This window comes from Caulobacter sp. SLTY (assembly GCF_009905535.1).
Lineage (GTDB): Bacteria > Pseudomonadota > Alphaproteobacteria > Caulobacterales > Caulobacteraceae > Caulobacter.
Genome location: NZ_JAAALA010000020.1, coordinates 1 through 56155 on the forward strand (window position 1 = coordinate 1; position 56155 = coordinate 56155).

Genomic DNA, 56155 nt, shown 5'->3' on the forward strand with positions numbered 1-56155 from the left:
CAACGGGGGTGGTGGGGAAGGCGTGATCGCGCCTGGCGACGCCGCGGGTGACCTGGAGGTAGAGCAGGCCTTCACGGACGCGGTTGCGCCGCAGGGTTTCCTTGAGCACCACCTCGAGGGCCGCGCGGCTCATCGGATGGGGGATGCGCAATTCGTCTAGGCTGCGCCACAGCCGGGCGAAGTGGCCGTCGGCGTCGCTGAGCTTGCCGTTCATCACGGCCCAGACCTCGTAGACGCCGTCGGCCAGCTGGTAACCGCGGTCCTCGATATGGACCGCGGCCTCGCCATGCGGTGCGAACCGCCCGTTCACATAGGCCTGCCTGGACATCAGGCGTCTTCTTCCTCGACGGCGCGGGCGCTGGTCAAGCCGAGGGACTTGAGTTTCCGGTGCAGGGCCGAGCGTTCCATGCCGATGAAAGCGGCGGTGCGGCTGATGTTGCCGCCGAACCGCAGGATCTGGGCGTTGAGATACTCCCGCTCGAACAGCTCGCGGGCCTCGCGCAGCGGCAGGGCGATGATCCGTTCGGGACCGATGGCGCCGGCCTGGGCGGTCGAGGAAACCTCGCTGGGCAGCATCTCGGCGGTGATCTCGTCGGCCGGGTCGCCGCTGGCCAGGATCAGCATGCGTTCGACGTTGTTGCGAAGCTGGCGCACGTTGCCGGGCCAGTCATGGACCTGGAGGGTGGCCAGGGCGTCGGCGGCCAGCCGGCGGCGCGGCAGTCCGGTGGTCTCGGCGATGCGATCAATGAAGTACTCGATCAGCTCCGGCACATCGTCACGGCGCTCTGCCAGCCCGGGGACCCGGATGGGCACGACGTTAAGGCGGTGGAACAGGTCCTCGCGGAACCGGCCCGCGGAGATCTCGTCGCGCAGGTCGCGGCTGGAGGAGGAGATGACCCGCACGTCCACCTGGACGTCCTGCGCCCCACCGACCCGGCGGAACCGCTGTTCGACCAGCACCCGCAGGATGCGGCTCTGGGTCTCGCGCGGCATCTCGGCCACCTCGTCGAGGTAGAGGGTGCCGCCGTGGGCGTGTTCGAACACGCCGATCTTACGCGGGCGACCGCCCTCCCCTTCCTCGCCGAACAGTTCCAGGTCCATGCGCTCCGGCGCCATGCCGGCGGCGCTGATCGCAACGAACTCGCCCTTGCCGCGCGGGCTGGCGCCGTGGATCAAGCGGGCGACCAGCTCCTTGCCGCTGCCCGGCGGGCCGGCGATCAGCACCCGGCTGTTGGCCGGGGCGACCTTGGCCACCATCTGGCGCAGGGCCTGGGCGGCGCTGGACCGACCGATCAGGCCATCGGGGGTCAGGCTCTGGGCGCGCAGCCGGCGGTTCTCGCGCTTCAGGTTGGCCGATTCCAGGGCGCGTTCGACGACCATCAGCAGCCGGTCGGACTTGAACGGCTTCTCGAGGAACTCATAGGCGCCGCGTTTGATGGCGCTGACCGCGGTCTCGATGTTGCCGTGGCCGCTGATCATCACCACCGGCAGGTCGGGGTCGAGCGACTTGACCATGTCGAGCAGCTCAAGCCCGTCCATGCCGCCACCCTGCATCCAGATGTCCAGCACCAACAGCGCCGGTTTGCGGGCGCGGATGGCGGCCAGCGCCTGTTCGGAGTCGGCGGCCGTGCGCACGCCGTGTCCCTCGTCCGTGAGGATCCCGGCCACCAGTTCGCGGATGTCGGCCTCGTCGTCGACCACCAGAATGTCAGACGCCATGGGTCACCTTTCGACTCTTCTTTGCCTTAGGCTCAGGTTGGACCTGGGCCACCGGCGGGAATTTCAGGACGACCCTGGCCCCGGTCAGGGTCTGGGCGTCGTTGAGGAGCAGTTCACCGCCGTGCTCCTCGGCAATCCGCTTGACGATGGCCAGGCCGAGGCCCGTGCCCTTCTCGCGGGTCGTCACGTAGGGTTCGATCAGCCGGTCGCGGTCGCGGGTCGGCAGGCCAATTCCGTTGTCCTCGATGATGAAGCAGAGGGCCGTTTCGTCGGCGTGCAGGGTGGCCAGAATGCGGCCCTTCTCGCCTTCGCCCCGGCCGTGGATCGCCTCGGCGGCGTTCTTCAGCACGTTGGTCAGCGCCTGACCGACCATGCGGTCGTCGCAGGTGAAGGTCAGGCCAGTCGGCGGTTCAGCCATTTCGACTTCGATGTCGGGGCTGGCCACCCGCAGGGCGAAGACGGCGGCGCGCAGCATCTCCGCGGGGTCGTGGGCACCGAATTTCGGGGTCGGCATGCGGGCGAAGGCGCTGAACTCGTCGACCATCCGGCCGATGTCGCCGACCTGGCGAATGATGGTGTCGGTGCAGCGATCGAAGGTTTCCAGGTCGCCGGTGATCTCGTGCCGGTACTTGCGGCGCAGACGCTCGGCCGACAACTGGATGGGGGTGAGCGGGTTCTTGATCTCGTGGGCGATGCGGCGGGCGACGTCGCGCCAGGCGGCGTTGCGCTGGGCGGTGATCAGTCGGGTGATGTCGTCGAAGGTGAGCACCACGCCCTCGTCCCCGGCCACGCCAGCCCGGACCCGTAGGCGCAGGGTCTCGCCGTGGCGCACAACGTCGACCTCGGTCTCGGCCTCCACGCGGGTCTCCAACGCCCCGGCCCAGACCTCGGCCAGCTCCGGCGCGGCGGCGCTCAGCTTGCCGCCCCGCACCGCGTCGGCGTCGAGGTCGAGAAGGCGTGCGGCCTGCCGGTTGATGGCCGAGATGGTTCCGTCACGGTCGACGCCGAGGACGCCGGCGCTGACGCCCAGCAGCACGGTCTCGATGAACATCCTTCGGGATTCAGCGTCGAGGCTGGCCGCCGTCAGGGCCGACTGCTGCCCCTGCAGATCGTCCGCCATGCTGTTGAATGCCTTGGACAACACGGCAATGTCTTCAGGCTCTTTGCCAATCTGGACCCGCGCGTCCAGCCGGCCGCTCGCCACCTGACCGGCGGCTTGGACGACCCGCCCGATCGGCCCGGCAATGGAGTTCGCCACGGTGATCGCCAGCCAGATGGCGGCGATCAGCACCAGCAAGGCCGTCTCCAGGAAGCTCAGGGCGAAGGCCGCCTGGACCATACCGCGCCGCTGGGCCGCGTCGCGATACTCGACGAGCGAGGCCTCGGTCTCCCGCAGGTGGGAGAGGATGCCACGGTCGACCGGACGGACCACGTAGAGGTAGGCCTCCTCCTCGAAGCCCTTCAGGCGGTAGAGGGCGCGGAACAGGTCGTCCGACTCGAACGGCCGCAGCGCGATCTCCTCCTCGGCGATCCCGTAGCTGGAGGCCGGCGGGGCGAGGAAGGGCGGCGGGTCGTCGCTCTCGGCGCGGGCCAGGATGCGGCCATCGCGATCGACGATATAGGCGGCGGGGAAGCGGCGGTCGGCGGCCTGGGTGGCCATGTAGTGGGCAAAGGCGATCGGCTGGGTGCGGATCGAGCCGGCGACCTGGTTCAGGTCGGTGGCCATCAGACCCATGTCCGTCTGGATGCTGGCGCTCTGCTCGCGGACGTAGGCCCGCGCGACGTCAGCCGACTTCTCGACCACCGTCTGCACCCGCTTGGAGAACCAGGTCTCCACCCCTTGGGTGACCAGGGCGCCGGAGAACAGGGCTACCACCAGCGCCGGCGCGACGGCGGCCAGGGCGAACAGCAGCAGGAAGCGGCGGTGCAGCTTTGCGGCCGCGTCGCCTGAGCGGGTGTCGATCACCTTGGCCACCCGGCGGCCGATGAGCACCGCGATGGCGAGGATCAGGATCAGGTTGACGCCGAGAACCGCCAGCACAACCCGGCTGGCCGGGCCGATCAGCTCGCCCTGCGGCGGGGCGCTGGCCAGGAAGGCGCTGAGCGCGGTGAGGGCCGTGGCCAGCGCGAACAGGCCGCCGAGCAGGTAAGGCGAGGCCAGCAGGCGGCGCCAGGCCGCTCGCCCCCCTCCCCCCGTTTCGACCAGAACGCCTTCACTCATGGCCACAGACTAGGGCGATATGTGATCAAAATTCAACACCGATGTGGCCGGATTACGTCAGCCACAGATACCTCAAAAGGGGGTCAGCGCTTGCCGCGGCTTAGTTCGACACCCAGATCCACGATCTTCTTCCGCAACGTATTGCGATTGAGGCCGAGGATGTCCGCCGCCCGCACCTGGTTGCCACGGGTCGCCGCCAGGGTCAGGCGGATCAGCGGGCGTTCGACCTCTTCCAGAATGCGGTCGTAGAGACCGGGGGGCGGAACGCCGTCAGGCTGGTCGGCGAAGTGGCTGGCCAGGTGGCGTTCGATCAGGGTGGAGAGGGTGACCGGGCCATCCTCGCCGACGGCGACCGGGACCTGTTCCTGCAGCTCGCGCTCGACGATGCGGGCGGTGATCAGCTCCTCGGCGTAGAGGGCGCAGATGCGGCGGATCAGGTTCTCCAGCTCGCGGACGTTGCCGGGCCAGGCGTGGGTCTTCAGCCGTTCGAGGGCCGACTGGTCGATGGTCTTGGACGGCAGGCCTTCGCGGGCGGCGCGCAGCAGGAAGCTGCGGGCCAGGTCCGGAATGTCCTCGGTGCGGTCACGCAGGGGCGGCAGGCGCAGCGGCGCGACATTGAGGCGGAAGAACAGGTCCTCCCGGAACAGCCCCTGGCGGATCAGGCCGCGCAGGTCGCGGTTGGTGGCGGCGATCAGGCGGACGTTCGGCCGGCGGTTTGTCTTGGGGTTCAGCGCCGGTTCCGCGCCGTCGATGACTCGCAGCAGACGGCTCTGGGCGTCGAGCGGCATGTCGCCGATCTCGTCGAGGAACAGGGTGCCACCGTCGGCCTCGACCAGCTTGCCCAGGTCCCCGTCGCCCCGCCCGAACAGCTCTGTCTCGACCCGCTCGCGGGGCACGGCGGCCAGGTTGATGACCACGAACTTGCCGTCCCGCCGGCGGCCGAGGTCGTGCAGGGCGCGGGCGACCAGCTCCTTGCCCGAGCCGCTCTCGCCGGTGATCAACACCGTCAGGTCGGCGCCGACCAGGCGGGCGATAGTGCGGTAGACGTCCTGCATCGGGGCCGAGCGGCCGATCAGCGGCAGACGCTCGTCCTTCATGGCCCGCGCCTGGGCCTTGCTGGCTTCGCTGTCGGCCGGGCGCGACAGGGCGCGGCGGGCGGCGGCGGTGACCTCATCGAGGTCGAAGGGCTTGGAAACGTATTCGAAGGCGCCGCCCTCGCTGGCGTTGACGGCGGTCAGCAGGGTGTTCTGCGCGCTCATCACGATGACCGGCAGCTTGGGTCGGTCCTTCCGGATCTGCGGCAGGACGTTGAAGATATTCTCGTCCGGCATCACCACGTCGGTGACCACCAGATCCCCCTCCCCGTCCGCGACCCATTTCATCAGGGTGGTGACATTGCCGGTGGCCCGCACCTGATAACCCAAGCGGGTAAAGGCCTGGCTGAGCACCAGGCGGACAGAGCTGTCATCGTCCGCGATCAGGATCTTCTTGTTGGCGGGATTCATTGGGTCTCCGACGCGACGGGCAACAGGACGCGGAACACGGTGCGGCCCGGTTCCGACTCGAAATCGATCAGCCCGCCATGGGCGGAGACCAGCTTGGCGACGAGCGGCAGGCCGAGGCCCGCGCCGTTGGCCTTTGAAGTGATGAAGGGCTGGAACAGGTGGTCGCGGATGGTGTCCGGGATACCCTGGCCGTTGTCCTGCACGCGCACCTCGATGGGGGCGGCCTTCTGGATGCGGCCATCGGCCCCGCGCACCTTCACGCCGGGGCGCCAGGCCGTGGAAATCAGCAGCTCACCCCGGCCATCGCGGCGGCCGTGGGCGGCTTCGGCGGCGTTCTTCACCAGGTTGAGGAAGATCTGGATCAGGTGGTCCTCGTCGCCGCTGACCGGCGGCAGGGAGGGATCGTAGGACTCCCTGAGGGTCAGGCCGTCGGCGACGCCATTGGCGGCCAGCGCGCGGACCCGGTCGAGGACCTCGTGGATATTGACGGCCGTGCGCTGCGGCAGGGCGGTGTCACTGAAGGCCTCCATGCGGTCAACCAGGCGGCGAATGCGTTCGGTCTCATCGACGATCAGCTGGGCCAGCGGCGCGTCTTCGGCGGCCGCGCCGGTCTTCAGCAGTTGGGCGGCGCCGCGGATGCCGGCGAGTGGGTTCTTGATCTCATGGGCCAGCATCTGGCCCAGGCCCACCACCGAGCGCAGGCCGGAGGGATCGGCGGCCCGCTCGAAGCTCATCGAGCCGCCGCGCAGGTGCAGGGTCAGCAGGACCGAGCCGTCGCCCAGCGGGGTGGCTGCGCCGTCGGCCAGGAAGGGTGGTTGGCCGAACAGGCCGATCTGGACCCCGTGCTCGCGGACCCGCGCGCCTTCGGAAAGGGCGCGGTCGAGCAGGCGAACCAACGGAGAGTCCTCGGGCAGGACGGCGCGGACGTGGCCACGGGCCAGGAGGGCGAGACCCTGGCCGAACAGGGCTTCGGCGGCTTCGTTGACCGCGCCAAGCGCGCCGCCGGCATCGATGACCAGGGCGGGATCGGGGCTGAGCTCGAAGGCGGCGGCCTGGAGGACCTCGACTGCCCGGGCATTGGGGCGGGGTTTGACGGGAACGGTCACGCGGCCAGCCTCCGCTCGGGCTGGGTCCAAAGCTGGGTCAGGGCCGACTCGACCTCGGCCGGGGTTTCCAGGCGGCAGAGGGCGGCGCGGGCGGCGCGCCGCTCCTCGGCGGTTTGCGGCAGCGGCGCGGCCTCGATGTAGGACGCCAGGTGCTTGCGGAACATCTTCAGCCCAATCCGCTCGCCGTAGAAGGCCAGGGCGTCGCGGAAATGGGCCAGGGCGATGGCCAGGCGCTGGTCGAGGTCGGGCTCGGGCAGGTCGATGCCGGCCAGGCCCGCATCGATCTGGCGGGCGATCCAGGGGCGGCCGTAGGCGCCGCGGCCGATCATCACGCCGTCAGCGCCGCTGGCCTCAAGCGCCTGGCGGGCGGTCGCCAGGTCGACGATGTCGCCGTTGACGATGACCGGGATCGAGACCTCGGCTTTCACGGCGGCGACCGCCGACCAGTCGGCCTCACCCTTGTAGAACTGGCAGCGGGTGCGGCCGTGAACGGTGACCGCGCGGGCGCCGACCGCCTGGGCGCGGGCGGCGAATTCGGGGGCGTTGCGGCTGGCGTCGTCCCAGCCGAGGCGCATCTTGACGGTGACCGGCAGCTCCACAGCTTCGACGGCGGCGGCGACCAGACTTTCGGCCAGGTCCAGGTCGCGCATCAGGGCCGAGCCGGACTGGACGCCGGTGACCTCCTTGGCCGGGCAGCCGAAGTTGAGGTCGATGATCTCGGCCCCGGCGGCGGCGGCCATCCGGGCCCCGGCGGCGATCATCGCGGGGTCACGCCCAACCAGCTGGACCACCATCAGTGGGAGGCCTTCGCCCACCGCCGCGCGACGCACGACGTCGGGCCGGCCCCGCGCAAGCTCGGCGCAGGCGACCATCTCGGTGGCGACATAGGCCGCGCCCTGAGCGGCGGCGGCGCGGCGGAACGGCAGGTCGGAGACGCCGGTCATCGGCGCCAACCAAACCCGGCTCTTCACCACCTTATCCCCGACTGTGAGCTGATTGCTCATTTCTTGTTCAACCCCATCGCTACCTTTTTAGGCACAATGCTGCGGCGCCGTAAAGGGCGCTCTCGTGCGACGCTTTCCCCAACCCAAGCAAGGGGCAAAACCCTGTTTCCCCTGACGCCTCCGCCGCTCTAAGACACGGCCATGACTTTCGCCGCCATTATTGTCGCCGCCGGAACAGGCAGCCGGGCCGGGTCCGGTCCCGCCAAGCAGTGGCGGACACTGGCCGGCAAGCCGGTGTTGCGCTGGTCGGCGGAGCGGTTGGTGGATGCCGGCGCCAACCCCCTGGTGGTGGTCGTATCAGCCGAGGGCGAGGCGCCAGCACGGGCCGCCCTGTCGGGGCTCGATGGATGGCGCCTGGCGCGGGGCGGCGCGACGCGGGCGCAGTCGGTGCAGTCCGGACTAGCGGCGATAGAGGTCGCCGACGAAACGCCGGTGCTCGTGCACGACGCCGCTCGGCCCTTGGTCACCGCGAACCATGTCGACGACCTGCTGGCGGCGCTGCAGACGGCCGACGCCGCCCTCCCCGCCCTGGCGGTGGCCGACACCCTGCGAAGGATGGCGGACGGGCGGACCGAGACAGTGCCCCGCGATGGGCTGTGGCGGGCGCAGACGCCGCAGGCGGCGCGGCTGGGGCGGCTGCGGACGGCCTATGCGAACTGGGCCGGGCCTGGCGAGCCGACCGACGATGCGGCGGTGGTCGAGGCGGACGGGGGACGGATCGCGCTCACGCCCGGCGATCCCCGGCTGATGAAACTGACCTTTCCGGAGGATTTCGAGATGGCCGAGCGGCTGGCCGGTGGGGCGATGATTACGCGGATCGGACAGGGCTTCGACGCCCACCGCTGGGGACCCGGAGAGGCGGTGTGGCTGTGCGGCGTGCGGATCGATCATGACCAGACGCTGATCGGGCATTCGGATGCCGATGCTGGGCTGCATGCCCTGACCGACGCCATCCTGGGAGCTTTGGGCGAAGGCGACATCGGCGACCACTTCCCGCCGACCGATCCGCAGTGGAAGGGGGCCGCTTCCGATCTGTTCCTGCGGCATGCGGCGCAGATGGTCACCGCGCGCGGCGGCCGGATCTCGAACGTCGACGTGACGCTCATCTGCGAGCGGCCGAAGATCAAGCCGCACCGGGAGGCCATGCGTCAGCGGCTGGCGGAAATCCTGGACCTCCCGCTCGATCGGGTCAGCGTCAAGGCGACCACGACCGAGGGGATGGGCTTCACCGGCCGGCAGGAGGGGCTGGCGGCGCAGGCGGTGGCTTTGTTGGAGACGCCCGCATGACTTCGGCCTCGGTCTGCCAGGCCCAGCGACGGCCCGGATTGTCGCCGAAGCGGACGCTGGCAAGCATGGCGCCGATCAGGTTGGTGTAATCGTCGGTCCAGGGCCGGACCTTGGCCGGGGGAGCCGGCAGCCAGGCGGTGTTGGCCTGGTAGGGCGCCAGGGCGGCGCGGTTGCGGGCGACGATCATCACGTCCTCTGACGACTCCCAGTAGCTGGGGCCGTCGTCGCTGGCCTGGTAGCCCTGGAACATGGCGTAGCCGCCGGCAGCCTTGACCACCGAGGCGGCCGGGAAGATCAGTTCAAGGTGACGGTTGGACAGGTGGAGAATGACGATGCCGTCCGGCTTCACCCGCGCCAGATAGCCCTTGAGCGCCTCGACGGTGAGCAGGTGCGCCGGGATGGCGTCTGAAGAGAAGGCGTCAATCAGCAGGATGTCGAACTTTTCCGCCGGCTCCTTTTCCAGGGTGAGGCGAGCGTCCCCGACCACGTAGTTGATCGGCCCTTTCGCGCAGCGGCTGGTGTAGCTGAAAATCTGGGGGTTGCTCGAGACAGCCACCACCTGCGGATCGATCTCGAAGAAGGTCATCCTGTCGGTGGGGCGGACGTAGGCGGCGACCGCGCCCGTGCCCAGGCCCACAGCCCCGATAGTGATGCCCGGCTTCGCCGACTGGACGGTGCGGAAGACCTGGCCGATGGCAGTGTCCGGCGCGTAGTAGGTCAGCGGGCGGCACTCATACATGGGATCCAGAGATTGGGCGCCGTGCAAGGTGGTGCCGTGCGAGAACACACGGACGTTGCCCGCCTGGCCGAGCTCCTTACCCGTCTTGCCGAAGTTGGCGACTTCCGGATTGGAGAGGTGCACGACGCCGAAGAAGCTGCGGCGGCTCTCGTAGTATTTGGTGTCCTGGTCGACCGTGTCGGCCGCATAGGCCAGCAGGCAGATGCAGATGAAAAACGGGATGGCCCGGTCGCGCAGGGTCACCGCGGCCACCGCGATCAGCAGCACCCCGGTCGCGCCCATGATCCGGACGATATCCACGGGCTCGATCAGGGCAGTTCCAAACTGGCCGCAGAGGGTCAGGACCGCCAGATCGAAGCCGATCAAGGCGAGGGCGAAGACGGTCCATTCGAAGCCGTTCGGCTGGACAGCCAGGTCCGGCCGCGCCCGGAACAGGACGATGACCGCACCGAGGGCCAGGGCGCTGACCAGAACCAACGCCAGGATGAGATCGATAAGCGCGATACCGTCCAGCAGGCGAAGGCCGGGCATTATGGTGGCCGCGAGAGCCAGCACCCAGACGACTGCGGCCACGGCCAGCCCCACCCATTCCATCCGGCGGGGCGGCTCGGTCGCGCGGCGCCGGGCGAAGGCGATTGCCGCCACGACGCCGACAATGAACAGGCCCAACCCGCCGACAACCCCCATCGCCTGCAAGGCAGAGAAGCGGTTCTTATCCAAGGCAGCCCAGAGGTCGCCGGTGACGGAATGGAGCGCGAGGACGAACCCGACGACGGCCACCATCAGCACCAGCAGGTCGCGCAGCTTTGGCATCGGCGAGCCCCACGGCCGCACCAGCGCGATCAAACAGAGCACGATGATGTACTCGGCGACGGTCTCGAAAATCACCGGCGCCACGAAGGCGTTGAACGCCCCGCCGACCACGCCGCCGATCGACATGCAAAGGTAGAAATCCGTAAGGCGCGAGGGATCGGGGCGCCTTGCCACAAGCGCCTGGTGGCAGACCAGGGCGCAGAAGAAGAAGGCGCCGAGGTGGATGGCCAGAGTGACCAGCACGTTGGGCGAGCCGAAGGGCATGGTGGCCACGGTGACGATCAGCACCGTCGACATGATCACCAACGCCGTCTGGGGCGGGATCAGAGGTCGGCTTTGGAAGGCGATTATGAAGGTCAGCAGGTAGAGCGACAGCGGCAGCACCCACAGGAAGGGGGCGCTGGCCACGTCGGTGGTCAGGTGGGCGGTGACGCCCAGCATCAGGCTGGACGGAAGGGCGGCCAGGGCGATCCAGATCAGTCGCTGGCGCCAGCTGACCAGCGCGGCCTCCGGTCTGTCATCGCTCGGCGCCTCGATTGGGGCGGTGTCGTGTTTGCGGATGTTGATGGCCAGCACCACCATCAGGCCGACGAAAGCGACGTAGAGACCGCTCCAGCCCCAGCGCTGGTCGTGCAGTAACAGGCCGGGCTCGAAGATCGCGGGGTAGGCCAGCAAGGCCAGCAGGCTGCCGAGATTGCTCGCGGCATAGAGAGCCCAGGGCTCGGGTCCGCCGTGTCGGCCGTGGACCTTGGCGTGCCAGGCCTGGACCAGCGGGGCGGTGGCCGACAGGGCGGCGAAGGGCGCGCCGATGGAAACGGCCAACACGCCGAGCAGCCAGAGGGCCGGAGGGGTGGCGCCGGGGTCGCCGAAAATCGGCGTGATCCGCAGCGGCAGGGCCAGGGCGGCCACGGCCATCACCCCCAGGTGGATGAGGATCTGGGTGCGGGCGCGGGGAATCTTCTGCAGGAAGTGGGCGTAGCCGTAGCCGACCAGCAAGGCCCCCTGGAAGAAGGCCATGGAGGTGTTCCACACCTGGGGCGAGCCGCCGAGTTGAGGCAGGACCAGCTTGGCCACCATCGGCTGGACCATGAACACCATGGCCGCGCCGCAGAACACCGCCAGGACGTAGATCCACGGAATCCGCTCGTTCGCGGTCGGGTCGCCGGTTTCGGCGGGAAGCGGTACGGCGTCGGCTGCGGTCATGTCATTTCCGAATCGGCTTGAACGGCCAGCGCGGCGATGTTGGGCTGTCGCGGCGATTTGACCAGAGGCCCAACCCATGTTCCCGCTCGAGATTCAGACCCTCGCCCGCCTGTTGCTGGAGGAATGCCGCGACCGGTCTTTACGGATCGTCACCGCCGAAAGCTGCACGGCCGGACTGGTCGCCGGGGCATTAGGCGTGATTCCGGGCGCTTCGGACGTGCTGGAGCGCGGGTTCGTCACCTACTCCAACCGCGCCAAGTCGGAGATGCTGGGCGTCCCGGGCGACCTGCTGGCCGACCATGGCGCGGTGTCCGAGCCGGTGGCCCGAATGATGGCCGAAGGCGCGCTGGAAAATTCCAGCGCCCATATCTCGGTTGCGATCACCGGCGTAGCGGGTCCGGGCGGCGGTACGCCGATGAAACCGGTCGGCACGGTGCACTTCGCCACGGCCAGGTCGAACAAGGGCATTCGCCACGCGGTCGAGCGGTTCGACGGGCCGGAGCGAATCGACATCCAGCTGGCTGCCGTGGCGATGGCACTGACCATGCTGCGTGAGGCGATCTGATCAGCCTGTACGGCGCCGAATGATCACGACAGGAGCATCAGATGACCGCCTTCAGCCAGCCGCCTGAGACCCCGAATGGGGTTTATCCTTATCTGACCGTGACAGGCGGCAAGGAGGCCGTAGCGTTCTATGAAGAGGCGTTCGGGGCGACCGAGCGCTTTCGCAATACCAACGGCGACAGCGGGCTGATCCTCCACAGTCAGCTGGTCATCAACGGCGCCCTGATCATGCTGTCCGACGACTTTTCCGGCGGCGCCCCGCCGCCCGGCCGCGTAACCCTGCACCTGCAGGTGGATGACGCCAGGGCCTGGTGGGACCGGGCCGTGGCGGCGGGCGCAACCGTGACCATGCCGCTGGAAGACCAGTTCTGGGGTGATCGGTATGGCCAGCTGAAAGACCCCTACGGTCACAGTTGGTCGATCGGTCAGAGCCTATAGGGGCGGCCCGGTCAGTCCCGCTCGCGTTCCCGCTTGCGGCGTTCCTTCTCGGCCTTGCGTTCGGCCTTCTTGCGCGCCTTGTCCTCGCGGTCGAGACGTTCGAGGCGCTGCTTCTTGCTCTCACCCGGAATGACGGCGCTGACCACGGCGCCGGTCGCCTTCACCGTGCCTTCGGCGACATCCCCGGCGATGGAGGCGGCCAGGCAGCCCTGGAGCAGGACGGCGCCGGCGGCGAGGACGAGGGGAAGGACAAGGGCTCGGCGCATCGGGGTATCCTGGCCGGATTCGTCCGGCTGCCGGTAGGATTAGACACCAGGCTGGGCTTTTCCGGGGCGTCAGCCGGGCTGTCGGCCGGTGTCTGATTGGCTTAGCCTTGCGAGAGCTCGGCTTCTAAGGATTCTCCGATGCGGCTTTCGCGACGCGCCTTCGCCCTTGGGACCACCGCCGTGGCCCTCACCGCGCCGGCCTTCGCGGCGACGTCGGACCTCGACCGGGAACTTACCGTATTCCTCGACAAGGCGTTCGAGGAAGAGCTGGCGATGAGCCCGGAGTGGCTGACCCGGCTGGGTCGCAAGACCCAGTACGACAGGCTCAGCGACCGCAGCGATGCCGCGGCAGAGAAGCGGCTGGCCTGGCGCAGGGCCAGCGTGGCGGAGATGAAGCGGCGGTTCGATCCGGCCAAGCTGGGCGTCGACGCGCGCACCTCGTTCGACATCTGGGCGCTGGAACTGGAGCGGGCCGAAGACGCCTACCGCTGGCGCGACCATGACTACATCTTCGTACGCAGCGGACCGCACGCGGGCTTGCCCGGCTTTCTGATCAACGCCCACCGGGTGGATACGCCGGCCGACATGGAGGCCTATGTGGCGCGGGTGAAGGCCATCGGGCCGACCCTGGAGGTGCTGCTGGCGCAGGCCAAGCGGGCGGCGGGCAAGGGCATCCGGATGCCGCGCTTCGCCTATGAGCAGTCGCTGGAAGAGGTGCGCAAGATCACCGCCGGCGCCCCGTTCGGCGAGGGTCCCGACAGCGCCCTGCTGGTCGACGCCAAGGCCAAGGCGGCGGCGCTGCGCACGGCCGGAAAGATCGACGCGGCGACTGAGGCGAGGCTGACAGCGGCCGTGGCCGAGGCGATGCGCACCGGCATGAAGCCGGCCTACGACCGCCTGGCCGCCTGGCTGGCGGATGACCGTGCAAACGCCTCGCCCGAGCCGCAGGGGGCCGGGTCGCTGCCGGACGGCAAGGCCTATTACGAGGCGATGCTGCGCGACCAGACCACCACCAGCATGACCGCCGAGGAGATCCACGCCCTGGGCTTGGCCGAGGTGAAGCGGATCCGGGTGGAGATGGAGGCGCTGAAGGCCGAGATCGGGTTCGCCGGGACGCTGGAGGAGATGTTCGTCTTCATGCGCACCGACGATCGGTTCTACGTGCCGAACGACGATGCCGGGCGGGCGATCTACCTGAAGAAATGCGAGGACTTCCTGGCGGCGATGCGGGCCCGCGTGCCGGAGCAGTTCGGGCGGCTGCCGAAGTCGCCGCTGGTGGTGAAGCGGGTCGAGCTGTACCGCGAGGAGCCGGGCGGCGCGGCCCACTACAATACCGGCTCGCTCGATGGGGCGCGGCCCGGTGTCTACTACGTCCACCTGGCCGACACGCGGGCGACGCCGATCTATGAGATCGAGGGGACCAGCTACCACGAGGGCTGGCCCGGGCATCACATGCAGATCTCGATCGCCCAGGAACTGACCGGTCTGCCGGCCTTCCGGACCCAATACAAGTACGGCGCCTACATCGAAGGCTGGGGGCTGTACGTCGAGCAGCTGGCCAAGGAGATGGGTTTCTATACCGACCCGTACAGCGACTTCGGGCGGCTGGGCCGGGAAATCTGGCGGGCGATCCGGCTGGTGGTCGACACCGGCATCCACGCCAAGGGCTGGAGCGAGGCGCAGGCGTTCGAGTTCTACAGTTCCAACTCACCGCAACCGGTCGGCAAGATCCGCTCGGAGATCCGCCGATATTTCGTCAGCCCGGGGCAGGCGACATCCTACAAGGTGGGAATGATCAAGATTCTGGAGTTGCGAGCGCAGGCCAAGGCGGCGATGGGCGCCCGGTACGACCAGCGCGCTTTCCACGACATGCTGCTGTCGCCCGGTTCGCTACCGTTGCCTGTGCTGGAAGCGCGAGTGGAGCGCTGGGCGGGTTAGGGGACCGGATCAACGCGCAGCGCTGTTCCTGTCCCCGGTCAGCGCAGGTGGCCAATGCCGGGCTCGGTCCAGCCGGTTGTCTCGCGGTCGGAGCGCGGCGGGTTTGAGGCCGGCGCTGACCGGGGACAGGAACGCCGCTTTGCGGCGATCCGGTCCCCACCACAGTCAGCGCTGCTTGATCGCCGCGCGGCCGAGGTAGATGGCCTGGTCGTCGAGCTGTTCTTCGATGCGGAGCAGCTGGTTGTACTTGGCCGTGCGGTCGGAGCGGGCCAGGGAGCCGGTCTTGATCTGACCGCAGTTGGTGGCGACGGCCAGGTCGGCGATGGTGCTGTCCTCGGTCTCGCCCGAGCGGTGGCTCATCACGGCGGTGTAGCCGGCGCGGTGGGCCATATCGACGGCGTCGAGGGTCTCCGACAGGGTGCCGATCTGGTTGACCTTGACCAGGATGGAGTTGGCCAGGCCCTGTTCGATGCCGACCGAGAGCCGGGCGGGGTTGGTGACGAACAGGTCGTCGCCGACCAGCTGCACCTTCTTGCCGAGGGCGTCGGTCAGCAGCTTCCAGCCCTCGAAGTCATCCTCGGCGCAGCCGTCCTCGATGCTGGCGATGGGGAACTTGGAGACCAGACCCTCGAGGTAGCCGACCATGCCGGCCGGGTCGAAGGACCTGCCCTCCCCTTCCAGCTCGTACTTGCCGTTCTTGAAGAACTCGGTGGATGCCACATCGAGGCCGAGCAGGAAGTCGTCGCCCGCCTTGTAGCCAGCGCCCTCGGCCGCCTTCATGATGAAGGCCAGGGCCTCTTCGGCGGTGGCCAGGTTGGGGGCGAAGCCGCCCTCGTCGCCGACGTTGGTGTTGTGGCCGGCGTCTTTCAGGGCCTTCTTCAGGCCGTGGAAGATCTCGGCGCCCATGCGCAGGCCTTCGCGGAAGCTGGTCGCGCCGGTCGGCAGGATCATGAATTCCTGAATGTCGATCGGATTGTCGGCGTGGGCGCCGCCGTTGATGATATTCATCATCGGCACGGGCAGGACACGGGCCGAGACGCCGCCGACGTATTTGTAAAGCGGCAGGTCGGCGCTGATCGCCGCCGCCTTCGCCGTCGCCAGGGAGACGCCGAGGATGGCGTTGGCGCCCAGGCGGGCCTTGTTGGGCGTGCCGTCGAGGCCGATCAGCAGATTGTCGATACGGCGCTGGTCGCCGGCTTCCTGGCCCGACAGCGCGTCGAAGATCTCGCCGTTGACCGCCTCGACCGCCTTCTCGACGCCCTTGCCGAGGTAGCGGCTCTTGTCCCCGTCTCGCAGCTCGACCGCCTCATGGGCGCCGGTGGAGGCGCCCGACGGCACCGCGGCGCGGCCGAAGGAGCCATCTTCCAGGACCACATCGACTTCGACCGTCGGGTTGCCCCGGCTGTCGAGGATCTCGCGGGCAATGATGTCGATGATTTCGGCCATGGGGCTCCCTTTCGCGGCGTGGCGGGTGCTTAGCCGCCAGGGCCTTCAGGGGCAAGGTTCGCTTGACTGCCCCTACGAGCAGTGGCCTTCGGTCATGGCAAAGGAGACACCCCATGCTGCTGGTCGAGAAGAAACATGGCATTGCCGTCGTTACCCTGAACCGCCCCGAGGCGATGAATGCGCTGTCGAAGGCGCTGCGCTCGGAGCTCTACAAGGCCATGACGGCGCTGGACGCCGATGACGAGGTCAGCGTGGTGGTGCTGACCGGGGCTGGGGAGCGGGCGTTCACGGCCGGGTTGGATCTCAAGGAGCTGGGCTCCGACGCCAAGGCCATGGGGGCGGCCAACGCCGAGGGGGCGCAGGAGAATCCAGTCAAGGCGATCGAGCTGTGCCGCAAGCCGGTGATCGGGGCGATCAACGGGGTCGCGATCACCGGCGGGTTCGAGGTCGCGCTAGCCTGCGACGTGCTGATCGCCTCGGAAAACGCCCGGTTCGCCGACACCCATGCGCGGGTCGGGATCATGCCGGGCTGGGGCCTGTCGCAGAAGCTGTCGCGGCTGATCGGCATCTATCGGGCCAAGGAGCTGAGCCTGACGGGGAACTTCCTCGATGCACAGACGGCCTGCGACTGGGGGTTGGTCAACCGCGTCGTGCCGGCGGGCGAACTGATGCCGACGGCGCTGAAGCTGGCCGCGGACATGGCGACCATCCCGGTGGAGACGCTGAGCTTCTACAAGGGCCTGATCGACGAGGGTTTCGGCAAGAGCTTCGGCAAGGCGATGGAGATCGAACACGAGCGGTCGAGCAAGCATAACCGCAAGGTGACGCCGGAGGCGGTGGAGGCGCGGCGCGCCGGCATCCAGGCGCGCGGGCGCGGCCAGTAGAAACGCGAAACGCCGCCTGCGCAGTGCGCGGGCGGCGTCGCGACCTCATTCGAGGTGAAAGACTAGTCTTCCTTCGGCGTCATGATCTGACGACCGTTGTACATCCCGGTCTTCAGGTCGACGTGGTGCGGACGGCGCATCTCGCCGGTGTCCTTGTCCTCGACGAAGGAGTTTGCGCCCAGCGCGTGATGCGAGCGGCGCATGTTCCGCCGGGACGGCGAGGTTTTGCGTTTAGGAACGGCCATCGAAGAATCTCTGCTCGCTGAGCATGAAACAGGTACGGCGGCCGGTTGGGGCCGCCGCGTGAGCGGGGGTGTATGCCTCAACAGCCGGGAGGATGCAAGTCCGGGCGCTCCAGAGTCAGGTAGAGGCTGTCGACCCACTGCCCCCCCACGTTGAAGGTGCGTTCGGCGAAGCCTGTCCGGGCGAAGCCCAGGCTTTCCAGCAATCCCAGGGAAGCGAGGTTCCGGGGATCAACATCGGCCGTGACAGCCGGAAGGTCCAGGGTTTCAAAGCCGTAGGCGATGGTCGCCGAGGCCGCCTCGCGACCAAACCCCTGGCCCCAACAGTCCCGACGGATGATGAAGCCAACCTCCGACGCCCGGGAAAAGCCGGCGTTGCCGACGACCAGACCGTCATGTTCGACGAGGAAGTCGCCGTGCCAGCCGCACGCGTGGGAGACGATCATCCGGTCGATCCAGGCCCGCGTGCGCTCGACTGATTCGTGCGGCGGGGTGGACCAGAACCGCATGGCCTCCGGATCGGAAAGAACCTCGAACATCGCCTCGGCGTCCTCAGGTCGCGCCGGTCGCAGCAGCAGGCGTTCGGTGCGAATTGAGGTCATCGCCCGACCTTCGCATCGCCGGACTGCCCAAGCCATTCCTGGATCATCCTGTCGCCATCCAGCAGCCGTACGAAAGGACGGCGACCATCGGCGCCTTTCAGGTATCCGATAATGAGCCTGGGATCGGGACCAACCGGCCCCAGCGCAATGTCCGCCTCCGGAAACACGACGGTCACCTCCCGGCCGGTGTAGACCAGCAGACAGCCGGTCCGATCATGGACCATCCGTGACCAGGCCTTGATCTGAGCCAGATAGGGTTGCGCTCGCCAGGCCTCTGGACGGGCGGGGTCAACGTCGATGCAAAGATAGCCTTGGTCCCGCTCGTCGCGGACCAAGAAGCCGGCGATGTCCGGCCGCCAGGCTTCGCCCAGCGCCGGGGTGGCGAGCCAGCCGCAGGTGAAGGTTCGGCAGGGCGTCGGACGATCCGGATAGATTCTGCAGCCTGCGTTCGCGTGGACGCACAGGCGGCCGGCGGGCTTGGCGAGTTCGGGGATGTCGAGGACCTGGCAGCAGAGGGTGCAGTCGCCACAGGTCCTCATGCCCCCTTCCCTACACCAGCCGGCTCTGGGTCTTGGCCGCGGCGATGAAGCTGGCGAACAGGGGGTGGGGGGCGAAGGGTCGGCTCTTCAGTTCCGGGTGGAACTGGACGCCGATGAACCAGGGATGGTCCTCGCGCTCGACGATCTCGGGGAGGATGCCGTCGGGCGAGGCCCCGGTCATCTTCAACCCGGCGCTCTCGAAGGCCTCGCGGTAGTTGATGTTGACCTCGTAGCGGTGGCGGTGGCGCTCGCTGATGTCGGTGGCGCCGTAGATCTCCGACACCTTCGAACCGGGGGTCAGCATCGCCTCGAAGGCGCCCAGGCGCATGGTGCCGCCCAGGTTGTCGCCCTCGCGCCGCTCGATCCGCTGGTTGCCCTGCGTCCATTCGGTCATCAGGCCGACGGCGGGTTCGACAGCGGGGCCGAATTCGGTGGAAGAGGCATTGGCAATGCCGGCGCAGTTGCGCAGGTGCTCGATCACCGCCAGCTGCATGCCGAAGCAGATGCCGAAATAGGGGACGTTGCGCGTTCGAGCGAACTCGGCGGCCAGGATCTTGCCCTCGGCCCCCCGCTCGCCGAAGCCGCCGGGCACCAGGATGCCGTGCACGCCCTCCAGACGGGTGGCGGCCGCGCCATCGGCGTTCTCGAACTGCTCGCTCTCGACCCAATCGAGCTTGACCTTCACCCGGTTGGCGACGCCGCCGTGGGCCAGGGCCTCGATCAGGGATTTGTAGGCGTCCTTCAGCACCGTGTACTTGCCCACCACGGCGATGGTGACCTCACCGTCCGGGTTGAGCGTGACGTCGTTGATCGCCTGCCAGCGGGAAAGGTCCGGCGCCGGGGCATCCTTGATGCCGAAGACGTCCAGCACTTCCTGGTCCAGTCCCTCGGCGTGATAGTCGAGCGGCACGGCGTAGATGCTGGCGCTGTCCATGGCCTGGATCACGGCGCTGGTTCGCACGTTGCAGAACAGGCCGATCTTGCGCTTCTCATCCGGCGGAATCGGCTGCTCGCAGCGGCAGAGCAGGATGTCCGGCTGGATGCCGATGGAGCGCAATTCCTTGACCGAGTGCTGGGTCGGCTTGGTCTTCATCTCGCCGGCCGTCTTGATGAACGGCAGCAGGGTGAGGTGGACGAAGCAGCTGTCGCCGCGCGGCAGCTCCTGGCCCAGCTGGCGGATGGCCTCGAAGAAGGGCAGGCCCTCGATGTCGCCCACCGTGCCGCCGATCTCGACCAGCACGAAGTCGGCCTCATCGCCGTTCTCGTCGACGGCGGGGCTGAGGACGAAGGATTTGATCTCGTTGGTGACGTGCGGGATCACCTGGACGGTGGCGCCGAGGTAGTCCCCTCGCCGCTCCTTCTCGATGATGGTCTTGTAGATCTGACCGGTGGTGATGTTGTCCGCCCGAGTGGCGTTCACCCCGGTGAACCGCTCGTAGTGGCCCAGATCGAGGTCGGTCTCGGCCCCGTCATCGGTCACGAAGACCTCGCCGTGCTGATAGGGCGACATCGTCCCCGGATCGACGTTGAGATACGGGTCGAGCTTGCGCAGGCGGACCTTGTAGCCGCGCGCCTGAAGCAACGCGCCGAGGGCGGCGGACGCCAGACCTTTTCCAAGGGAAGAGACCACGCCGCCGGTGATGAAAATGTACCGGGCCATGGGAGGACGGTTATAGCGAACGATTCGGCCTAACGCCTCCCCAGTGTTCCGAGGAAGCTGTTAGCGAACGAGACTATTTCTGTTCCGGGGTCGGTTGAGCCGGGGCCGGCGCGCTGGGGGCCAGCAGATCGGTGGTCGAACCGCCCGGCGCGGGGGCCGTGCCCGGCGCCAGGGTGATGCCTTCGGGCAGGCCGGACTTCGGCGCTTCCGGGGCCTTGGGCTGGATCACCGCGTTGGGATCGATCTTGAGACCCTCGCCCAGGGTCGGGGCGCGCTGCGACGCGGCCAGCAGGGTCAGGGTGATGCTGATGGCCAGGAAGACGCCGAACAGGATCCAGGTCGTCCGCGTCAGAAGGTCGCCGGTGCCGCGCGCGCTCATGAAGCTGTTCGACGGCCCGCCGCCCATGCCGAGGGCGCCGCCCTCCGACTTCTGGAGCAGCACCGCCCCGGTCAGCAGGGCGGCGACCAGGATGTTGATCACGAGCAGGACGATGGTCAGGACTTGCATGGTCGGAAAAGGCGGTCTCTGGCGGGGCCGGCATGGGCCGGCGCGAAATGAAGCGGCCCCTCTAGCACCATGCCGACGGCCACGCCATAGCTGGGGTCTGACTGCCGCCCCTGCAAGCTAGCGAGCATACCGCGCCGTGATCCTGGAAACCGAACGCCTGACCCTGTCGCCCGTGACGCCAAAGGACGGGCCGCTGGTGCACCCGATCATGGCCGACCCCGAGGTGATGGCCCACTGGGACGTGGCCGAGATCGAGGACCCGGATGTGGTCGACGAGGTGCTGGCCGGCCAGGTGGAAGCCATGGCGGCCGAGCGGGCCTTCCACTGGGCCATGCGGCTGACCGGCGACGGAACCTTCCTGGGGCTCTGCGACCTGTCGGACATCGACTGGCGCCACAAGCGGGCGGAGGTGGGCTTCATTCTCGGCAAGGACAGCTGGGGACAGGGCTATGCCTATGAGGCCATGCAGGCGGTGATGACCTTCGCCGCCAGCCAGGGGATGGAGCGGCTTTGGGCGCGGACCCAGGTCGGCAACGATGCGTCCGAGAAGCTGCTGGCCAAGCTGGGGTTCGAGGAAGAGGGCTACATGCGGGGCCATGTCGGCCGCGAAGGCGGACGGCGGGACGTCCGGCTTTGGGGGAGGCTGCTCTAGCCAAGGTCGCGGTTCGCCGACGCAATACAAAACGTCGCGCTATCCCCCCGCCGCGCCTTTGCTATTGTGCGCGAATCCGGATGCCCGTGGGGCGGCGTCCATTGATGGGTGGCTAGTGACGGTTCAGGCCCGGATCTTGATCGTGGCGCGCGACGACGCGCTGGCCGGGCCGTTGGCCGAGGGGCTGGACCGGCTGGGGTGGCGGACCATCACCGCGCGTGGGCCCTATGCGGCCCTGGCGGCGCTGGGCGACCTCCAGATCGAGGCGGCCATCGTCGATACTGCCAGCGGCGGGGCCGACGCCCTGACGCTGGCGCGACGGCTCAAGGCGGCCTGCGCCCCGCGCCGGCTTCCGGTGATCGCCATCGGCGATCCGGATCCGCAACTGGACAGCTTCGCCTTCGACCTCACCCTGGCCCCGCCACTGCATCCGGCCCAGGCCGTGTTGCGCCTCGAATCGCTGGTGCGGATGGCGATCGCCGAGGAGGAGTTCGAGCTTCGCCTCGAGACCTTCGCCGACAAGGGCCGCCGCTTGGACCTGCCGGAAAACTCACCCGGCCCCTATCGGGTGCTGGCGGTCGGGGAACCGGCGCCGCAGTTCCTGGCGCTGAGCAACGCTCTGTCCCGCAGCGGCGCGGACGTGGTCGGCGCCTTCACTGCCTTCACCGCCTTCGACTACCTGCATGAGCGGGCCTTCGATTCGGTCGTGTTGTGGGCCGGCGACAATCAGGCCGAGGCCCTGTCGATCGCGGCGGGCATGCGGCGCAACACCCGGCTCTATCACATCCCGGCCCTGCTCTATCTGCAGGCCGACAGCTATGTGACCACGTCCGAGGCCTTCCACCGGGGCGTCTCCGATGTCGCTTCGCCGGAGACGCCGGAGACCGAGACGGCCAAGCGGGTCATCGAACTGGCCCGCAGCTATCGTCGCCAGAGCGCCATTCGGCGGGCGCTGGAAAAGGCGCGCTCGTCTGGCCTGATGGATGCGGCTACCGGCCTCTTCACCCGCGACCTGTTCGCCGCCCACCTGGTGCGGCTGACCTCGGCGGCGCGGACGCGGAACCGGCCCTTGAGTGTCTGCGTCCTGCGACTTGCAGAGAGGCCCGGTGTATCGACGGCGCGCGTCGGCGGTTGGCTGGACCGCGCCATCCCGCAGATCGGCAGCATGGTCGGGCGACTGGTGCGGGCCGAAGACACGGCCGCGCGCCTGGGGCCGGAGGTCTTCGCCCTGGCGCTGCCTGGCACGCCGCAGGGCGCCGCCCGGTCGGCGGCCGAGCGAATCGCGGCGGTGATCGCCTGCACCGCCTTCGAGGCCGGCGAGGGCAAGACGCCGTTCACAGTCGATTTCGACATCGGCGTCGCCCAGATCGACCGGGGCGAGAACGCCGCCGCCGCCCTGGAACGCGCCGCCGCCAGGGCCCTGCAGAGAGAAGCCGGATGACCGCCGCGCCGACGCCCGACACCTTGAAGCCCGAAGCCCTGAAGATCGACTTCATCGCCGATGTCGTCTGTCCCTGGTGCTACATCGGCTGGGAGCGGCTGAAGCAGGCCCTGGCCCAGCGGCCCGGCGTGCCGACCGAGGTGCTGTGGCGGCCGTTCCAGCTGGACCCTGCCATTCCCGAAGAGGGCGTCGACCGCGCCAAGTACATGGCCGCCAAATTCCCGGACCCCGAGCGCCGGGCATCCGCGCTGGAGGTGCTGGACCGTGAGGCGGCCAGCGTCGGCCTGAGCCTGAAGCTGTCCGAAATTCCAGTCTCGCCGAACACCAACGCCGCCCATCGGGTGATCCGCTGGGCCCAGACCGTGGGCCTGCAGCAGCAGGCGCTGGAAGCGATCATGAAGGCCTATTTCGTCGAGCTTCGCGACATCGGCGATCCGGTGGTGCTGGCCGACATCGCCGAGAACATCGGCATGGAGCGGCATTTCGTGCTCAAAGCCCTGGCCGAAGGCACGGACAAGGACATGGTCACCCGCGAGCACATCCAGGCCCACCAGGCCGGTGTCAGCGGTGTGCCCTTCACGATTTTCGGGGGGAAGATCGCCATTTCCGGAGCCGATGTCACCGAGCGGCTGTGCAAGGCGATCGACAAGGCGTTGGAGGCGGCATGACCCCTCAGGACGGTCAAACCTGGGGTCCCATCATCGGGATCGGCATCGCGGTCATCGCCATGACCCTGCGGGCGCGCAGCGGCAAGGCCAAGGCGATGAACTTCATCACCCTATGGATCGTGCCGTTGATGCTGCTGACCATGCTGGCGGTGCTGACCTATGCGTCGCACCTCAAGCCGCTGGAGTATCTTTGGGTGGTGGTCGGGCTGGCGGCGGGGTCGGCGCTCGGCTGGCAGCGCGGCCGGATGATGCCGATCCACATTGATCCGGAGACCGGCAAGCCGATGGTCAAGACCTCGGCGGCGGCCCTGGTGTTCATCCTCGGCCTGATGGCGGTGCGGGTTCTCCTGCGCGGCTTCTTCGAGGGCCACGCCGCCGACTGGCACATCAACCCCATGCTGGTCAGCGACATCTTCCTGGCCTTCGCCGTCGGCTTGCTGGGCACGTCACGGATCGAGATGTTCATCCGTGCGCGGCGGCTGGTCGCCGAACACCGGGCGGTGGCTTAAGGGGGCGGCGGCTCAGGCCGCCGTGACGATCCCCAGGAAGTCCGTCGCCTTCAGCGAGGCGCCACCGACCAGGGCGCCGCCAACTTCCCGCGCCTTGAGGATTTCGCCGGCATTCGAGGGCTTCACCGAGCCGCCATAGAGGATCGGTGGAACCTTGCCGGCCTCGCCGAACAGCTCGACCAAGGTGGCGCGGATCGCCACGTGCACCTCTTCGATCTGCTCCAGGGTCGGGGTCAGGCCGGTGCCGATGGCCCAGACGGGCTCATAGGCCACCGCAAAGGCCTTGCCGGCCAGGGCTTTGGGCAGGCTACCCTTCACCTGCCCGGTGACCACCGCCAGGGTCTCGCCCGCCTCGCGCTGTGTCAGCGTCTCACCGACGCAGATGATGGGCTCCAGCCCGGCGCGCAGGGCGGCTTCCGCCTTGGCCGCGACCAGCGCGTCGGTCTCGCCATAGCCTGCCCGACGCTCGGAGTGGCCGAGGATGACAAGTTCAGCCCCTGCTTCGGCCAGCATCTCGGCCGACACATCGCCGGTGAAGGCGCCGCTTTGTTCCGCCCGGCAGTCCTGGCCGCCGACCTCGACACCGGTCCCGCCGATGACCTCCGCCATCCGGTGAACCAGCGTGCTCGGCGGGCAGAGCGCCACCCGGCAGGCCGGCGGATGGGCGTCGACCGCCGCCGCCACGGCCCGCGCCTCGTCGAGCGACACGGCCAGACCATTCATCTTCCAGTTTCCGGCGACCAGCGGGCGGGCGGACGACATGCGGCGGTTCCTCCTGAAATCAGGGGCCGGAACTAGCGGCCAAACATCGCCCTGTCACGCCCACATTCCGCCGCCCTTGCTTGCTGGATAGCGGCCCGACTATACCCGCCCTTCACGGCCGCGCGCGCGGTCCAACGTTCAAGGCTCGTCCCGCATGCTCGCCGCCATGAAGAAGCTCATGAAGTCCTGGCTCGCCGCCGGGATCCTGGGCCTGCTCATCATCACCCTGGCCTTCTTCGGCTTCAACCAGGGGACCGACCCGTTCGCCGCGATGAGCGGCGGCAACTGGATCGTCAAGGCAGGCAGCCGCGAGGCGGGTCCGGACGTCTTCAAGATGTTCTGGAACAACGAGAAGTCACAACTGGAACAGCAGTACCAGACCCAGATCCCCGACTCGGAACTGGTCAAGGCCGGGCTCGACAAGCAGTTGCTCGAGCGGTTCATGGCCTCCGAGTCGCTCGGCGCCACCCTTGAGAAGATGGGGCTCAAGGCGCCCGACGACCTGATCAATAAGGTGCTGCAGGAACAGCTGGCCCAGGTGCCTGGCCTGTTCGACCCGATCACCGGCCAGATCAACCAGCAGCGCTACGCTGAGGTGCTGCAGAACGTCGGCACGACCGAAGAGGGCCTGCGCCGCGACCTCGGCGGCAAGATCGTGCTGAACCAGTTCTACGGCTCGGTGACCGCTGGGCTCGAAATCCCGCACATCTACTCGGCCACCCGCGCCGGCTACGGCCTGGAAGAGCGTGACTTCAGCTATTTCGTGATCACTCCGCAGAGCCTGGGCCCCGTGCCGCCGCCGACCGAGGCGGAGATGGAAGCCTTCCTGAAGGCCAACGCCAGCCGGCTGATGCGCAAGGAAATGCGCGTGATCCAGGTGGTGCAGTTCCAGGCCGCCGACTATGCCGGCCAGGTGACCGCCGATCCGGCCGAGGTGCAGAAGCGGTTCGACTTCCGCAAGAAGAGCCTGTCGGCCCCTGAGCTGCGCTCCTACGTGCAGATCCCGGCCAAGAACGAACGCGCCGCCGCCGATGCCGCCGCCCGGTTGAACAAGGGTGAGGACCCGGCCGCGGTCGCCAAGACGCTGGGCGTCGAGCTGCTGAACAACAGCGACCGCCCGCGTGACGCCATCATGGACAAAGCCCTGGGCGACGCCATCTTCGCCCTGCCCTTCGGCGGCGTCAGCCCGGTGATCAAGACCGAGCTCGGCTTCGCGGTGGTCAAGATCACCAAGATCACCCCGGCCCAGACCGCCACCCTCGAAGAGCACCGCGCCGAGATCGAGAAGGACGTCATCGCCCAGGCCGCCGCCAACAAGGCCTACGCCCAGGCGACCGCCTATGACACCGCCCACGGCCAGGGCGCCACCCTGCCCCAGGCCGCAGCCAAGGTCGGCGCCAAGGTAATCACCATCGGGCCGGTCGATGACCAGGGCCGCGACCCGGCCAATCGGCCGGTCGATGTTCGCCCCGAAATCCTCAAGGCCGCTTTCGGCCTGCCGGCCGGCGCCGATAGTGGCCTGGTCGAGGTTTCGGCGGGTGACCAGTTCGCCGTGCGGGTCGAGCGCATCCTGCCGCCGGCCCCGCCGCCGCTGGCCGAGGTTCGCACCGAACTGAGCCAGCTGATGATGCGGGAAAAGGTCAACAAGGCCGTCACCGACCGCGCCAAGGCGGCCTCCGACCGGCTGCGGAAGGGCGAGAGCGTCGAAGCTGTCGCCGGCTCGCTGGGCTATTCGGTAGTCAAGCTGGAGAAGGCCACCCGGGCCAATGCCCGCGAACACATGGAAGCCCTGGGTGAGGGCGCGCTGGGCGCGCTGTACGAGGGCGCCGCAAAACAGGTTCTGTCGGTGCCTGTGCAGGGCAAGGGCATGGTGGTCGGCCGCATCGAGGCGGTCCGCTCCGGGGCACAGAACGACATCGCCATGATGGCCAGCCAGGGCCGCCAGACCTCGGCTCGCGAGGTGTTCCAGGACGCCGACGTGACCATCGGCCAGTACGCCAAGGACCGTATGAAGCCCAAGTCCAACCGCGACCGGGCGCTGCAGGCCCTGGGGCTCGATCCGGCCGACTACGCCGAGAAGAAGCCCGAGGAAGCCGGCAAGGCGGACAAGGCCAAGAAGTGACGACCCCGCCCGCGGAGCCCTCTTTCGATGACTTCGCGCGGGTCTGGGACGCCGGCCGGCCCCAGGTCGTCTGGACCCGGCTGATCGACGATCTGGAGACGCCGGTCTCGGCCTATCTGAAGATCGCGCGAGAGCGGCCGTACGCCTTCCTGTTTGAAAGCGTCGAGGGTGGGGCCTGGCGGGGGCGCTATTCCATTGTGGCGATGAAGCCGGACCTGGTCTGGCGGTGTCGCGGCGATGTGGCGGAGATCGCCACCGGGGCCGATGTCGCGGCCGGACGCTTCACTGTTCAGGACGGCGGGGCGCTGGACAGCCTGCGCGACCTGGTCGCCGCCTCGCGCATCGAGCTGCCCGCCGGCCTGCCGCCGCCCAGCGCCGGGGTGTTCGGCGCCATCGGCTATGACATGGTCCGGCTGGTCGAACGCCTGCCCGACGTGAACCCCGACCCGCTGGACCTACCCGACGGCCTGATGATCCGGCCCTCGGTAGTGGCGGTGTTCGACGCCATCGCTCAGGAGATCCTGCTGGTCGCGCCCGCCCGGCCCCGCGCCGGCGTGTCGGCGAAGCAGGCCTGGGACGAAACCCAGGTCGTGCTGGCCGAGGTGCTGGCCGACCTGGAGGGCCCGATGCCCGCCCCCGGTCCGGCGAGCAAGCCCGGCGACGTGGCCTTCGAGCCGGGCGTCAGCCGCGCCGACTACGCGACCATCGTCGACCGCTGCCGCGACTACATAGAGGCCGGGGACATCTTCCAGGTGGTGCCCAGCCACCGGTTCAGCGCGCCCTACGCCGGCGCCCCGTTTGCCCTCTACCGGTCGCTGCGCCGGACCAACCCCTCGCCCTTCCTGTTCTACCTGAACTTCGGGCCCTTTCAGCTGGTCGGCTCCAGCCCGGAAATCCTGGTCCGGCTGCGAGACAACAAGATCACCATTCGCCCCATCGCCGGCACCCGTCCCCGCGGCGCCACGCCCGAGGAGGACGCCGCGCTTGAGGCCGAACTGCTGGCCGACCCCAAGGAGCGGGCCGAGCACCTGATGCTGCTCGACCTCGGCCGCAACGACGTCGGCCGGGTGGCGCGGCTGCGCGATGAGGGCCGCAACGACGATGCGCCGTTCGGCAAGGGCCCGGCGGTGCGGGTCACCCAGAGCTTCTTCATCGAGCGCTACAGCCACGTCATGCACATCGTCTCCAACGTCGAGGGCGACGCCCCCGACGGCCTGGACCCGGTCGATGTCCTGATGGCCGCCCTGCCCGCCGGCACCCTGTCCGGTGCGCCCAAGGTGCGGGCGATGGAGATCATCGACGAGATGGAGGTCGTCAAGCGCGGCCTGACCTACGCCGGCGCCGTTGGCTATTTCGGCGCCGACGGCTCGGTGGATACCTGCATCGTGCTCCGGACCGGCCTGGTGAAGGACGGCATGCTGTACGTCCAGGCCGGCGGCGGCGTGGTCGCCGACAGCGACGCGGACGCGGAATACGAAGAGACCCTGCACAAGAGCCGAGCGCTGCGCCGGGCCGCCGAAGAGGCCTGGCGGTTCCGCTAGGCCCCGCCGAACCGCTCCGCCCACTCGGCGACCTGGTCATCTTCGATCTTCTTGAACAGCACCTCGGGCGCCCGGATCGCCCGGCCCGCTTCGATGCGGCCAAGCTCGACCGCCGCGCCTTCCGATGGCCAGGCCAGCGGCCAGGTCTCGCCGAACGCCTCGGCGATCTTCTCCGCCGCGAATGGGATGAACGGCGCCGAGAGCCGCGCGTACAGTGCCGCCAGGTTCAGCGCCGTGCGGACGATCACCGCCGCGCGGTCGCGGTCGGTCTTGATCGCCATCCAGGGGGCAGCCTCCTGCAGATACTCGTTCCCGAGCACCCACAGCGCCCGCAGCGCCTGGGCCGACTTGCGGACCTCGATCGCCTCCAGGTTGGTCGTCAGCTCACCGATACCCGCGTCGAGGTCCAGGAACAGCTTCTGCTCCAGCGCCCCCGGCTCGCCGCCCACCGGCACGACACCATCGAACTTGCTCTCGGCGAACTTGGCGATCCGGTTGACGAAGTTGCCCAGCACGTCGGCCAGGTCCTTGTTCACCGCCGACTGGAACTGTTCCCAGGTAAAGGCGGTGTCCGACCCCTCCGGCGCATTGGCCGTCAGGTACCAGCGCCACAGGTCCGGCGGCAGCAGTTCCAAGGCCGCGTCCATGAACACGCCGCGCTTCTCGGAGGTCGAGAACTTGCCCCCATACCAGTTGAGCCAGTTGAAGGCCTTCAGCCGGTCGACGGTCTTCCACGGCTCCTCGCTGCCCAGGATGGTCGCCGGGAAGCTAACGGTGTGGAAGGCGACGTTGTCCTTGCCCATGAACTGAACGTACTCGGTGTCGGTCGCGCCCTTGTCGGTCCGCCACCAGCGTTCCCAGTCCTTGCCTTCGGCCTCCGCCCACTCGACCGTGGCGCCGATGTATTCGATCGGCGCGTCGAACCAGACGTAGAAGACCTTGTCCTCGAACCCCGGCCGCGGCGCGCCGTCCTTCATCACCGGGATGCCCCAGGCGAGATCCCGGGTGATCCCCCGGTCGATCAGCCCCTCGTCCAGATGCTTGTAGGCGATAGACTTGGTCAGCAGCGGCCAGTTCGCCGAGTTGGCGTCCACCCACTCCCGAATCCGCCCCTCGAGCTTGGTCTGCAGCAGGTAGAGGTGGTTGGTGTCGCGCACCTCGATGTTCCGCGAGCCGCTGATCTTGCTGTACGGATTGATCAGGTCGACCGGGTCCAGCAGGTTGCCGCAGTTGTCGCACTGGTCCCCCCGCGCCTTCTCGAAGCCGCAGTGCGGGCAGGTGCCCTCGACATAGCGATCGGGCAAGAAACGGCGGTCGTCGATGGAATAGACCATCTTGTCCGTCCGCTCCTCGATCAGCCCCTTCGATTCCAGAACTTCGGCGAAGTGCTGGGTCAGCCGGTGGTTGGGCGGGTTGGAGCTGCGGCCGAACCAGTCGAACGACAGACCGAATGCCCGGCCGATGTCGTGCTGCAGCACATGCTGTTCATCGCAATAGGTGCGCACATCCTGGCCCGCCTCGGCGGCGGCCAGCTCTGCCGGGGTGCCGTGCTCATCGGTGGCGCAGATGTAGAGCACCTCGGCGCCGCTCGCCCGCTTGAACCGCGCGAACACGTCGGCCGGCAGCATCGAGCCGGCCAGGTTGCCCAGGTGCTTGATCCCGTTGATGTACGGCAGGGCGGAGGTGATGAGGACGCGCGTCATGGGGCGCGGATATAGGCGACTGAAGCCCGGAATGACAGTCGCGACGCAAAACCGCTTAACCCCAGGCGCGTACGCCGTATAACGCTCCCCAGGGATAGTGCTGGAGGGCGCGATGCTGGGTGCGATGACGCGGCGGTTGGCCGTGGTGGCTGTGGGTCTTGCGGTTCTGGGTCTGGCCGGCTGCGAAGGCGGCGGCGAGAAGGCCGCAGAGGCCAAGGAAATCCACGTCTACAACTGGTCGGACTACATCGACCCCAAGCTGCTGGAAGAGTTCACCGCCGAGACCGGCATCAAGGTGGTCTACGACACCTTCGACACCGCCGAGATCATGGAAACCAAGCTGATGACCGGCCAGTCCGGTTATGACGTCGCGGTTCCGGCCAACCACACCATTCCCAAGCTGATCCAGGGCAAGGCGATCGAACCCCTCGATTTCGCCCTGCTGCCCAACCGCAAGAATCTCTGGCCGGACATCGTGGCGGGCATGGAACCCTTCGATCCCGGCGCCAAATACAGCGTCCCCTACATGTGGGGCACCATGGGTATCGGCTACAACAAGGCCAAGGTGGCCGAGCGACTGCCCGGCGTCGCCCTCGACAGCTGGTCGGTCATCTTCGACCCCGCCAACCTCGCCAAGCTCAAGGATTGTGGCGTCTTTTTCCTCGATGCGCCCGAGGACATGTTCGCGGTGGTCCTGACCTACCTGGGCAAGGATCCCAATTCGACCAACCCGGCCGACTATGAGGCCGCCGCCCAGTTGCTGCTCAAGCTTCGCCCCTACGTGCGCAAGTTCCACAGCAGCGAGTACATCGAGGCCCTGGCCAACGGCGATGCCTGCGTCGTGGTCGGCTACAACGGCGACATCTTCCAGGCCCGCGACCGGGCCGAGGAGGCCAAGAACGGCGTCAACATCGGCTACATCATCCCGAAGGAAGGCAGCCAGCTGTGGTTCGACGCCATGACCATCCCGGTCGGCGGCAATCGCGAGGCGGCCCACAAGTTCATCAACTTCATGATGCGGCCGGAGATCATCGCACGCGCCTCCAACGTCACTACCTACGCCAACGGCAATCTGGCCGCCGCCGGCCTGGTGGATGCGGACATCAAGGACAACCCCGGCATCTATCCGCCGCCCGAGGTGATGAGCCGGCTGTTCACCACCAAGGCCAAGGACCAGGCGCTGATGAAGGTCGTGACCCGCCAGTGGACCAAGGTGCTCACCGGTCGATGAGCGCGGCGAAGGGGCGGCCCGCTAAAGCGGCCGGCAAACGACTCAACATCGGGGCGGTGCGATCCAGCTTCGCCCCCTGGAACGACCCGGCCGCGGTCCCGCTGGTCCGTTTCGAAGGGGTCAGCAAGCGGTTCGGCGACCACACGGCCGTCAACGACGTCTCCCTCGACATCTATCCGGGGGAGTTCTTCGCCCTGCTTGGTCCTTCGGGCTGCGGCAAGACCACCCTGATGCGGATGCTGGCCGGCTTCGAGACCCCGGACGCCGGCCGCATCACCCTGGGCGGAGAGGATCTGGCCGGCATCCCGCCGCACAGGCGGCCGGTCAACATGATGTTCCAGTCCTACGCCCTGTTCCCGCACCTCAGCGTCGAACAGAACGTCGCCTTCGGCCTCAAGCAGGAGGGCATGCCCAAGGCCGAGATCGCCGCCCGCGTCGTCGAGATGCTGGATCTGGTCAAGCTCAAGCCCTTCGCCCGCCGAAAGCCCGACCAGCTCAGCGGCGGCCAGAAACAACGCGTCGCCCTGGCCCGCGCCATCGCCCGCAAACCCAAGATGCTGCTGCTCGACGAGCCGCTGGGCGCCCTGGACAAGAAGCTACGTGAGGAGACCCAGTTCGAGCTGATGGACCTTCAGGTCGAGCTCGGCATGACCTTCCTGATCGTCACCCACGACCAGGAGGAGGCCATGGTCATGGCCGACCGCATCGCCCTGATGCGCGAGGGCGAGATCGCCCAGATCGGCCGGCCCGAAGAGGTCTATGAAACCCCCGCCAACCGCTATGTCGCCGAGTTCCTGGGCGATGTGAACCTGTTCGAGGCCAAGGTCTCGGCCATCGAGCACCCCATGGCCCGCCTGGCCGCGGCCGAGGCCACCGACGGCTTCTACGTTTTGGACGACGACTGCCCGCCGGCCGGCTCCGCTGTCAGCTTGGCGGTGCGGCCAGAGAAGATGCGGATCAGCCTCGATCCGCCGCCGGCCGGAACCCACAACGTCCTGACCGGCGAAATCTGGGACATCGGCTACACCGGCGACTGGACCAACTACATCGTTGAACTGCCGGGCGAGCGGCTGATCCGCGTGGCCCGCGCCAACGCCAGCCGCTTCGTCGACCGGCCCATCGGTTGGGACGACAAGGTCTGGGTGACCTTCGACGCCGACGCCGGGGTGGTGTTGGAGCAATGAAACGCACGCTGCCCCGGCTGTCGGCGCTGATCCCCTATGCCTGGCTGCTGGTTTTCTTCGCCCTGCCGTTCCTGCTGGTCCTGCGTCTGTCCCTCTCCGACAGCGCCCTGGCGATCCCGCCCTATACGCCGCGCATCGACTGGGGCGGCGGCATCGACGGCGTCCGGGCCTTCATCGACGCCCTCGACTTCGACACCTACAAGGCGCTGGTCGGCGACAGCCTCTACTTCAACGCCTACATTTCCAGCCTGCGCTTCGCCCTGGAGGGCACGGTGCTGGCCCTGCTGGTCGGCTATCCGATGGCTTACGGTATGGCCCGCTGCAAGCCGGGCACACGCTCGCTGCTGCTTATGGCGGTGATCCTGCCCTTTTGGACCAGCTTCCTGATCCGGGTCTACGCCTGGGTCGGCATCCTCAAGCCGCAGGGCCTGCTGAATGCGGGTCTCGGCCTCCTCGGACTGCCCGACGCCGACCTGCTCTACACCCCCGCCGCCGTCCAGATCGGCCTGGTCTACAGCTACCTGCCCTTCATGGTGCTGCCGCTCTACGCCGCTCTGGAAAAACAGGACCACACCCTGCTGGAGGCCGCCGCCGATCTCGGCTCCCCGCCCTGGAAGAGCTTCTGGCAGGTCACCTTCCCGCTCTCAATTCCCGGGGTCATCGCCGGCTGCCTGCTCTGCTTCATCCCGATGGTCGGTGAGTTCGTCATCCCCGACCTGCTCGGCGGGCCGGGTTCGTTGATGATCGGCCGCTCGATCTGGATGGAGTTCTTCGCCAACCGCGACTGGCCCTTCGCCTCGGCGGTGGCCATTGTCCTGTTGATCACCCTGGTCGTACCGATCGTCCTGTACCAACGCCAGCAGGTGAAGGCCCTGGAGGCCGGCCGATGAGGCGCGGGCCCTCCCCCTTCAACCTGGTCAGCATGACGGTCGGCTTCGCCTTCCTCTACCTGCCGATCCTGTTGCTGGTGATCTGGTCGTTCAACGCCAGCAAACTGGTTACCGTCTGGGGCGGCTTCTCGACCAAATGGTACGGGACCCTGTTCCAGAACGACCAGCTGATGGCCGCCGCCTGGGTGACCATCCGCGTGGGCCTGATCAGCGCTACCCTGGCCACCGTCCTTGGAACCCTCGCCGCCGTCGCCCTGACCCGCCACGGCGCCTTCCGGGGCCGCACCCTGTTCTCAGGCATGTCCTATGCGCCGCTGGTCATGCCCGAGGTGATCATGGGCCTGTCGCTGCTCTTGCTGTTCGTGGCGCTGGGCATCGATCGCGGCATCCTGACCGTCACCCTGGCCCACACCACCCTGACCATGGCCTACGTTACGGTCGTGGTGCAGTCGCGCCTGGCCACCTTCGACCGATCCCTGGAGGAAGCCGCCCAGGATCTCGGCGCCACCCCGACCCGCGCCTTCTGGCAGGTCACCCTGCCCAACATCCTGCCCGCCGTCCTGGCCGGCTGGATGCTGGCCTTCACCCTGTCGCTCGATGACCTGGTGATCGCCAGCTTCACCAGCGGCCCCGGCTCCACCACCCTGCCGATGCGGATCTACAGCCAGGTGCGGTTGGGCGTCTCGCCGGAGATCAACGCCGTCTGCACCCTGTTGATCGGGGCAGTGACGATCGGCGTCATCTGCTGGTCGATTGGCATGAAGTGGCGGGAGCGGACGGCCACTCCGGCCTAGTTGCTCCGGCTTCCGGAGAATCGAAGCTCGACCGGCCCGCCCTCGATCATTGCCCGGCAGACCAGTTCGTGGACGATCGATCCATCCTCGGAGATTTTCAGGTCGCAACGACCCTTGCCTGGAAACTCGCTGACTTCGCCGGCCCTGCCCTGAAGCACCCGGTCGACTTCCAGCCAGTACTCGGTTCTTTTCGGCTGATCGTCATTGCCGCCGGAAAAGCTGGTCATGGTGTCTTCGTCCACCACCGCGCCGAAATTGGTCCGGCCGTTGGCGCGGAAGTGCATGTAGATGACGCTTTCGCAGGCCACGGTCTTGCCCGCCGAAGTCAGCTTGCAGTCGCCGCGGAAGCCCGCCATGTCAACTCCGGCGCCGGGTTGCTCCTGAGCGAGCGCGGAGCTCGCAAGCATGACGGCCGCTGTCAGCCCGATACCGATGACGCGCATGTGGGTCCCCCTTAAAAAGCTGACAGCCTACTTCTTCTTGTTCTCGAGCAGAAGCTGGCTTTCCTTCTCCACCTTACCCCGTATCTTGCTGGCCAGCATTCCCAGGAAGCCCGGCAACACGATCTCCAGCCGGATCGCCTCTTCCAGCACATCCAGTGTCCCGGTGATCGTCTGGCCCATGGCCACGGCGCGGAAGGCCATCCGGTCGCCGTCCCAGGTCTTGTCGACCTGCGCCTGCTTGGCAAACTGTTGCTCGATCTTGACGAAGCCGGTCTCGAGGCGCCGCCGCGCCTCGTCCTTGCCGAGCTGATGGGGAATGTTGATGGTCAGAGGCTGGGACAACGGGGCTTCCTGTTTGACGCGACGCGAGCTTTGTCGCATTTGGGCGCCCGTGCCTGCCTCGGCAAGCGCCGGCTTAGCTCAGATGGTAGAGCAGCGGTTTTGTAAACCGAAGGTCGCGGGTTCGATCCCTGCAGCCGGCACCAACTAGCCTCGCGCCCCACCGGTGGTGAGATTCCACACCATGGCGTCGAAATTGGCGATCATACGGCGGAAGAACTTACGCATCCTCGATGCTCCCGGCAGGCGCCCAAGGCGCGGGATGCAGGCCAAACGCAGCCGTTAACGATTGGTTGCCGCCCCGCTGGTTGCCCCGATCGGCCGGGCCTGCTTTGAAGGGCTATGGTCGATCCCATACGCATCTTCCTCGACGCCGACGCCTGCCCGGTGAAGGATGAGGCCTACAAGGTCGCCGGCCGGTATGGGCTGAAAACCTTCGTGGTCTCCAACAGCTTTATGCAAGTTCCCGCCTCGCCGCTGATCGAACGGGTGATCGTCGATGCCGGCCCTGATGTCGCCGACGCCTGGATCGCGGAGCGCTGCGGCCCCCGCGACGTCGTGGTGACCAACGACATTCCCCTGGCGGACCTCTGCCTGAAGGCTGGGGCTCAGGTGTTGAAGCCCAACGGCCAGCCCTTCACACCCGATAGCATCGGCTCGTCGCTGGCCACCCGCTCGATCATGGAGCACATCCGATCAACGGGCGAATTTACCGGCGGTCCGGCTCCCTTTGGCCGCAGCGATCGCTCCCGCTTCCTTCAGGCCCTGGATGAGGCGATCAACAAGGCGCGGCGTCGGCTCTGACGTCTGCCGAATCGGATTGTATGGTGGCTGCTCTTTGGGGGGCATATGGCGAGAACTCCGGACTTCGAGATCGGCCAGACCCTGCTTCGAGCGGGCGGCATGTGGCGGCGCAACCTGCTGAAGCTCGGCGGCGTCATCCTGGCCTTCTCGGCCGTCGGCGGCGCCATCCAGGTGGGGGTTACCGCGCTCAACGGCGGCTTTGCGTCCGCCGGCGTGCCCGCCGAGCCGAGTTCCACCGGCTCGATCGTCGGGGCCATCGTTTCATTGGCCATGGCCCTCGTCATCGGGGCGCTCATCGGCGGGGTCAACGGCCACGCGTCGGAGGCCGAAGTGCGCGGCGAGAAGGCGACCTTCGTTGGCGGCTGGAACGCCGCGTGGCGCAATTTCCTGCCCCAATTGGGCATTCAGCTGATCCTTGGCGTCCTGTTCGTGATCGCCGCCTTCGTTTCCGCCCTTTTCGGAATCTTCTTCATTGTCCCCTTCCTGGTTTCCCTTGCCCTGATCATCGCCTTCCTGGGCCTCGCGCCGATGATCCAAGTCGCGGAGCGCCAGGGCGTGTTCGCCTCTCTGAGCGCGAGCATCAACGCAGGCGAAGGTAACCACCTGAAGATGCTGGGCTACTACATCATCGCCTACATCGGTGCGGTGGTGGGGCTGCTGATCGCCTATCTGGTGATGGCCCTCCTCATGGGATTGGCATTTGGCGCGGCGGGATTGACCGGGGCGTTCGACACCGATGGTGAGTTCCCCATCGGGATCGTCCTGTTCGCAGTTCCACTCTATCTGGTTTTCAGCGCCGCGATCCCGCTGGCGGCCGGCGCCGTCCCCGGATCGGTCTACGTGTCGCTCCGCAAGCACCGCAGTCAACATGCGGTCAGCAGCGTCTTCGACTGACGGCCTTTGCGGACGTGGCGGCTCAGGCTATCTGACGCTGGCATGATCCCCGTCACCCCCGCCATCAGCCTGGACGACAGCGAGGTGACGTTCAGCTTCATCCGCGCCTCGGGCCCGGGTGGCCAGAACGTCAACAAGGTGGCCACGGCGGTTCAGCTGCGCTTTGACGCCCGTAACTCCCCTGCCCTGCCCGACCCGGTGCGGGCGCGCCTGGAGAAGCTGGCCGGCTCCCGACTCACGCTGGCCGGTGAGATCGTGCTGACCGCGAACCGCTTCCGCACCCAGGAGCGCAATCGCGCAGACGCCGTCCAGCGCTTGGTCGCCTTGATCGCCAAGGCGGCGGAGCCGCCCCCGCCACCGCGCCGTCCGACGCGACCGACCCGCGCCTCGAAGGAACGGCGGCTGACCGGCAAAGCGCGGCGCGGCTCGATTAAAGCCGGCCGAGGCCGTCCGGCGGGAGATGAATAGATAACGTCGTTGTTCAATTGAAAGCGCGCCGACAACGGCCTAGATTCACACGCAAGTCAGGGGATTGAGATGCGGACGATTGGTGTACTGGTGATGGCCCTCGGGGCTTGCGCCCTGGCGACGGCCTGCAGCCCGGTCACGGAGGCCCCGGCGGAAAGTGCAGCCGCGCCGGCTGCGGCTCCGCCCGCGCCCAAGCTGACGGACGCTGAAAAGCAGGCCATTCTGGCCAGCCTTCCGGCGCCCTACAACACCGGCAACCTGGCCAACGGCAAGACCCAGTTCGCCCTCTGCCAGTCCTGCCACACTATCACCGAAGGCGGTCCGAACCGAACCGGCCCTAACCTTCACGGGGTCTTCGGCCGCACGGCCGGCACGCACGAGGGCTTCAAGTACTCCGACGCCGTCAAGGCGGCCGGCTTCAAGTGGGACGCCGAGAAGCTGGACGCCTGGCTGGCCGACCCGCGCGGCTTCCTGCCCGGCAATCGGATGAGTTTCGTCGGCATCAAGGACCCGCAAAAACGGATCGACCTGATTGCCTATCTGAAGGTGGAAACCGGCTTCCAGCCGGCAAAGTAGACGGAGCGTCATGGACGCGCGGAAGGCCTTACTCACGCGCTTCTACAAGGCCCTCGACCAACGGGACGTCGAGGGCATCGTCGCCACATTGCATCCTGACGTAGACTTTCCTGACCAGATCGACGGCGGCCGCCGGCGGGGCGTGGCAGCGCTCCGCGACTACTGGACCAACGCCTTCACGATGATCCACGCGATCAGCACCCCGTCTGCCTTCAAGGCGTTGGGTGACAGCGCGATGCTCGCGACGGTGCATCATCACGTCAGCAGCCTGGCCGGAAAGCTCTGGTACGAAGGCACTGTGCAGTACCGGTTCGAGTTTCGGGACGGACTGATTGTCCGGATGGATCAGGTGGAAGGGCAATGACGTCGGTCGAGGCCTATAAGGCGGTGCTGGAACCGCTCTATGAGGCCTTCAACCGCCAGGACGTGCCGGCGATGCTTGAGGGCCTCGACCCTGGAGTGGAGTGGCGGGATGTGCTCAACGGCGTGCAGATCAAGGGCCGGGCGGCAGTTGAGGCCTATTGGCTCGGGCAGTTCGAAATCGTGCGGACCGAGTTGAGCCCCCTGACATACACATCTCTCCCGGACGGCCGGGTGGAAGTCGACGTCGATCAAACCGTTCGCAGGCTCGATGGCGGGCTTTGGGCCAATCAGCGGGTAACCCACACCTACACCTTCAGTCCTGACGGCCTGATCCTGAGGATGGATCCCAGTTAGATCAACAGATCGGCACAAGCATCTAGAATCGCGTCGAAATTCAGCCGGTATTTGGCGTAGAGGTCGGGCAGGTCTCCCGACTGCCCGAAGGTCTCCATTCCCAGAGCCCGAACCCGCTGCCCTCGCACGGACCCCAGCCATGAGAGGGCCGCGGGCGACCCGTCCAGCACGGTGACCAGCACCGCATCGGGGGCCAGGTCGGCCAGGAGCCGCTCGGCCGTTGAGCTCCGCGCCTCCCCGCCCGTCCAGCGCGCTCGCCCGGCGGCCGTCCAATCGGCGTGCAGCACGTCGGGCGACGTCACCGCGAGCAATCCGGCCTCCGGCATATCCTCGACGATGGCCTCGAAGGCGGCCAGGGCCTCCGGCGCGATCGCACCGCTGTAGACCAGCGCCATCCGGGCGCCCGGCTCCGGGGGCCGCATCCAGTATGCGCCGTCGATCGTCCCCTCTCGCCAGGCGTCATCGGACCGCTCCGGCTGCGCCAGAGCGCGGGTCGACAGGCGTAGGTAGGTGGAGCCGCCATCCTCCCGTTGGATGCGGTCGAAGGCGTGCGCCATCAGCACCGCCGTCTCGTCGGCGAACGCCGGCTCGTAGCTGTCCAGCCCCGGCTGGCTCATCCCGATCAGGGGCGTGCCGATCGACTGGTGCGCCCCGCCCTCCGGCGCCAGGGTCAGGCCGCTGGGCGTCGCCACCAGCAGGAAACGGGCGTCCTGGTAGCAGGCGTAGTTCAGGGCATCCAAGCCGCGGGCGATGAAGGGGTCGTACAGGGTGCCGACCGGGAACAGCCGCTCCCCGAACACAGAGGCGCTCAGCCCCAGCGCCGCCAGGGCGATGAACAGGTTGTTTTCGGCGATGCCGAGCTCGACATGCTGGCCCGTTTCGGCCATCGCCCAGACCTGGGCGGAGGGGATGCGCCGGTTCTTGAACACGTCCTCATGCGCTCGTCGGTGGAACACGCCCCGCCGGTTCACGAACCCACCCAGGTTGGTCGATACCGTAACGTCTGGCGAGGTAGTCACCACCCGGCCCGAAAAATCGTCTGTCCGCTTGGCGATCTCGAACATCACCTTGCCGAACGCTGCCTGGGTCGAGGCCTCCCCGCCGCCCTCGACCGCCTTCAGCAGCTCGTCCGCCGTCGGCAGGGCCACCGTCGGCGCGACCTTCCTGCCATCCTTGCGGGCCGCGAACGGCGCGGTGTCCACCACATGCCGCAGGGCGGCCCGCTCATTGTCGCCCAAACCGGAGAAGATGTCCCACTCCTCGCCCTCGACCACGCCCAGCCGCCCGCGCAGCTCGGCGATCTGTGCGGGAGTCATCAGGCCCGAATGGTTGTCCTTGTGCCCCTGGAACGGCAGCCGCCAACCTTTCACCGTGTAGGCGATGAAGAACCGCGGCGCATCGTCCTCCGCCGCCCGCTCGAAGGCCTCGAGAATGGTCTCCAGGCAGTGGCCGCCCAGTTCGGTCATCACCAGGGCCAGGTCGGCGTCGCCATAGCCTTCGATCAGTTTCAGCGCCTTGGCATCCCCCGCCAGATCGGTGGTGAGACGCTCGCGCCAAGCGGCGCCGCCCTGATAGGTCAGCGCCGAATAGAGGTCGTTCGGCGCGGTCTCGATCCAGTTGCGCAGCGCCTCGCCGCCCGGCCGGGCGAAGGCGGTCAGCTGGCGTTTGGACCACTTCAGCGTCTCGACCCGCCACCCGGCCGCCTCAAAGATCTCGCCGTAACGGGTGAACATCCGGTCGGAGGTGGTCGCGTCCAGGCTCTGGCGGTTGTAGTCGACGATCCACCAGGTGTTGCGCAGGTCGTGCTTACAGGCCTCGATCAGGGCCTCGTAGATGTTGCCCTCGTCCAGCTCCGCATCGCCCAGCAGCGAGATCATCCGCCCCATGGCGTCGGGCTTCACCGCCCCCCGCGCCGCCAGGTAGTCCTGCGTCAGGCTGGCGAAGGCGGTCATCGCCACACCCAGCCCCACCGATCCGGTGGAGAAATCCACGTCGTCGATGTCCTTGGTCCGCGACGGATAGGACTGCGCGCCGCCCAGGCTGCGGAAGCGTTGCAACTGGTCGGTCGTCTGTCGGCCAAACAGATATTGGATGGCATGGAAAACCGGGCTGGCGTGCGGTTTGACGGCGACCCGGTCCTGCGGCCGAAGGCTGCGGAAATACAAGGCGGTCATCAGGGTGGTCATCGAGGCGCAACTGGCCTGGTGCCCTCCCACCTTCAGTCCGTCACGGCTCTCACGCAGATGGTTGGCGTTGTGGATGGTCCAGCTGGCCAGCCAGAGCACCCGCTCCTCCAGCCGGCGCAACAGGGCGATGTCCTGCCGTTCCGCGGTCGCCAGCCCGTCATCCATGCTCAAACGCCATCCAATGCCGAAGAATTCGACCCTTCATAGGGCCGCCCGTCGGCAAACGCTACCAGGGCGACATCCGCCTAGCGACCGCGACGGCCATGGGCGATAACAGAGGCCTTCGTTCCAGAGGTTGTGCCTGCCCGTGACCGACGCCCTTGTACTGAGCCGCCTGAACAAGACCTTCGGGACAAAGGCCGCCGTTTCGGATCTCGACCTGACCGTCCGCTCCGGCGAGCTCTACGCCCTGCTCGGCCCTAACGGCGCCGGCAAGACCACGACCCTGCGAATGGTCGCCGGGCTGCTCAGCCCCACCAGCGGTTCGATCAGCGTGTTCGGGGTCGATGCCTTGAAGGACCCCGCCGACGCCAAGGCGATGATCGCCTGGGCTCCGGACGAGCCGATGCTCTACGACCGGCTCAACCCGATGGAATACCTGGAGTTCGTCGCAGGCCTGTGGGGCGTGGATGGCAAGACGGCGCGGGCGCGGGCCGAGGAACTGCTCAAGTGGCTCGGCCTTTGGGAGGAGCGCACCCAGCGGTGCGAGGGCTTCTCTCGCGGCATGAAGCAGAAGACGGCGCTGGCCGGGGCGCTGATCCACGAGCCGCGCCTGCTGATGCTCGATGAGCCTCTCACCGGCCTTGACGCGGCCATGGCCCGCCAAGTCAAGGACGTACTCCAGGAAAAGGTATCCCAGGGCGCCACCGTCATCCTGACCACCCACATCCTCGAGGTGGCCGAGCGGATGGCCGACCGTATCGGCATCATTCAGCATGGCAAGCTGCGCGCCGAGGGCAGCCTGGAAGAGCTCCGCGCCCTGGCGGGCGGCGGCCGCGAGACGCTGGAGGACCTGTTCCTTCAATTGACCGGAGAGGCGGCCCAGCCGTGATCTTCAAGGCCGGTTCTATCCCCTGGCTGCTGGGCCACGAGATGCGCCTCGCCTTCCGCGAAGGGCGCAATAAGACCCAGATGATCATCTCGATCGTCGCTCTGGCGATCGGGTTTCTGTTCCTGCTGGCGCTCGGCACGGGCCTCGGTCTGGCGCTGCGCGAACTCGACTGGGCCATGACCCCGGCGGCCGCCGCCGTGATTGGGGGCGTGGCCTTCGTGGTCTTCACCTTCATGCTGTCGATGGCCTTGGCCGCCGCGGCTCAGGCGCTTTACGTGCGCGGCGACCTCGACCTGCTTTTCTCCTCGCCTCTGCCGCCGCGAACGGTGCTGACGGTGCGGTTCCTGGCCATCGCCTTCAACGTCTCGCTGATCCCTTTCTTCCTGCTGGCCGGGGTGCTGATCCCGGTCGCCATCCTGGGCACGCCTCAGTGGCTGGGCGCCCTGGCGCTAGTGGCCGCCATGGGGTTGATGGCCGCCGCGCTCGGGCTGCTGCTGGCCATGGCCCTGTTCCGTGTTCTGGGCCCTCGCCGCACCCGAACGGTGGCGCAGGTCCTCGCCGCTCTGGTCGGCGCCGGGGTCTTCCTGCTGTTCCAGAGTGGCAACTTGATCGACCGGGATCGTCAGGACGGCATGGCCGACCAGATCGAGGCCATGATCCGGGGAACCGTGACCATCCAGCTGCCACCCTTCGCGGACTGGCCGGCCCGCGCGGCGGTGGGCGAGCCCCTGCCTCTGCTGGTCATTGTCGGCTTGGCGGTGGCTCTGTTCGTGCTGGTCAACCAGAGCCTGGGCCGTCGCTTCGCCAAGGACGCCGCCTCGGCCATCGGCGCCAATACCGTGGTCCGCCGCCGCGCCATGGCCGGCGACTTCGCCCACGGGACCTTCGCCGCCACCCTGCGCAAGGAGCTGCGCGTCCTGCTGCGCGACATCGCCCTGATGTCTCAGGTGCTGCTGCGGGTGCTGTTCCTGCTTCCCCTCGGCTTCATCATGGTCCGCAACGCCAGCGAGGGAGCCAACGTCCTGCTGCCTGGCGGAGCGGCCGCGCTCAGCTTCATCGCCGGCCAGGTTACCGCCAGCCTGGCCTGGATCACGATCTCGGCCGAGGAGGCGCCGGACCTGCTGGTCTCCTCCCCCGCTCCGGTCCGCGACCTGAATCGCGCAAAGCTGTGGGCCGCCCTGATCCCGACCGCCGCCCTGCTGGTCATCCCGCTTGGCCTGCTGGCCTGGTTCGCCCCTGTCGCGGCCCTCGCCGCCGCCCTGGGGTCGTTCGCCTCCGCCTGGTCGGCCGGCATGATCAGCATCTGGCATCAGCGCCCTGGCCGCCGCGCCGATTTCCAGCGCAAGGGCAACCTTCACTGGCTGATCGTCATAGCCATCATGATCATCCAGGCCTTGATCGGCTTCGCCACCTTCCTGGCCGCCTGGCTTCTGACATGGGCGATTATCCCGGCGGTGTTGGCAGGGGTGTTCACCCTGGCCCTTCGGCGGTCGGACGCGCAGATTCTGGCGGCCTTGCGGGAACGGTGAGCCCTATTCCGCTGCCTGCTTGAGCCGCTGCTCTTCCTTCTCCTCAAAGGCTTCGATCTGCTTGGCCGTGTATTCCGGCGACTTCGTGAACCGGGCCAGCAGGTTGTAGAACACCGGCACGATGAACAGGGTCAGCACGGTCGAGACCAGCACCCCGAAGAAAATCACCACCCCGATGGTCATCCGGCTTTCCGCGCCCGCCCCCTGCCAGAGGATCAGCGGCAGCGCGCCGAAGGCGGCCGAAATGCTGGTCATGATGATCGGCCGCAAGCGCAGGGCGGAGGCCTCGATCACCGCCTCGCGGATCTGCTTGCCCTCGTCCCGCATCTGGTTGGCGAACTCGACGATCAGGATGCCGTTCTTGGCCGCGATGCCGATGAGGATGACCAGTCCTATCTGACTGTAGGTATTGATCGACGACCCTGTGATCAGCAGCCCGAATAGCCCGCCCAGGGCCGCCAACGGCACGGTCAGCATGATCACCGCCGGGTGGATCCAGCTTTCAAACTGCGCAGCCAGGACCAGGAACACCAGCAGCAGCGCAAGGCCGAAAGCCAGGCCCACCGCGCCGGAGGCCTCGAGGAAGTCCCGCGCCTGCCCGCCCCAGGTGATGGTGACCGCCGAGCTCTCCTGCTTGGCCGCCTCCGCCTGCAGGAACTCGATGGCCTCGGCCACCGTGTAACCGGGGTTCAGTTGCATGGTCAGGGTGATGGCGCGCAGCCGATCGACACGCGGCCGATCGGGGATGTCGCCGCGAACCTCGGTGTTCACCACGCTCGACAGCGGCACCAGGGCGCCGGAGCCCGAGCGGACATAGAGGGTGTTCAGGTCACCGATGGTCCGTCGCCGCTCCAGGTCGGTCTGGACGATCACATAGTATTCCTGGCCGTTCTTGATGTAGGTGCCGACACGGCGAGAGCCGAACATCGTCTCCAGCACACGGCCCACGGACTGGGCCGAGACGCCAAGGGCTGCGGCCTTGTCCCGGTCGATGTCGACCGACAGGCGGGGCGCGTTGGGTTCATAGTCGATGCGCGGCCGGGCCATGCCGGGATTGTTGGCCGCCGCATCCAGGATCGGCTGGAGCCAGCGATCGATCTCGACATAGTCGTTGCCCAGAGCGATCAGATCGACGTTGGCGCCCCCGCCCCCGCCGCCACCGCCACCGCGCTGGAAGGGGCCGCGCACGCTGGCCACCGCCCGAACGCCGGTGATGCCGCTCAGGGTCCGGTTCAGCTCCGCCGCCACCTCGTCGGAGGTCTTGGTCCGCTCGCCCCAGCCCTTCATGACCACCACACCGTTGCCGGTGTTGAACTGGCTGTTGCCGAACCGGGGCACGCTGACGATGTAGCGCTCGGCCTCGCCCTCGTCGTAGTAGCGCTTCAGCTGCTTCTCGACCTCGGCGGCCGCCTTGAGGGTGTACTCGTAGCCGGCGCCTTCCGGGCCGTTGATGCTGATATCGACCCGACCCCGATCCTCCGCCGGCACCAGCTCCTGCGGGATGGTGACGAACAGAAGCGCCGCCATGCCGAACAGCACCACCACCAGCACCCCCGCCCCAATGCTGGCCGCTCGCCAGCCGAGGATAGCGTCCAGGGAGTCGTGGTACGACTGGCGCAGGGCGTTCATGCCGGCATCGACTCGCCTCGCCAGCCAACCCTCGCCATGCGCCGGCCGCAGCAGTTTCGACGCCATCATTGGCGACAGGCTGAGCGCCAGCAGGGCCGAGAACGCCACCGCCGCCGCAATCGCCACCGCCAGCTCGACGAACAGTCGGCCGATGTACCCCGGCAGGAACATGAGGGGGGCGAACACCGCGATCAGCACGATGGTCGTGGCCACGACCGCGAAGAACACCTGCCGCGTGCCGCGCATGGCCGCCACGGTCGCCGGTTCGCCATCGTCCACCCGTCGCTGGATGTTCTCGACCACCACGATGGCGTCATCCACCACCAGCCCGATGGCGAGCACCAGCGCCAGCAGCGTCAGCAGGTTCAGCGAGAAGCCCAGCGGCGCCAGGATGATGAAGGTCGCCAGCAGACAGATCGGCGCCACCACCGAGGGGATGATGGCCGCTCTCCAACTGCCCAGGAAAACAAAGTTGACCAGCGCCACCAGGAACAGGGCGATGCCCATGGTGACCCACACCTCGTGGATCGCCTCGGCGGTGAACTCCGAACTGTCGACGGCAATGATCAGTTCGGTCCCGGCCGGCAGGGTTTCGTTGATCTTCGCGACCTCCTCCTTGGCGAGGTCTGCGATCTTCAGGTCGTTGGCCTGCGACTGGCGCGTAAGCGCGATGCCGATCTGGTCGATGCCGTTGCCGCGGAAGAGTCGCCGGGTTTCATCTGCGCCTTCCTCGATGCGGGCGATATCGCCCAATCGGGTGGCATAGGCCGGGTTATCGACCCCCGCGCTCTGTACCTGTCCGCTGGTCGAGGTGGTGGCGGTGGCCCCGGCCACGCCGGACGCGGACGTCGAAGCCTGGCTGCTGGACCCACCAGCGGCGGGGCGCACGGGAAGGGCCGCGAAGTCCTCAGGCCGTGAGTAGCCACGGTTCACCCGGATGGTGAAGTCCTTGCTCTGGCTCTCCAGCGAACCGGCGGGCAGTTCGACGTTTTGGGTGTTCAGCGCCGTCTCGACATCGTCGACGGTCAGACCGCGGGCCGCCATGGCGTCGGCGTCCAGCCAGATCCGCATCGAGTACAGCGGCGCCCCGTTCAGCCCCACCTGCGCCACGCCGGGGATCGTCGACAGCCGCTCGACCAGATAGCGGTCGGCATAGTCGGCCATCTCCAGGCGGCTCAGCGTCGTGGAGGTCATGTTCAGGATGATGATGGGAGAGGAGTCGGCGTTGGCCTTGGCGATCTGCGGCGGGTCCGCCTGATCGGGCAGGTTGGCCGACACCCGGCTGACCGCGTCGCGGATATCGTTGGCGGCGGTTTCCAGATTAGTGTCGAGGGTAAAGGTGATGTTCACCCGGCTCTGGCCGTCGCGGCTGGAGCTGTTGACCCGGTCGATACCCTGCACGCCGCTGACCTGACGCTCGATGACCTGGGTGATCCGCTCCTCGATGACCTCCGCCGAGGCGCCGCGATAGGTGGTCGAGATCGAGACGATCGGCGGATCGACGTTGGGCAGTTCCCGGATCGGCAGCGCCGTGAACGCCGCCAGGCCGATGACACACAGGATGATCGCCGCGACGGCCGCGAAAATCGGCCGGCGGACGGAAAGGTCAGACAGCATCAGCGCTTGCCCTGCGGCGCGGCGCCGCCCTGTCCGGGCAGGCGCACGGCCTGTCCGTCCTGCAGGCGGTTCAGACCATCGGCGACCACGCGGTCACCGGGCTTCAGACCTTCGCGGATCTCGACGAAACCGCCTTCGCTAACGCCGGGCGTCACCTGGGTCTTGCGCGCCACCGGGCCGCTGCCGCCGCCCGGTTGGCCTTTGCCCTTGGCGTTACCGTTACCCTTGCTCTCGGCCCCAGCCTGGCGTTCGGTGATCAGGAAGACGAAAGCCTGATCACCCTCGTACTGGATGGCGGACTCCGGCACGGCCAAGGCGTCCCGACGACCGTGCTCGATATTCACCCGCAGCATCATGCCCGGCTTGATCCGCCCGCCGGCATTGGGGAACTCGGCCCGGGCGGTGACGGCGCGGGTGGCGGTGTCGATCCGGGTGTCGACCTGGGCGATGCGACCGGTGAACACTTCGCCTGGATAGGCGTCAGGCGTGGCCGCGATCGACGAGCCCTGGCGCAGCACCGACAGGTAGCGGTCCGGGACATCGAAATCGACGCGGATGGCGCCCAGGTCATCCAGGCTGACGATCGGCGACCCGGGGCTGATCAGCGCGCCGGGGGCGATGTCGCTGAGACCCACCACGCCCGCGAACGGCGCCCGGATCACTCGGTCCAGCTTGCGCGCCCGCGCCGCCGCGGTGGAGGCCTGGGCGGTCTCCAACGCGGCCAGATACTGCTCCGCGGTCGCCTTAGGGGCGATCCCCTTGTCGGCCAGCGTCTTCCACCGTTGGTACTCCCGCCGGGCCTGGTTCTCGCGGGCCACCGCCTCTGCAACGCCGGCGTCCTGTTCAGTGGCCTTCAAGGTGACGAGGATCTGGCCACGAGACACCGCCTGCCCGTCCCGGAAGTGCACCGCGGTGACAAGCTCTGCGGTGTCGGAGGTGATAGTCACCGACTGGCGGCCCTTGGCCACGCCCAGCACGGCGATGCGATCGGCGAACGGCCGGTTGGTCACGCTGGCCAGACTGACCTGGGCGGCGCGCCCCCCGGGACCGCCTCCGCCCTTGCCCTTGGCCTCGGAATCGCCCGTCGCCAGGCGCAGCCCGCCGAGCACCACCATCAGAAGCAGGACAGCGGCCGCGGTGATCAGAAAGAAATGGCGACGAAACAAGCGATACTCCCAAGGCCGACCCAGCGACGCGACTCAACGCGTCACATAGGGCAAGGTGTCGCACCCTAAACCCGTTTCAAGTGGCTCGGGCATGACTGAACGGCTACCGACTTGAAACAATTGAAAGAGAACGGCCGCCCGCGCTTGGCGGACGGCCGTTTCAACGTCTGAAAAAAGCGCGATCCTTAGGCGTCGTAGCCGGGCAGCGACCGCTCCAGCTGGCGCAGGCAGCCCGGCCAGGCCAGGCCGCCGATCGGCCCCATGCCGTTGCCCATCTGGCCTCGCACCTCGGCCTGGCTGGCCTCCGGCGCGAACAGCACATTGTCGCGGCCGGCGCTCAGCGCCATCACCTGCTGGGCGCAGGCGCGTTCCAGGTAGAACATGCCCAGCCAGCATTCCGCCGCGCTCGACCCGACCGCCAGGGTGCCGTGGTTGCGCAGCATCATCAGCCGCTTGGTCGGCCCCAGGTCCGCCACCAGCCGCTCGCGCTCGTCCAGGTTCAGCGCGATGCCTTCGTAGTCGTGGTACGCCAGCTGCGGCAGGACGATCAGCGCATGCTGGCTGAGCGGCAGCAGCCCTTCCTTCTGCGCCGCCACCGCGACACCCTGGTCGGAGTGCAGGTGCATGACGAACATGGCGTCCTCGCGCGCCGCATGCACCGCTGAGTGGATGGTAAAGCCCGCCGGATTGATGAAATAGGGCGTCTCCTGCAGCACCTTGCCGTCGAGGTCGATCTTGACCAGCGAACTGGCGGTGATCTCGTCGAAGAACATCCCATAGGGGTTTATCAGGAAATGGTGCTCCGGACCCGGGATCCGGGCCGAGATGTGGGTGAAGATCATGTCGTCCCACCCGTGCAGCGCCACCAGCCGGTAAAGCGCCGCCAGATCCACCCGCGCCTTCCACTCCTCCGCCGAGACCTTGTCCTTCAGCGATGAGGGCAGCGTCGAACCGTCAGCCATGGCGAGTTCCTCCCGTATTTCGAACCGTTGTTTGAAGAGTCGCGCCATGGCGGCGCGGCGTCAAGCGATGGTTCCATTCATCGGATGCGGGCGGTCGACACGCTTCCCTGTCACGTCCTCCCTCGCGCGCCGCGCGCGGAAGGAACTCAGACTGTCCCCCGCACCTGAGATACAGCGTCCAACCAGCGCGCATAGGCGCTCTCCCGCGCGTGGTCGTCGATGCTGCTGACCAGCCGCTCGCCGTCGGGCCGCGCCCTGGCCGCTTCCTCCAGGTCGGCGAACACCCCCGCGCCCAGACCGGCGAACAGCGCCGCTCCCAGCGCCGTCGTTTCCTCATAGCTCACCCGGCAGACGGGCAAGTTCGTCAGGTCCGCCAGCCGCTGGCTGAACCAGGCGCTGCGCGACATCCCGCCGTCGATCCGCAGCTCCGCCTCCGCCCCAAAGGCGTCCGGCGCATCGGCCTGCATCGCTTCGACCAGGTCCCGCGTCTGCAGGGCGCAGGCATCGAAGGTCGCCGCCGCGATTTCCGCCAGCCCGGCGTCGCGCGTCAGGCCGAAGATCGCGCCGCGGGCATCGGCGTCCCACCAGGGCGCGCCCAGGCCGGTGAACGCCGGCACCACCACCACCCCGTTGCCCGGCCGCGCCATCCGCGCCAGCGCCTCGGCCGCGCGCGGCCCGCCGGTGATGCCCAGGCCTTCGCCCAGCCATTGGATCGCCGCCCCGGCCACGAAGATCGAGCCCTCCAGGGCGTAGGTCGTCCGCCCATCCACCCGCGCCGCCACCGTGGTCAGCAACCGCGCGCCCGACACAGGCCGCGACTCTCCGGTGTTCAACAGCATGAAGCACCCGGTGCCATAGGTGGCCTTCATCTCGCCGGGGTGGATACACCCCTGACCCATCAGCGCCGCCTGCTGATCGCCCGCCACGCCCCGGATCGGCACCGCCGCCCCCAGCAGCTCGGCTGTCGTTTCGCCATAGTCGCCGGCGCAATCCAGAACCTTGGGAAGCAGCGCGCCAGGAACCTCGAACAGCTCCAGCATCTCCGCCGACCAGACCTGCGCCTGGATGTCGAACAGCAAGGTCCGGCTGGCGTTGGTCGCGTCGGTGGCATGCACCGCTCCGCCGGTCAGGTTCCAGATGCACCAGGTATCCATCGTCCCGGCCAGCAGCTCGCCGGCCTCCGCCCGCGCCCGGGCGCCGGGGACCTTGTCAAGGATCCAGGCGATCTTGGTCGCCGAGAAGTACGGATCGAGCAGCAGCCCTGTCACCTCGCTGACCCGCGGCTCCACCCCCGCCCTCGCCAGCCCCTCGCAGACGTCGGCGGTCCGTCGGTCCTGCCAGACGATTGCCGGATGGATCGGCCGCCCCGTCCTCCGATCCCAGACCACCACCGTTTCCCGCTGGTTGGTAATCCCGATCGCCGCCACATCCGCGACCGGCCGACCCGACTTGCTCAGCGCCTCGCGCAACACCGCTTGGCAGGCCGTCCAGATCTCTTCGGCATCATGTTCCACCCATCCGTCAGCCGGATAGCTCTGCCGCAACGGCCGGCTGGCGTCGGCCAACGGCTTGCCGGACGTGTCGAAGACGATGGCCCGCGTGCTGGTCGTTCCCTGGTCCAGCGCCAGGATCACCCGACCCATCTTCCCGCTGGCCGTCTTCTCGCCTGCCATCCGCCGCGCTCCTCCAACATTCTAACGCCCGTTTTAAGCATGTTTTCATGGGCGCCCGTCAGATTGACCATGTCAGCATCGATTCGGGGATGCCGCTTGGCGCTCGCCGCCCAAACCGTCGAACTTCTGGACCTCGCCCGCCAGCGCGAGCCCCAGGCGCGTGAGCGCCTGCTGGAAGCCATCATCGGCCTTTGCAACTCGGCTTCCGACATCATCGATACGGAAAGCGTTCAGGGCCTTCTGGGCTCCATCTTCCTGCAACTGGTCGCCGAGGCCGAGGCAGACATCCGCGCCCGCCTCTCCGAAAAGCTGTCCTCCGCGACCTGGGCCCCGCCGGCCCTGATCAACGTCCTGGCCCTCGACGACATCGAGATCGCCGCCCCGGTCATAGCCAACAGCCCGGTGCTGAAGGACCACGACCTGATCCGCATCCTGGTCGAAGCCACCCTGGATCACCAGATCGCCGTCGCCCGCCGCGGCAAGATCAGCGCCACTGTGGTCGAGGCTATTCTCCAGCAGGAGGAGCCGGCCGTCCTCACCGCCTTGGCGACCAATGACAGCGCCGTGCTCACCGAAGACGGTCTCGCCCGCCTGGTCGACAGCAGCCGCCGCGTCGCCGCCCTGCGGAGCCCCCTGGCCCGCCACCCGCGCCTGTCCTCGGACCTGGCCCTGCGCCTCTATGCCTGGGTCGGCCAGTCCTTGCGCGCCTCGCTCACCGAGCGATTCCGCCTTGAGCCGGGAGTCCTCGACCAGGCCTTGGCCGAATCCGTCCGCGAGGCCCACGCCATCCCCGGCGCCGGCGACACTCTGGCCCGCATGGCGACCCAGGATGAGGCCGAGAACGAACGCCGGCTGGTCACCAAACTGCACGACGGCGGCCAACTCAAGCCCGGCTTCCTTCTGCGAACCCTGCGCGAGCGGAAGCTGAACCTGTTCTGCTCGGCCCTGGCTACCCTCGGCGGCTTCCAGACCGACCACATCCGGCGCGCCATCGACAGCGACCGCCCGGAACTGCTGGCCCTGGCCTGCGTCTCGGTCGGCATCGACCGCGGCGTCTTCCCCTCGATTCTCGAGCAGGTCCGCGAGCTGAACGGCGGTCGGCCGATGGGCGGCCCCGACTCCCTGCGCCGCGCCACCGGCGCCTTCGGGCCCTTCGACCCGGACATCGCCGGCATGGCCTTCCGGCAGGCGATCGCCGTCGTTTGACAAGCCTGCTCGCGTCAGGCCTTCCTGCCCGCGCATGTACCAGCCCCAACGCGCCCTTACCCGCATCGCCTTCGCCGCCAGCGACCGCATTGAGGCGCAGGAGGCCCGCGAGTCCCTGATCGCCCGCTACGGCGAAATCCCGGAAGATGAGGCCCAGGTGATCGTCGCCCTAGGCGGCGACGGCTTCATGCTGGAAACCCTCCACCGCACGATGGCTCTGAACAAGCCGATCTACGGCATGAACAAGGGCTCGGTGGGCTTCCTGATGAACGAGTACAGCGAGGACGAGTTGGTCGAGCGGATCAACGCCGCTGAACGCGCGGTCATCCACCCGCTGACGATGGTCGCCATCGACAGCCACCGCCGCCAGCACCGCGCCTTGGCCATCAACGAGGTCTCCCTGCTGCGGCAGACCCGCCAGACCGCCAAGCTGCGCATCTCCATCGATGGCAAGGTGCGGATGAGCGAACTGGTCTGCGACGGCGTCCTGGTGGCCACCCCGGCCGGTTCCACCGCCTACAACCTCTCCGCCTATGGACCTATCGTGCCGATCGACGCCAAGGTCCTGGCCCTCACCCCGATCAGCGCCTTCCGGCCCCGCCGCTGGCGTGGCGCCCTGCTCTCCCACACCGCCCGGGTGACCATTGAGGTCCTGGAAGCGGACAAGCGCCCGGTCAGCGCCGTGGCCGACAACTTCGAGGTCCGCGACGTCCTCGAAGTTCACATCTCCGAGGACCGTCAGGTCAGCATGTCTATGATGTTCGACGCTGGCCGAAGCCTTGAGGAACGGGTCCTGGCCGAGCAGTTCAGCGGCTAGCGGCGCCCTGTCGAATTGCTCGCAAAAGTCACATTGTCGCATCGCAGCAAACTGCGATGGCGGTTCCACAGCTTGTTAACCCCGCCTCCCTAGATTCCGAGTGGTAAACGCCAATCGGAGAGGCGAGCGTGAGCAGCAACACCCCTGTACAGGTCATCAATGCCCCCAATACCCTCAAGCTTCGTCTTGGCGGCGGCAAGTTCGGCGGTATCGATGCGGCGGCGATCGCCAAGGCCGAGGCGGCGCTGAAGTCCCTGTCCGGCAACTTCTCCGAATGGCTGCAGGACGAGCTCAACAAGCTCGACACCGCTCGCCAAGCTATCCGCACTGAAGGTCTCAACGCCCACACGGCGGAAACCCTCTATTTCCGGGCTCACGACCTGAAGGGTCTCGGCACGACCTATGAATTCCCGCTGGTTACCCGTATCGCCGCCTCGCTCTGCAAGCTGATCGACGACCCGGACACCCGCGTGGATGCCCCGATGTTCCTCGTGGACGCGCACATTGACGCCATCCGCGCCGCCGTCCGCGACGACATCAAGACCGATACCCATCCCGTGGGCAAAGTCCTGATCGCCGAACTGGAAAGCCGCGTGGCGGAGATCGCGCCGGCGGAGTGACGGCTACTGACTTCCTGGATTTTCAGAACCCCGGCCCGCAACGGCCGGGGTTTTTCGTTGCGGCCTACGACGGTGGGCGATCGGCGACTGCAATCGGCCTCCCAGCAATGCGCCGGCGTCAGCCCGGAATTGCTTTGTCCGACAGGCTCAGTCCTCAGGGCCTGACCGCCGACAGCGGCTCCACCACATCTCCGTATCCAGCCTCCGCGGGGATCACCAAAACCCCGCCCTCGACCTTCGGCTCCACGGTCACGAGCGTCCGTGCGGCCGCCCGCGCTGTCGCGTCCGCCGCCCCCGACGCTTCACCCAGAAGCTTCAAATTCATCCGGGTCGGAAAGATGATCGTCCGTTCCTTGGCCTGCTCCAGTCGCAGCGCCTCCAGCGGCGGGATCCATTCGGCGTCCACAGTCTCGCGCCCGTCGCAAGCCGCGATCTGCTCGTCGCTGGCGGTGGCCAAGTAGAACCAGGTGTCGAACCGTTTCGGCATCATGTCCGGGGTGATCCATCGCGCGAACACCGTCAGGCTGTTCAGGTCCAGCCGAAGCCCCAGCTTCCGGACCACCTCGATAAAGGCGCGCTCGCCCCGATCGACCTCCCCGCGCACCGACGCGGCCCAGTCGTCCCCGTGGAACGACTCGCCGTTCACGAACCGCCCCAGAATGATCCCGGTTTCCTCGTATGCCTCTCGGATCGCGGCGATCCGCAGCGGCCGTTGCTCAGCCTCCACCGCGTCCCAGGCTAGGCAGAGTTCTGCCCAGGCCTCGTCATGGTCGCCCTCGTGGGTCTTGCCGCCGGGAAACACCAGCGCGCCCGAGGCGAAGTCGATCTGGTGATGCCGCTTGACCATCAGCACCTCGAAGGCGGGGTCGTCCCGGACCAGCAGAATGGTGGCGGCGGGGCGGATGGCGACGGGGGGCTTCTCGGTCATGCCGCCAGCATCGCGCGCGCCGCCCGGCCCCGGCAAGCCTGACGCAACGGCGCCCTACGCGGCCCCGCGCCGCTCCTGGCGCTCGGACAGTCGGTCCAGCTTGTCGAGCATGTAATCGACATCTTCCCGCTGGGCGGTCTGGGCCTGGGTCAGGAACCGTTGAAGCATCCGTTCCTGAAATCGCTCGCGATCCCGCGCCCCGCCGTCGAACTCCATGGTGTGGTAGGTGTCCACCGCCACCCGGAAAGCCGCGTAAAGCCGGGCGGGCAGTCCCGCTCGCTCATAGATGGCCCTAAGGCCCAGCGGACCAGCGTCGTGGATCATCAGCCACGTGCGGTGATGCGGCACCCCGGCCAGCTCCGCCACCCCGCATTCGAAGAAGCTCATGTGTCCCTGCACAAGGGCCCGAAGCAGCAGGCTGGGCGTCAGTCGCCCGGCCCGGTTCAGGTGCATCGCGAAGGCCTTCGGATCGGCGGTGCGTCCGGTTTGGTCGACCAGGTCGATGATGGCCCGCTCCCGCGTGCCGATAGCGATTTGCATCGCCAGGTCCGGCCGGATCGGGTGATGGCTGAGCAGGTGTTCGCGCAGCTGGTCGCTGACCAGGCTGATCAGCTTTTCGGTCACCGCCGGTGGCAGGACATTGCGGTAGGCCACCGCGGCCAGCACCTTCTCCGACTTCTCGAACCGCTGCAGCGCCCGTGTTAGGGTGCGCTCTGAAAAGGTGGCGTTGTCGTTGGCCGCCGCCGTTTCGACCGCCGCCTCGACACCGTGCTCGACGATGGAGGCGGTCACCTTCTCGGACAGCTCCGGCCGCTTGGCGATGGCCAACTGCCTGACCGGCCCGCCCAGACGGACGATCTCGGACAGGTCGTCATCCGTGAACGCCGGCGAGAAATTCAGCAGCGGCAGGCAGACGCTCTCGACGTCCCGCGCCAGCTTCACCGCCACGTCGCGCGGGACCAGGGGCGAGGATTTCAGGGTCACCGCCAGCGCCCGCCGAACCAGCTCGGTGGCGTCGGAGGCCATGACCCGCAGGATCTCATGCGCTTTGACCCGATCGGCCTCGGTCAGCGCCTCGCGGTCAATGGTGCGGCACAGCTTGTGCGCCGCCAGGGCGCGCTCGTCCGCCGTCGCCCCCTTCAGCAGGGTGCGCACGTCAATATCGGTAAGGGCTGTCCTGGTAGTGGTCATCAGATAGCCGGCGCGCTCCCCTCAACGACTCGTCAAGGATGATGCGCCGGTATGCTTAACCATCTGTTTCCCATGGGCCCTCAGGGGCGTTTGATCCCCGCCCATACAAAGCTGTGGATTAACGATGCGCCGTAACGGCTCGCAAACCCTACCCCGTTAGGTTGTTGCGGCCTCAATCGGGGATACCCCTAGTGACATCAGCCGCTTCCTCCGCAAGCGCGGAATTTCTAACGCCCGGTTCCAACCGGGGCGGCGCCAGCTATCTGGGCCAATGCCTGGATGCCCAGCGACGGCTGATGCCTTATGCGTTAGCCTGTTTCGCAGTCAGTCTGCCGGTCTTCGTCTGGGCGGGATCCTGGGCGGAGAATTCGGTGTGGATGGCGGCCAGCTTCGCCATCTTTGCGCTCAACTGGGGGGCGTTCTACGCGGCAGTCAATTGGATGCGGCAGCACCCGGACCTGCCGGTCCAACAGCGCCTGCGCATCCACGTTATCGGCGGCTTGCTCTGGGCCGGCGCGGTAGCTCAGGTGGCTTGGCTGGCCGATGGAGCGGGGCCGGCGCGTGAGCCGCTCCTGCTGATGGCCGCCGCCGGGGCCATCGTATGCTTCTTCTTTAGCGCCCCGCTACTGCCCGCCCTGCTGATCGTGGCACCGGCCGCGGCCGCCGGCCCGCTGGTCGCCCTGTTCAGCCGGCCCGAAAGCCGCGACCAGGGGCTGGCCGTCTGGGGCGGCATGGCCCTGGCCATGGCCCTTTGCCTGATCCTCAACCGCATGATGCGCGGCCAGTATGCGCTGGCCGCCGAGCGCGAAGCCTTGATCGCCGAGCGCGGCGATAATCTGGAAAAGGCCCAGAAACTGGCCCGCTCCAAGTCCGACATCGTCTCGACCCTCAGCCACGAGATCCGCAACGGCCTGAATGGCGTCACCCATGTGCTTGCGGCCGCCGCCGGCCAGGGCGGGCGCGCCGCGCCCAGCCGCGAACAGCTGGCCGCCGCCCTCAGCGCCGCGAACGAACTGATCGCCGTGCTGAACGCCACCCTGGACTCCGAGACCGCCGAGTCCGGCCGTCTGGCCCTCGAAAGCCAGCCCTTCGACCCCATCCGCCTGACCCGTGAACTGGTCCTGCTCAACCGCCCCCACGCCTCGGCCAAGGGCGTTG

52 protein-coding genes and 1 tRNA gene (1 of these 53 cut by a window edge) are annotated in these 56155 nt (G+C 67.7%); 28 read left to right on the forward strand and 25 right to left on the reverse strand.

The genetic code is table 11. The features are described 5' to 3' along the window. The 6 genes from GVN21_RS12570 to dusB all read right to left on the reverse strand — a co-directional run. The coding region (locus GVN21_RS12570; RefSeq protein ID WP_205690065.1) for an aminotransferase class IV at positions 1–328 on the reverse strand (328 nt) is incomplete at its 3' end. Beyond that, positions 328–1719 carry a sigma-54 dependent transcriptional regulator gene (locus GVN21_RS12575; protein WP_166575100.1) on the reverse strand — a complete coding sequence of 464 codons (1392 nt, stop codon included), beginning with the start codon at positions 1717–1719 and terminating at the stop codon, positions 328–330. The genes GVN21_RS12570 and GVN21_RS12575, both read right to left, overlap by 1 nt. Next, positions 1709–3940: a PAS domain-containing sensor histidine kinase gene (locus GVN21_RS12580; RefSeq protein WP_166575101.1), complete on the reverse strand. Its 2232-nt coding sequence runs from the start codon at positions 3938–3940 to the stop codon at positions 1709–1711. The genes GVN21_RS12575 and GVN21_RS12580 overlap by 11 nt, the downstream gene beginning before the upstream one ends. Before the next feature lie 83 nt (positions 3941–4023). After that, positions 4024–5445 (reverse strand): sigma 54-interacting transcriptional regulator, encoded by a 1422-nt coding sequence (locus GVN21_RS12585; RefSeq protein ID WP_166575102.1) that lies wholly within the window; start codon positions 5443–5445, stop codon positions 4024–4026. Then, positions 5442–6551, reverse strand: coding sequence for an ATP-binding protein (locus GVN21_RS12590; protein ID WP_166575103.1), 1110 nt, complete (start codon positions 6549–6551; stop codon positions 5442–5444). The genes GVN21_RS12585 and GVN21_RS12590 overlap by 4 nt, the downstream gene beginning before the upstream one ends. Continuing rightward, complete coding sequence (gene dusB, locus GVN21_RS12595; protein WP_166575104.1) at positions 6548–7555, reverse strand: tRNA dihydrouridine synthase DusB; 1008 nt, start codon at positions 7553–7555, stop codon at positions 6548–6550. Before dusB ends, GVN21_RS12590 begins: the two co-directional genes overlap by 4 nt. A gap of 141 nt (positions 7556–7696) precedes the next feature. Here dusB and GVN21_RS12600 point away from each other — a divergent pair, with 141 nt between their 5' ends. After that, positions 7697–8842: a bifunctional 2-C-methyl-D-erythritol 4-phosphate cytidylyltransferase/2-C-methyl-D-erythritol 2,4-cyclodiphosphate synthase gene (locus tag GVN21_RS12600; RefSeq protein ID WP_166575105.1), complete on the forward strand. Its 1146-nt coding sequence runs from the start codon at positions 7697–7699 to the stop codon at positions 8840–8842. On the opposite strand, the gene GVN21_RS12605 is transcribed toward GVN21_RS12600, so the two are convergent. Beyond that, complete coding sequence (locus GVN21_RS12605) at positions 8781–11597, reverse strand: fused MFS/spermidine synthase (RefSeq protein WP_166575106.1); 2817 nt, start codon at positions 11595–11597, stop codon at positions 8781–8783. The two genes, GVN21_RS12600 and GVN21_RS12605, sit on opposite strands and share 62 nt — an antisense overlap. A gap of 76 nt (positions 11598–11673) precedes the next feature. Here GVN21_RS12605 and GVN21_RS12610 point away from each other — a divergent pair, with 76 nt between their 5' ends. Continuing rightward, the gene (locus tag GVN21_RS12610; protein WP_166575107.1) at positions 11674–12162 is read left to right on the forward strand and encodes a CinA family protein; all 489 of its coding nucleotides are present in this window, start codon (positions 11674–11676) and stop codon (positions 12160–12162) included. 41 nt (positions 12163–12203) lie between these two features. Further along, a complete protein-coding gene (locus GVN21_RS12615) occupies positions 12204–12599 on the forward strand; it encodes a glyoxalase/bleomycin resistance/extradiol dioxygenase family protein (RefSeq protein WP_166575108.1) in 396 nt (131 codons plus the stop codon). Positions 12600–12610: 11 nt separating this feature from the next. Here GVN21_RS12615 and GVN21_RS12620 read toward each other — a convergent pair whose 3' ends face one another. Further along, positions 12611–12865, reverse strand: a complete 255-nt coding sequence (locus GVN21_RS12620) for a hypothetical protein (RefSeq protein WP_166575109.1) — start codon at positions 12863–12865, stop codon at positions 12611–12613. 138 nt (positions 12866–13003) lie between these two features. Here GVN21_RS12620 and GVN21_RS12625 point away from each other — a divergent pair, with 138 nt between their 5' ends. Continuing rightward, the gene (locus GVN21_RS12625) at positions 13004–14803 is read left to right on the forward strand and encodes a DUF885 domain-containing protein (protein WP_166575110.1); all 1800 of its coding nucleotides are present in this window, start codon (positions 13004–13006) and stop codon (positions 14801–14803) included. Between the two features lie 165 nt (positions 14804–14968). Here the strand turns inward: GVN21_RS12625 and eno are convergent, their stop codons facing one another. Continuing rightward, positions 14969–16249 (reverse strand): phosphopyruvate hydratase, encoded by a 1281-nt coding sequence (gene eno / locus GVN21_RS12630; RefSeq protein ID WP_166575111.1) that lies wholly within the window; start codon positions 16247–16249, stop codon positions 14969–14971. A gap of 113 nt (positions 16250–16362) precedes the next feature. Between eno and GVN21_RS12635 the strand changes: the two genes are divergently transcribed. After that, positions 16363–17133, forward strand: coding sequence for an enoyl-CoA hydratase (locus GVN21_RS12635; protein WP_166575112.1), 771 nt, complete (start codon positions 16363–16365; stop codon positions 17131–17133). Positions 17134–17195: 62 nt separating this feature from the next. On the opposite strand, the gene rpmF is transcribed toward GVN21_RS12635, so the two are convergent. The 5 genes from rpmF to secG form a co-directional block, all read right to left on the reverse strand. After that, a complete protein-coding gene (gene rpmF / locus GVN21_RS12640) occupies positions 17196–17378 on the reverse strand; it encodes a 50S ribosomal protein L32 (RefSeq protein ID WP_166575113.1) in 183 nt (60 codons plus the stop codon). Positions 17379–17455: 77 nt separating this feature from the next. After that, the gene (locus GVN21_RS12645) at positions 17456–17977 is read right to left on the reverse strand and encodes a GNAT family N-acetyltransferase (RefSeq protein ID WP_166575114.1); all 522 of its coding nucleotides are present in this window, start codon (positions 17975–17977) and stop codon (positions 17456–17458) included. Beyond that, positions 17974–18516, reverse strand: a complete 543-nt coding sequence (locus tag GVN21_RS12650) for a YkgJ family cysteine cluster protein (RefSeq protein ID WP_166575115.1) — start codon at positions 18514–18516, stop codon at positions 17974–17976. Before GVN21_RS12650 ends, GVN21_RS12645 begins: the two co-directional genes overlap by 4 nt. 10 nt (positions 18517–18526) lie before the next feature. Continuing rightward, positions 18527–20176, reverse strand: coding sequence for a CTP synthase (locus GVN21_RS12655; RefSeq protein ID WP_166575116.1), 1650 nt, complete (start codon positions 20174–20176; stop codon positions 18527–18529). Positions 20177–20249: 73 nt separating this feature from the next. Continuing rightward, complete coding sequence (secG, locus tag GVN21_RS12660) at positions 20250–20684, reverse strand: preprotein translocase subunit SecG (protein WP_166575117.1); 435 nt, start codon at positions 20682–20684, stop codon at positions 20250–20252. Positions 20685–20820: 136 nt separating this feature from the next. Between secG and GVN21_RS12665 the strand changes: the two genes are divergently transcribed. From GVN21_RS12665 to GVN21_RS12680, 4 genes are all read left to right on the forward strand, one after another. Further along, on the forward strand, positions 20821–21336 hold the full coding sequence (locus tag GVN21_RS12665) for a GNAT family N-acetyltransferase (RefSeq protein ID WP_166575118.1): 516 nt from the start codon (positions 20821–20823) through the stop codon (positions 21334–21336). Between the two features lie 115 nt (positions 21337–21451). Continuing rightward, complete coding sequence (locus GVN21_RS12670) at positions 21452–22777, forward strand: diguanylate cyclase (RefSeq protein ID WP_166575119.1); 1326 nt, start codon at positions 21452–21454, stop codon at positions 22775–22777. Further along, positions 22774–23445, forward strand: coding sequence for a DsbA family oxidoreductase (locus tag GVN21_RS12675; RefSeq protein ID WP_166575120.1), 672 nt, complete (start codon positions 22774–22776; stop codon positions 23443–23445). The genes GVN21_RS12670 and GVN21_RS12675 overlap by 4 nt, the downstream gene beginning before the upstream one ends. Next, complete coding sequence (locus GVN21_RS12680) at positions 23442–23954, forward strand: CcdC protein domain-containing protein (RefSeq protein WP_166575121.1); 513 nt, start codon at positions 23442–23444, stop codon at positions 23952–23954. Before GVN21_RS12675 ends, GVN21_RS12680 begins: the two co-directional genes overlap by 4 nt. A gap of 12 nt (positions 23955–23966) precedes the next feature. On the opposite strand, the gene tpiA is transcribed toward GVN21_RS12680, so the two are convergent. Beyond that, positions 23967–24716 carry a triose-phosphate isomerase gene (gene tpiA, locus GVN21_RS12685; RefSeq protein ID WP_166575122.1) on the reverse strand — a complete coding sequence of 250 codons (750 nt, stop codon included), beginning with the start codon at positions 24714–24716 and terminating at the stop codon, positions 23967–23969. Between the two features lie 166 nt (positions 24717–24882). Here tpiA and GVN21_RS12690 point away from each other — a divergent pair, with 166 nt between their 5' ends. Together GVN21_RS12690 and trpE are read left to right on the forward strand one after the other, a co-directional pair. Further along, on the forward strand, positions 24883–26838 hold the full coding sequence (locus GVN21_RS12690; RefSeq protein ID WP_276608515.1) for a peptidylprolyl isomerase: 1956 nt from the start codon (positions 24883–24885) through the stop codon (positions 26836–26838). Next, positions 26835–28379, forward strand: coding sequence for an anthranilate synthase component I (gene trpE, locus GVN21_RS12695; RefSeq protein WP_166575124.1), 1545 nt, complete (start codon positions 26835–26837; stop codon positions 28377–28379). Before GVN21_RS12690 ends, trpE begins: the two co-directional genes overlap by 4 nt. On the opposite strand, the gene metG is transcribed toward trpE, so the two are convergent. Continuing rightward, complete coding sequence (metG, locus tag GVN21_RS12700; RefSeq protein ID WP_166575125.1) at positions 28376–30082, reverse strand: methionine--tRNA ligase; 1707 nt, start codon at positions 30080–30082, stop codon at positions 28376–28378. The two genes, trpE and metG, sit on opposite strands and share 4 nt — an antisense overlap. A 112-nt stretch (positions 30083–30194) precedes the next feature. Between metG and GVN21_RS12705 the strand changes: the two genes are divergently transcribed. Genes GVN21_RS12705 through GVN21_RS12720 form a run of 4 tightly spaced genes read left to right on the forward strand, consistent with a single transcriptional unit; the run spans position 30195 to position 34181 of the window. Further along, positions 30195–31313 (forward strand): polyamine ABC transporter substrate-binding protein, encoded by a 1119-nt coding sequence (locus GVN21_RS12705; RefSeq protein WP_240902917.1) that lies wholly within the window; start codon positions 30195–30197, stop codon positions 31311–31313. Further along, positions 31310–32497, forward strand: coding sequence for an ABC transporter ATP-binding protein (locus tag GVN21_RS12710; RefSeq protein ID WP_166575126.1), 1188 nt, complete (start codon positions 31310–31312; stop codon positions 32495–32497). The genes GVN21_RS12705 and GVN21_RS12710 overlap by 4 nt, the downstream gene beginning before the upstream one ends. Next, complete coding sequence (locus GVN21_RS12715; protein ID WP_166575127.1) at positions 32494–33387, forward strand: ABC transporter permease subunit; 894 nt, start codon at positions 32494–32496, stop codon at positions 33385–33387. The genes GVN21_RS12710 and GVN21_RS12715 overlap by 4 nt, the downstream gene beginning before the upstream one ends. Further along, positions 33384–34181: an ABC transporter permease gene (locus GVN21_RS12720; protein WP_166575128.1), complete on the forward strand. Its 798-nt coding sequence runs from the start codon at positions 33384–33386 to the stop codon at positions 34179–34181. The genes GVN21_RS12715 and GVN21_RS12720 overlap by 4 nt, the downstream gene beginning before the upstream one ends. On the opposite strand, the gene GVN21_RS12725 is transcribed toward GVN21_RS12720, so the two are convergent. Then, on the reverse strand, positions 34178–34537 hold the full coding sequence (locus GVN21_RS12725; RefSeq protein ID WP_166575129.1) for a hypothetical protein: 360 nt from the start codon (positions 34535–34537) through the stop codon (positions 34178–34180). The two genes, GVN21_RS12720 and GVN21_RS12725, sit on opposite strands and share 4 nt — an antisense overlap. Before the next feature lie 114 nt (positions 34538–34651). Further along, a complete protein-coding gene (locus tag GVN21_RS12730; protein ID WP_166575130.1) occupies positions 34652–34966 on the reverse strand; it encodes a polyhydroxyalkanoic acid system family protein in 315 nt (104 codons plus the stop codon). A 67-nt stretch (positions 34967–35033) separates the two neighbouring features. Here GVN21_RS12730 and GVN21_RS12735 point away from each other — a divergent pair. From GVN21_RS12735 to GVN21_RS12765, 7 genes are all read left to right on the forward strand, one after another. Beyond that, a tRNA-Thr gene (locus GVN21_RS12735) sits at positions 35034–35109 on the forward strand. Between the two features lie 196 nt (positions 35110–35305). Beyond that, positions 35306–35767 carry a YaiI/YqxD family protein gene (locus GVN21_RS12740; RefSeq protein WP_166575131.1) on the forward strand — a complete coding sequence of 154 codons (462 nt, stop codon included), beginning with the start codon at positions 35306–35308 and terminating at the stop codon, positions 35765–35767. 45 nt (positions 35768–35812) lie between these two features. Beyond that, on the forward strand, positions 35813–36661 hold the full coding sequence (locus tag GVN21_RS12745) for a hypothetical protein (RefSeq protein WP_166575132.1): 849 nt from the start codon (positions 35813–35815) through the stop codon (positions 36659–36661). A 42-nt stretch (positions 36662–36703) separates the two neighbouring features. Further along, on the forward strand, positions 36704–37129 hold the full coding sequence (gene arfB, locus GVN21_RS12750) for an alternative ribosome rescue aminoacyl-tRNA hydrolase ArfB (protein ID WP_166575133.1): 426 nt from the start codon (positions 36704–36706) through the stop codon (positions 37127–37129). 69 nt (positions 37130–37198) lie between these two features. Continuing rightward, a complete protein-coding gene (locus tag GVN21_RS12755) occupies positions 37199–37705 on the forward strand; it encodes a cytochrome c family protein (protein ID WP_166575134.1) in 507 nt (168 codons plus the stop codon). 10 nt (positions 37706–37715) lie between these two features. Further along, complete coding sequence (locus GVN21_RS12760; RefSeq protein ID WP_166575135.1) at positions 37716–38069, forward strand: nuclear transport factor 2 family protein; 354 nt, start codon at positions 37716–37718, stop codon at positions 38067–38069. Next, a complete protein-coding gene (locus GVN21_RS12765; protein ID WP_166575136.1) occupies positions 38066–38422 on the forward strand; it encodes a nuclear transport factor 2 family protein in 357 nt (118 codons plus the stop codon). The genes GVN21_RS12760 and GVN21_RS12765 overlap by 4 nt, the downstream gene beginning before the upstream one ends. Here GVN21_RS12765 and GVN21_RS12770 read toward each other — a convergent pair. After that, positions 38419–40773 carry a transketolase gene (locus GVN21_RS12770; RefSeq protein ID WP_166575137.1) on the reverse strand — a complete coding sequence of 785 codons (2355 nt, stop codon included), beginning with the start codon at positions 40771–40773 and terminating at the stop codon, positions 38419–38421. The genes GVN21_RS12765 and GVN21_RS12770 overlap by 4 nt on opposite strands. 142 nt (positions 40774–40915) lie before the next feature. Between GVN21_RS12770 and GVN21_RS12775 the strand changes: the two genes are divergently transcribed. Then, complete coding sequence (locus tag GVN21_RS12775; RefSeq protein ID WP_166575138.1) at positions 40916–41659, forward strand: ABC transporter ATP-binding protein; 744 nt, start codon at positions 40916–40918, stop codon at positions 41657–41659. Continuing rightward, complete coding sequence (locus GVN21_RS12780) at positions 41656–43188, forward strand: hypothetical protein (protein ID WP_346764261.1); 1533 nt, start codon at positions 41656–41658, stop codon at positions 43186–43188. Before GVN21_RS12775 ends, GVN21_RS12780 begins: the two co-directional genes overlap by 4 nt. Before the next feature lie 3 nt (positions 43189–43191). Here the strand turns inward: GVN21_RS12780 and GVN21_RS12785 are convergent, their stop codons facing one another. The 4 genes from GVN21_RS12785 to glpK form a co-directional block, all read right to left on the reverse strand. Further along, on the reverse strand, positions 43192–46434 hold the full coding sequence (locus GVN21_RS12785; protein WP_166575139.1) for an efflux RND transporter permease subunit: 3243 nt from the start codon (positions 46432–46434) through the stop codon (positions 43192–43194). Next, a complete protein-coding gene (locus GVN21_RS12790; RefSeq protein ID WP_166575140.1) occupies positions 46434–47600 on the reverse strand; it encodes an efflux RND transporter periplasmic adaptor subunit in 1167 nt (388 codons plus the stop codon). The genes GVN21_RS12785 and GVN21_RS12790 overlap by 1 nt, the downstream gene beginning before the upstream one ends. A 185-nt stretch (positions 47601–47785) precedes the next feature. Continuing rightward, positions 47786–48562 (reverse strand): class II aldolase/adducin family protein, encoded by a 777-nt coding sequence (locus GVN21_RS12795; protein ID WP_166575141.1) that lies wholly within the window; start codon positions 48560–48562, stop codon positions 47786–47788. Positions 48563–48708: 146 nt separating this feature from the next. Continuing rightward, a complete protein-coding gene (gene glpK / locus GVN21_RS12800; protein WP_166575173.1) occupies positions 48709–50205 on the reverse strand; it encodes a glycerol kinase GlpK in 1497 nt (498 codons plus the stop codon). 126 nt (positions 50206–50331) lie between these two features. Here glpK and GVN21_RS12805 point away from each other — a divergent pair, with 126 nt between their 5' ends. From GVN21_RS12805 to GVN21_RS12815, 3 genes are all read left to right on the forward strand, one after another. Next, positions 50332–51441, forward strand: a complete 1110-nt coding sequence (locus tag GVN21_RS12805; RefSeq protein WP_240902918.1) for a DUF2336 domain-containing protein — start codon at positions 50332–50334, stop codon at positions 51439–51441. A gap of 34 nt (positions 51442–51475) precedes the next feature. Further along, positions 51476–52258 (forward strand): NAD kinase, encoded by a 783-nt coding sequence (locus GVN21_RS12810; RefSeq protein WP_166575142.1) that lies wholly within the window; start codon positions 51476–51478, stop codon positions 52256–52258. Between the two features lie 128 nt (positions 52259–52386). After that, a complete protein-coding gene (locus tag GVN21_RS12815; RefSeq protein ID WP_166575143.1) occupies positions 52387–52878 on the forward strand; it encodes an Hpt domain-containing protein in 492 nt (163 codons plus the stop codon). Positions 52879–53032: 154 nt separating this feature from the next. Here the strand turns inward: GVN21_RS12815 and GVN21_RS12820 are convergent, their stop codons facing one another. Both GVN21_RS12820 and GVN21_RS12825 read right to left on the reverse strand, forming a co-directional pair. Beyond that, a complete protein-coding gene (locus GVN21_RS12820) occupies positions 53033–53806 on the reverse strand; it encodes an NUDIX domain-containing protein (RefSeq protein ID WP_166575144.1) in 774 nt (257 codons plus the stop codon). A 54-nt stretch (positions 53807–53860) separates the two neighbouring features. Further along, on the reverse strand, positions 53861–54997 hold the full coding sequence (locus tag GVN21_RS12825) for a DUF2336 domain-containing protein (RefSeq protein ID WP_166575145.1): 1137 nt from the start codon (positions 54995–54997) through the stop codon (positions 53861–53863). A 296-nt stretch (positions 54998–55293) separates the two neighbouring features. On the opposite strand from GVN21_RS12825, the gene GVN21_RS12830 reads away from it, so the two are divergent. Continuing rightward, a protein-coding gene (locus GVN21_RS12830; protein WP_166575146.1) for an ATP-binding protein crosses the window boundary here: on the forward strand, positions 55294–56155 show its 5' portion. The gene runs 860 nt beyond the window's last position; 862 of the gene's 1722 nt are visible here — the first part of the coding sequence; the start codon lies at positions 55294–55296; its stop codon lies beyond the right edge, outside the window.

What these genes read in the sequence shown, in the direction of transcription:
- GVN21_RS12650 (WP_166575115.1), bottom strand. Translation starts at nt 18,516, where the DNA reads ATGAGGACCTGTGGCGACTGCACCCTCTGCTGCCAGGTCCTCGACATC.
- GVN21_RS12690 (WP_276608515.1), top strand. Translation starts at nt 24,883, where the DNA reads ATGAAGAAGCTCATGAAGTCCTGGCTCGCCGCCGGGATCCTGGGCCTG.
- GVN21_RS12610 (WP_166575107.1), top strand. Translation starts at nt 11,674, where the DNA reads ATGTTCCCGCTCGAGATTCAGACCCTCGCCCGCCTGTTGCTGGAGGAA.
- GVN21_RS12635 (WP_166575112.1), top strand. Translation starts at nt 16,363, where the DNA reads ATGCTGCTGGTCGAGAAGAAACATGGCATTGCCGTCGTTACCCTGAAC.
- GVN21_RS12725 (WP_166575129.1), bottom strand. Translation starts at nt 34,537, where the DNA reads ATGGCGGGCTTCCGCGGCGACTGCAAGCTGACTTCGGCGGGCAAGACC.
- eno (WP_166575111.1), bottom strand. Translation starts at nt 16,249, where the DNA reads ATGGCCGAAATCATCGACATCATTGCCCGCGAGATCCTCGACAGCCGG.
- GVN21_RS12625 (WP_166575110.1), top strand. Translation starts at nt 13,004, where the DNA reads ATGCGGCTTTCGCGACGCGCCTTCGCCCTTGGGACCACCGCCGTGGCC.
- GVN21_RS12655 (WP_166575116.1), bottom strand. Translation starts at nt 20,176, where the DNA reads ATGGCCCGGTACATTTTCATCACCGGCGGCGTGGTCTCTTCCCTTGGA.
- GVN21_RS12785 (WP_166575139.1), bottom strand. Translation starts at nt 46,434, where the DNA reads ATGCTGTCTGACCTTTCCGTCCGCCGGCCGATTTTCGCGGCCGTCGCG.
- GVN21_RS12760 (WP_166575135.1), top strand. Translation starts at nt 37,716, where the DNA reads ATGGACGCGCGGAAGGCCTTACTCACGCGCTTCTACAAGGCCCTCGAC.
- GVN21_RS12755 (WP_166575134.1), top strand. Translation starts at nt 37,199, where the DNA reads ATGCGGACGATTGGTGTACTGGTGATGGCCCTCGGGGCTTGCGCCCTG.
- GVN21_RS12620 (WP_166575109.1), bottom strand. Translation starts at nt 12,865, where the DNA reads ATGCGCCGAGCCCTTGTCCTTCCCCTCGTCCTCGCCGCCGGCGCCGTC.
- arfB (WP_166575133.1), top strand. Translation starts at nt 36,704, where the DNA reads ATGATCCCCGTCACCCCCGCCATCAGCCTGGACGACAGCGAGGTGACG.
- GVN21_RS12600 (WP_166575105.1), top strand. Translation starts at nt 7,697, where the DNA reads ATGACTTTCGCCGCCATTATTGTCGCCGCCGGAACAGGCAGCCGGGCC.
- GVN21_RS12675 (WP_166575120.1), top strand. Translation starts at nt 22,774, where the DNA reads ATGACCGCCGCGCCGACGCCCGACACCTTGAAGCCCGAAGCCCTGAAG.
- GVN21_RS12820 (WP_166575144.1), bottom strand. Translation starts at nt 53,806, where the DNA reads ATGACCGAGAAGCCCCCCGTCGCCATCCGCCCCGCCGCCACCATTCTG.
- GVN21_RS12585 (WP_166575102.1), bottom strand. Translation starts at nt 5,445, where the DNA reads ATGAATCCCGCCAACAAGAAGATCCTGATCGCGGACGATGACAGCTCT.
- GVN21_RS12745 (WP_166575132.1), top strand. Translation starts at nt 35,813, where the DNA reads ATGGCGAGAACTCCGGACTTCGAGATCGGCCAGACCCTGCTTCGAGCG.
- glpK (WP_166575173.1), bottom strand. Translation starts at nt 50,205, where the DNA reads ATGGGTCGGGTGATCCTGGCGCTGGACCAGGGAACGACCAGCACGCGG.
- GVN21_RS12810 (WP_166575142.1), top strand. Translation starts at nt 51,476, where the DNA reads ATGTACCAGCCCCAACGCGCCCTTACCCGCATCGCCTTCGCCGCCAGC.
- GVN21_RS12705 (WP_240902917.1), top strand. Translation starts at nt 30,195, where the DNA reads ATGCTGGGTGCGATGACGCGGCGGTTGGCCGTGGTGGCTGTGGGTCTT.
- GVN21_RS12710 (WP_166575126.1), top strand. Translation starts at nt 31,310, where the DNA reads ATGAGCGCGGCGAAGGGGCGGCCCGCTAAAGCGGCCGGCAAACGACTC.
- tpiA (WP_166575122.1), bottom strand. Translation starts at nt 24,716, where the DNA reads ATGTCGTCCGCCCGCCCGCTGGTCGCCGGAAACTGGAAGATGAATGGT.
- GVN21_RS12795 (WP_166575141.1), bottom strand. Translation starts at nt 48,562, where the DNA reads ATGGCTGACGGTTCGACGCTGCCCTCATCGCTGAAGGACAAGGTCTCG.
- GVN21_RS12680 (WP_166575121.1), top strand. Translation starts at nt 23,442, where the DNA reads ATGACCCCTCAGGACGGTCAAACCTGGGGTCCCATCATCGGGATCGGC.
- dusB (WP_166575104.1), bottom strand. Translation starts at nt 7,555, where the DNA reads ATGAGCAATCAGCTCACAGTCGGGGATAAGGTGGTGAAGAGCCGGGTT.
- GVN21_RS12720 (WP_166575128.1), top strand. Translation starts at nt 33,384, where the DNA reads ATGAGGCGCGGGCCCTCCCCCTTCAACCTGGTCAGCATGACGGTCGGC.
- GVN21_RS12645 (WP_166575114.1), bottom strand. Translation starts at nt 17,977, where the DNA reads ATGACCTCAATTCGCACCGAACGCCTGCTGCTGCGACCGGCGCGACCT.
- GVN21_RS12770 (WP_166575137.1), bottom strand. Translation starts at nt 40,773, where the DNA reads ATGGATGACGGGCTGGCGACCGCGGAACGGCAGGACATCGCCCTGTTG.
- secG (WP_166575117.1), bottom strand. Translation starts at nt 20,684, where the DNA reads ATGCAAGTCCTGACCATCGTCCTGCTCGTGATCAACATCCTGGTCGCC.
- GVN21_RS12740 (WP_166575131.1), top strand. Translation starts at nt 35,306, where the DNA reads ATGGTCGATCCCATACGCATCTTCCTCGACGCCGACGCCTGCCCGGTG.
- GVN21_RS12715 (WP_166575127.1), top strand. Translation starts at nt 32,494, where the DNA reads ATGAAACGCACGCTGCCCCGGCTGTCGGCGCTGATCCCCTATGCCTGG.
- GVN21_RS12575 (WP_166575100.1), bottom strand. Translation starts at nt 1,719, where the DNA reads ATGGCGTCTGACATTCTGGTGGTCGACGACGAGGCCGACATCCGCGAA.
- rpmF (WP_166575113.1), bottom strand. Translation starts at nt 17,378, where the DNA reads ATGGCCGTTCCTAAACGCAAAACCTCGCCGTCCCGGCGGAACATGCGC.
- GVN21_RS12580 (WP_166575101.1), bottom strand. Translation starts at nt 3,940, where the DNA reads ATGAGTGAAGGCGTTCTGGTCGAAACGGGGGGAGGGGGGCGAGCGGCC.
- GVN21_RS12825 (WP_166575145.1), bottom strand. Translation starts at nt 54,997, where the DNA reads ATGACCACTACCAGGACAGCCCTTACCGATATTGACGTGCGCACCCTG.
- GVN21_RS12765 (WP_166575136.1), top strand. Translation starts at nt 38,066, where the DNA reads ATGACGTCGGTCGAGGCCTATAAGGCGGTGCTGGAACCGCTCTATGAG.
- GVN21_RS12605 (WP_166575106.1), bottom strand. Translation starts at nt 11,597, where the DNA reads ATGACCGCAGCCGACGCCGTACCGCTTCCCGCCGAAACCGGCGACCCG.
- GVN21_RS12615 (WP_166575108.1), top strand. Translation starts at nt 12,204, where the DNA reads ATGACCGCCTTCAGCCAGCCGCCTGAGACCCCGAATGGGGTTTATCCT.
- metG (WP_166575125.1), bottom strand. Translation starts at nt 30,082, where the DNA reads ATGACGCGCGTCCTCATCACCTCCGCCCTGCCGTACATCAACGGGATC.